This window comes from Methylobacterium sp. UNC378MF (genome assembly GCF_900103195.1).
GTDB lineage: Bacteria > Pseudomonadota > Alphaproteobacteria > Rhizobiales > Beijerinckiaceae > Methylobacterium.
The window spans coordinates 113,230-168,631 of record NZ_FMWU01000011.1 but is presented as its reverse complement, the minus strand read 5'-3'; the positions used below and the strand labels follow the sequence as shown (position 1 = coordinate 168,631).

Below are 55,402 nucleotides of genomic sequence, written 5' to 3'. Positions count from 1 at the left end.
GAGGCCGGCCGCGCCGTGATCGCGCAGGAGATTCTCGAGGCTCCAGGCGCCCTGGGGCTCGTAAGCCGCGACGCTGTGGCCCTGCGCCATCAGCTCCCGCAGGACGCCGCGCAGGAAATGCGCGTTGCCGTGATTCCAGCACGAGGCCAGCGAGTGAGTGAAATAGGCGATCCTCATGCGGCGGCTCCGCCGAGCTGCGCCGGCGCCCCGGCGAGGAGGCCGCGCAAGACGCCGAGCACACCCTCGGTCATCGCCTCGACGCCGTAGCGGGCAGCGCGATCGGCAGCAGCAGCCCCGGCGGCTTCGCGCCGGGCGGGATCGTCCAGAAGAGCCTGCACGGCCTTCGCTGCGGCGGCATCGTCGTCCGCACCCACGAAGGCGGCGGCGCCGTCCCACAATTCCCGAAAACCCGGCCTGTCGGACAGGACGAGGGCGCAGCCCGAAGCGGCGGCCTCCAGCACGGCGAGACCGAACGGCTCGTAGCGGGCGAGCGACACGAAGACCGGGCGGCCGGCGAGTTCCGCGGCGATCCCGGCATCGTCGAGCCGCCCGAGAAGCTGGAGGTGGCGCGTCTCGACCCGCGCGCCGTTCGGCCCGTCCACGGAGCCGGCGGCGCGCAGCGGGACCGACAGGCGCCCGGCGAGGCGGTCGAGAGCGGTGGCGTTCTTCGCCCGATCCCAGAGGCGGCCGGCCGTGAAGGCGACGGGCGCGGCGGCCCGCTGCGGCACCGAGCGCGGGGCGCGGCCGTTGCGGACGACGACGGGTGGCCGCGCGAGGCCGCAGACCCGGGCGGTCGCCAGCGCGTGCGCCCGGGTGGGGGCGAGGAGGGCGTCGGCGGCGCGGCAGCCCCGCGCGGTGAGGTCGTGGCGCCACGCGAGATCGGCCGGGAGCGGCCCGGTCTCGACGGCATCCCACCACGTCGCCACGCAGGAATGGCACACGGCCGCCACCGGAACGGAGAAATCCGCGAGCGCCATGGCGGAGCTGTGCAGGTGGACGAGGTCGGCCCCGATCTCGCGGGCGAGCCTCGCGAGCGCTGCCGCGGCGTCCAGCACGGCCCCGGGCGTCTCGGCGGTCCAGTCCAGGGGCAGCCCGGTGACGCGGATGCACGCACCCGTGTCAGCCTGAGCCACCGCGATCCGGGCCTCGGACGGCGCAGGCCCCAGAACCGCGACGGTCACGGCCAAGCCCTGCCGGATCAGGCCGGCCGCGAGGTCGAGGCTGTACTGCCAGACGCCGCCCACCGCATCCGCGCTCATCAGGACATGCGGCGCCGGTGTCCGAGAGGGGCTCAGCAGCACCCGCATGCGGCCTCCAGCTCGGACAGCGGCAGGGGGCGCTCGTCCTGGATGTCGCTGAACTGCGCGAACTGGCCGAGATAATGCGCGTGCGCCCGCTCCCAGGCCTGGTCGTCGGGCGCGCCCCAGAGGCGCCGGTAATCGGGGGAACTCGGATAGGGGTAGAGCGGCACCGGGTCATTCGCCCAAACGCCCTGGCCGCGCAGGCGGTCGCGCCACGTGGCCACGAGGTCGGGATCGTCCCCCGCCATGGCGATGAGGTTCGCCTGCACGAAGGGCACCGAGCGGCGGGCGTGGATCAGGCGCTCGGCGAGGTCGTCCGTCGAGGCGCGGCAGCGCTTGTCGAGGGCGGCGCGGCCGGCTTCCGTGAGGCTCTCGATCCCGGCCTCGATGGAGACACAGCCCGCTGCCCCGAGGAGGTCGAGCATGTCGGGCTTCCACAGGTCGATCCGGGTCTGGATCCCGAAGCGCAGGTCCCGGGCGACGAGGGCCTCCAGCAGCGGCTTCTGCGGCAGGAAAATCTCGTCGACGAAGTAGACGTAGGTGACACCCTGCGCGATCAGCCCGTCGATCTCGTCGAGGACGTGGACGAGGTCGCGGCGACGATAGGCATCGCGGAAATCGATCTTCGCGCAGAACGAGCAGGTGTAGGGGCAGCCGCGCGAGGCCTCGACCTCGGCCCCCGGCCCGTCCGGCGCGGCGTCGAACCGGTGGTGGTGGTGCCGGTGCCGCGCGATCCAGCCCTCCGGCCAGCGCAGGGCCGGAAGGTCGGTGAAGCGACCGGCATGGGGCGCGCCGGTGACGTGGGCGCTCTCACCGTCTCGGAAGGCGAGGGCGGGCACGGACCGCAGGGTCTCGGTGCGCAGGTCGCCGAGGCCGGCGAGCCGGGCGACGACTTCCTCGCACTCGCCGCGCACGACGATGTCGCAGCCGAGCTTGTCGAGGACCGGCCGCGGAGTGGCCGAGCCGTGGGGCCCGACCGCCACGGTCGTCCCGCCCCGGCCCGCCAGGGTGTCGAGGAAGGCCCGCGGCACCCGCAGCTCCGGGGGGGCGCAGCGCCAGAACAAGTAGGTGGGGGCGGTCGCCACCACCGTCATGGCGGGGGCGAAGGCGGCCACGCGGTCGGCGGCGGTCTCGGCGGTCAGGCCCTCGAGATGCGCGTCCACGAGCAGAGTCTCGTGGCCGGACGCCGCCAGCAGCGCGGCGGAATAGCCGAGTTCGAGCGGCAGGTGCGGCTCGCGGCAGCCGAAATAGATGCTGTTGCGGTAGTCCCAGGGCGGGTTGACCAGAGCGACTCTCATGCGGCCGCTCCTGCGATCGGACCGGCGCCCTCGGATTGGGCGCGCGCGCCGGCCAGCCACTCGGCGAGGTCGGCGACCCCGTCGCGCCAGCCCGTGAAGGGCACGAGGCCGAGCCGCTCGACAGCCCGGCTCGTGTCGGAGACGTAGTAGCGCTGGTCGCCCGGGCGCCAGGCCTGGAAGCTGCGCGCCACGGGGCGTCCCAGCAGCGCCCCGACATGGTCGAGGAGCTGCAGCAGGCTCACCGCGTTGCCGGGGCCGCCGCCGATATTGAAGGCCCGGCCCGCCGCATCGTCGATGCGGGCGAGCGCCGCCCGGTAGACCGCCACCACATCGCGCACGTGCAGGATGTCGCGCACCTGCCGACCGTCGCCGTAGAGCGTGACCGCCTCGCCGGCGAGCGCCCGGATCAGGAAATGGGCGACCCAGCCCTGGTCCTCGTTGCCCATCTGGCGCGGGCCGTAGATGCAGCTCATCCGCATCACCGCCGCCGGGATGCCGAAGCTGCGGGCGTAGTCGAGGACGTACTGGTCGGCCGCGCCCTTCGAGCAACCGTAGGGCGTGTGGAAATCGAGGGGCCGCGCCTCGCCGATGCCGCGCCGGCGCAGCTCCGGATCGGCCGGCAGGTAGGCGTCGCCGATCGGCTCGAGGGCGATGTCGGGCAGGTCGCCGTAGACCTTGTTGGTCGAGGCGTAGAGCAGGGGCACCGGCCGCGGCAGCGTCCGCACGGCCTCCAGCAGGTTTACGGTGCCGAGGAGGTTGATCTCCATGTCGGCCCGCGGGGCGACGAGGCTCGTCGTCACCGCGACCTGCGCGGCGAAGTGGAACACCGCGCCGGCCTCCGCCACCGCGCGGCCGAGTTCCTGGATGTCCCGGATGTCGGCGACGACCGCGATGATCCGGCTTCCGTGGCGCTGCCGGAGCCACGCGAGGTTGGCCTCGACGCCGGGGCGCGAGAGGATGTCGTAGACGATCACCGTGTGGCCGTCCGCCGCGAGGCTGTCGGACAGGTTGGCGCCGATGAATCCGGCCCCACCGGTGACGAGGATCGGCCGGCCGCTCACGCGACGAGACCGCGTGCTTCGAGTTCGCGCCGCGCCTCGGCGACGCGGTCGATGGCCTGCTGCTCGGCCACCCAGGCGGCGAGTTCGGCAAGCCCCTCGGTGAAGTCGCGGCGCGGCGCGTAGCCGAGTTCCCGCTGGATCTTGCCGATATCGGCGATGCAATGGCGGATGTCGCCGAGCCGCGCCTGGCCGGTCACTTCCGGCTCGATTCCGTCGCGGCCCATGGCATGGGCCAGCAGGCGGGCGACCTCGCTGACCGTCCGGTCCTGGCCGCTGCCGACATTGTAGACCTGGCCGGCCGCGGCCGGGTGCTCCAGGGCCAGCGCGAAGGCCCGGGCCACGTCCTCCACGTGGACGAAGTCGCGCCGCTGCGCGCCGTCCTCGAAGATCATCGGCGGCTGGCCGTTGTGCAGGCGCGCCGCGAAGATCGCCAGCACGCCGGTATAGGGGTTCGACAGCGCCTGCCCCGGACCGTAGGCGTTCCACAGCCGCAGCGCCACGCCTTCCATGCCGTAGGCGGGGGCGAGCGTCAGCGTCAGGCGCTCCTGCGTGTACTTAGTGAGGGCATAGACGGAGGCCAGCGCCGGGCGCTTCGATTCCGGGGTCGGGATCGGCCGCATGGGCTGCCCGTGGGAATCGAGGGGATCCCAGGGCTCACCGGGCCGACGCGGGCGGCGCACCACCTCCTCGGCGGTCGTCCCGTCGGAGGTGCGGTAGAGCCCCTCGCCGTAGATGCTCATCGAGGAGGCCACGACCACGCGCTTCACCGGCGCGTCGATGAGCTGCTGGAACAGCACCGCCGTCCCGCAATCGTTGACCGAGACATAGCGCTCGACCGCATACATGCTCTGGCCGACGCCGACCTCGGCCGCGAGATGCACGACCCGGTCGATACCCGACAAGGCGCGGGCCACTGCCGCACCATCGCGGACGTCGCCGACCTGGAACTCGACCTCCGGCGGCAGCGCCTCGGCGCCGCTTTTGCCGCCGTGGACCTGCTCGATCAGGCTGTCGAGCACGCGCACGCGATAGCCGCGGCGCAGCAGTTCGGTGGAGAGGTGGCGGCCGATGAAGCCAGCACCACCGGTAATGAGCACGGATTCCGGCACGAGGTGTGGAAACTCCCCTGCAAGGACTTAAAGCTATGTAGATCGGGAATCCGGTCTTGATGAAATAACTCAAGTTAAGAGCCGGGTTTGTCCGGCCGTAAGCGCGACTATAACAGCGAAGACAAAAAAATACGGCCGCTTCTTTATCAACAACAACGGATCATCGCACAGCAGTCGATCCGCGAGGCTGCCAGTATGCGCAGCCCTGCGGGCGGGGACCCGCGCCTATTCCTTCAGCAAACCCGCAGGTGCTGTACTAGCCGGGTCTCGCCGCGACCGCGCGGCCACGGGGAACGGCACCCCCGGTACGGGATCCGCAGGACCCGTTGCCATGCGAGGCTCCGGCATCCCGCGATCCGGGCGCCGGATGACCGGTCCCGCCGGTCGGCCGGGAAGATCGCCGCAGGGGACTATTTTCCCGGCCCGCCGGGCCCGTCAGCCCCTGAAGGCACGGGGCGGCAGGCCGATCACGCCGACATCGAGTTCGAACAGGGCGCCGGCCTCCGGCACGTGCTCGGCGCCCCGCGAGGCCGAGGTGACGAACAGCCGGTCCAGGCCGGGGCCCGCGAAGGCGCAGCTCGTGATGTTGGGGGCGGGCAGGGGGATCGCGCGCATCAGGCGCCCGTCGGGATCGACGCGGCTGAGGCGGCCGCCGCCCCAATGGGCGATCCAGAGGCAGCCCTCTTCATCCGTCGTCATCCCGTCGGGCCAGCCCCACGCGTCCGGGAAGCGCAGGTAGATTCGCTTACCCGACAGCGTCCCGTCCGCGGCGAGGTCGAAGGCGTAGACCGTCCGGGCGGCGCTGTCGCTGTGAAAGAGGATCCGTCCGTCGCGGCTGAAGGTCGGCCCGTTGGCGACGCCGTAGCGGGTATCCATCCGCCGCCACGTCAGGTCCGGATCGAGCCGGTGCAGGGAGCCCGACAAGGCGGTCTCGGCCTGGTGCATGCTCCCGGCCCAGATCCGGCCGGCGCCGTCGACCTTGGCGTCGTTCAGGCGGTTGTCCGGATCGTCCGGCTCGGGATCACCGATCGGCACGAGGCGATCGGCCTCCAGGTCATAGGTCGCGAAGCCGCTCTTCAGCCCGACGATGAAGTCCCGCCGGCCGGCGCGCGGGATGATCCAGCCCAAGGGTTCCGGGAACGGGCGCGTGCCGGTCGCGCCGTCGGCGAGGTCGAGCCAGTTCAGGGTCGGAGCCTCGATGTCGACCCAGAACAGCAGGCCCCGCTCCGGAACCCAGACCGGGCCCTCGCCGAGCCGGTCGCGTCGGGGCCGATCGAGGATGCGGATTCGCGGCTCCATGGCGGCGTGCTCCCGGTCCGGCCGGCGCTCAGGCGGTCGCCGGACGCGGCGCGGCAGCGCCGATCCGGCAGCCCCAGAGCGCGTAGAAGAGGACGTAGAGTTCGCAGCCGGCAGTGATCAGGAAGGAGCGCTGCAGCCCGAACCGGTCCGCCGCCCAGCCCTGAACCACCACCAGGGAACCGCCCGCGATCGCCATGATCAGCAGCCCGGCGCCCTCCTCGGTGAGCGGGCCGAGGCCGCGGATCCCCAGGGTGAAGATCGTCGGGAACATGATCGCGTGGAACAGGCCGACCGAGATCAGCGCCCACATCGCCGAGTGGCCGGTCGCGAAGGCCGCCACCAGCATCACCGCGCAGGCGCCGATCGCCGCGCCGGCCAGAACGGTCTCGGCCGAGCGCCGCTGCATCAGGTAGCTGCCGACGAAGCGCCCGACCATCATGCCGCCCCAGAGCAGGAACAGGTAGCGCGAGGCCTGGGCGTGGGTCAGGTCGCCGATCTCGGGCTGCGACACGAAGTTGATGAACAGGTTCGACACCCCGATCTCGGCGATCAGGTAGATGAAGATCGCCGGCACGCCGAGCACGAGGTTGCGGTGGCGCCAGAGCGACAGGCCGGCGCGCTCGGCCTTGGCGGCCCGGGCGGTCGCGCCGCCGGAACCGCTCATCGCGGGGAGCGGGAAGCGGGCGATGATCACCGCGAGGACGACGAGGATCACCGCCACGATCAGGTAGGGCAGCTGCACCGACTGCGCGTCGGCCAGGCGCTCGGCCGGGGTCAGAGTGGCCCCGGCCGCGGCGTTGCCCGAGGCGGAGCGGCCAAGGATCAGGTAGCCGCCGAACAGCGGCGCCAGGGTCGTCCCGAGGGAGTTGAACGCCTGCACGAGGTTGAGCCGCGCCGGGGCGCTCTCGGCCGGGCCGACCACCGCCACGTAGGGGTTCGCGGCGACCTGCAGCAGGGTGATGCCGCTGGCGATCACGAACAGGGCCGTGAGCGTGATCGCGTACGAGACTTGGTGGGCGGCCAGGATCATCCCGAAGGTGCCCAGCGCCATGATGCCCAGCCCCGTCACCAGCGCGCGCTGGTAGCCGACCCGCGCGATCAGCTTGGCCGCCGGGATCGAGGCGACGAAATAGGCGATGAACCAGACGGACTCGATCAGCGTCGTCTGCGTGTAGTCGAGGTCGAACACGCTGCGCAGGTGCGGCAGCAGCGTGTTGTTGATGACCGTGATGAAGCCCCACATGAAGAACAGGCTCGCCAGCAGCGACAGGGCTGGGCGGTAGCCGCCCCGCTCGCGTGCGGCCTCCGCCCCCGTCCGGGGCGCCGCCGTCCCGACGGTCGCGATCGGTCCTGCCATCCGGCGTCGTCCTCCGTCTTCCGGGCCGCCTTGTCGGGGTCCAGTGTTGTCCATTCTATTTGTCTGAGTATATATCGGGTCCGCGGCCGTCAACCGCGCGCCCCGTCGCGAGCCGGCGCAGGACCGGCGGGACGGGCGGAGTCACGAGGGGGGAGAACGCGATGCGTGGAGTGGGATCCCTGGCGCTGTGCGCCTGTGCGGCCATACCGGGCCTGACGCTGGCACCGGCCCGGGCGGCCGAGCCGACCCGGACGGTGTTCGGCACGCTGCCCGACGGAAGGACGGTCGAGGAGGTGACGCTGACGAACGGCAAGGGCGTCACGGCGCGGATCCTGTCGTGGGGGGCGCTCCTGCGGAGCCTCGACGTGCCAGACCGGTCCGGCAAGGCCGCGGATGTAGTGCTCGGCTACAACGACCTCGCCTCCTACCTGACCAAGGGCAACTATTTCGGCGTGAGCGTCGGGCGCTACGCCAACCGCATCCGCGCCGGGCGCTTCACCCTCGACGGCCAGACCTACACGCTGGCCACCAACGACGGCCCGAACGCGCTGCACGGCGGCGCGGCCGGCTTCGACAAGCGGCTCTGGACGATCACCGCGGTCACGGGCGGCGCGAGCCCTTCGGTCACCCTGCGCTACGTCAGCCCGGACGGCGAGGAGGGCTATCCGGGGACGCTGACGGCGACCGCCACCTACACGCTGGACGACACGAACACGCTCACGATCACCTACGAGGCGACCACCGACAAGCCGACGATCGTCAACCTGACCAACCACAGCTTCTTCAACCTCGCGGGGGAGGGTTCGGGCCGCACGATCCTCGACCAGACCCTGACCATCCCGGCGGAGCGCTTCACGCCGGTCGACGCCACCCTGATCCCGACCGGCGCGCATCTGCCGGTGGCCGGCACGCCCTTCGACTTCCGCAAGCCTACCGTGATCGGCGCGCACATCCGCGACGGGCGGGACGAGCAGATCGTGCGCGGGCGCGGCTACGACCACAACTGGGTGGTGACCGACGCCCCCACGGCCGAGCCGCACCCCGTGGCGCGGGTCGAGGATCCGAAATCGGGCCGCATCCTCGACGTGGCGAGCAACCAGCCCGGGCTTCAGTTCTATGCCGGCAACTTCCTCAACGCGACCGCGGTCGGTAAATCCGGCCTCGCCTACCGCCAGTCGGACGCCCTGGCGCTGGAGCCGGAACTCTTCCCCGACACGCCGAACCAGCCGGCCTTCGGCTCCGCCCGGCTCGATCCCGGCAACACCTACCGGAACGTGATCACCTACCGCTTCTCGACCAGCCCCGCCCATCGGACCCAGAAATGACAGACCAACCGATTGCACGGCCCCTGCGCTCGCGCGCATGGTTCGACAACCCCGACAATATCGACATGACGGCGCTCTATTTGGAGCGCTACCTGAACTTCGGCCTCAGCCTGGAGGAGCTGCGCTCGGGCAAGCCGATCATCGGCATCGCCCAGACCGGCTCGGACCTGTCCCCGTGCAATCGCCACCACCTCGTCCTCGCGGAGCGGATCCGCGAGGGCATCCGCGAGGCGGGCGGGATCGTCCTGGAATTCCCCGTCCACCCGATCCAGGAGACCGGCAAGCGGCCGACCGCCGGCCTCGACCGCAACCTCGCCTATCTGGGCCTCGTGGAACTGCTCTACGGCTACCCGCTGGACGGGGTCGTGCTGACCACGGGCTGCGACAAGACCACCCCGGCCTGCCTGATGGCGGCCGCCACCGTGAACATCCCGGCCATCGCCCTGTCGGTGGGACCGATGCTCAACGGCTGGTTCAAGGGCCAGCGCACGGGCTCCGGCACGATCGTCTGGAAGGCCCGCGAGATGCTTGCGGCCGGCGAGATCGACCATGACGGCTTCATCAAGCTGGTGACCTCGTCGGCGCCCTCGACCGGCTTCTGCAACACGATGGGCACCGCCACCACGATGAACACGCTCGCCGAGGCCCTGGGCATGATGCTGCCCGGCTCGGCCGCGATCCCGGCGCCCTACCGCGACCGGCAGGAGGCCGCCTATCAGACCGGCAAGCGCATCGTCGCCATGGTGGCCGAGGACCTGAAGCCCTCCGACATCCTGACCCGCGACGCCTTCCTCAACGCCATCGCGGTCAATTCCGCGATCGGCGGCTCGACCAACGCGCCGATCCACCTCGCGGCGATCGCCCGCCACATGGGCGTCGAACTCGACATCACGGACTGGCAGGCCCACGGTCTCGACGTCCCGCTCCTCGTCAACCTGCAGCCGGCGGGCACCTATCTCGGCGAGGATTACTACCGTGCCGGCAGCCTCCCGGCGGTGGTGGCGCAGCTGATGCGCCGCAACCTGATCCGCGAGGGCGCGCTGACGGTCAACGGGCGCAGCCTCGGCGACAATTGCCGGGGCACCGCGATCGAGGACGAGGACGTGATCCGGCCGATCGACCGGCCGCTCAAGGAGGCGGCCGGCTTCCTGGTCCTGCGCGGCAACCTGTTCGACGCCGCGGTGATGAAGACCAGCGTCATCGGCGAAGAGTTCCGCAGCCGCTACCTGTCGAACCCGGAGGATCCGGACGCTTTCGAGGGCCCGGTCGTGGTCTTCGACGGACCGGAGGATTACCACGCCCGGATCGACGACCCGAGCCTCGGCATCACCGAGGAGACCCTCTTGGTCATGCGCGGGGCCGGGCCGGTGGGCTACCCGGGGGCTGCGGAGGTGGTGAACATGCGCCCGCCCGCGCAGCTGATCCGGGCGGGTGTGCACGCGCTGCCCTGCCTCGGCGACGGGCGCCAATCCGGCACCTCGGGCTCGCCCTCGATCCTCAACGCCTCGCCCGAGGCTGCGGCCGGCGGTGGCCTTGCGCTCCTGCGCACGGGCGACCGGGTGCGGATCGACCTGCGCCGCGGCACCGCCGACATGCTGGTCGACGCCGACGAGATCGCCCGCCGCCGCAGCGCCCTCGAGGCGGCGGGCGGCTACGCCTACCCGGCCTCGCAGACGCCCTGGCAGGCGATGCAGCGCGCCGCGGTGGGGCAGATGCACACCGGGGCCATCCTGGAGGGCGCCGAGGCGTTCCAGCGCATCGCGCAGACGCAGGGCGTGCCGCGCGACAATCACTGAGGCCGGATCCCGGGTCGGCGGCGCGGGCGCCGCCGGCCGCCGTCAGGGCCGCAGCGCCATCTTGGTATCGGCGAGGGCGAGGCGGACGAGTTCGGTCATGGTCGCGCGGGCGGCCGCCGGGTCGCCCGCCACGATCGCATCGTAGAGGGCGCGGTGATCCGGCAGCGGGTCCCGGGGTAGGCCCTGGCGGCGATGCTTGAAGATCGTCGTCCAGGTCACCGCGGCGGCGATGGAGCTGGACAGGGCCATCAGCGCCCCATTGCGGGCCGCTTCCAGGATCGTGTTGTGGAAGGCCTGGTCGGCGGCCCGTCCGGCCTCGGTGGCGAGGCCGTGGCGGCCCATCTCCTCCAGGGCGTGCCCCATCCGGGCGATGTCGAGGCCCGAGCGCCGCTCGGCCGCGAGCGCGGCCGCGGCCGGCTCGACGATCATCCGCAGCTCGAACAGGTCGCGGATGAACGCCTCGCTCGGCTCCGATTCGAAGGCCCAGGCGAGGATGTCGGGATCGAGCAGGTTCCAGCGGCTGCGCTGAGTCACGCGCGTCCCGGTGCGCGGGCGGCTCTCGACGAGCCCCTTGGCGCTCAGGATGCGAATCGCCTCGCGATAGGCGGTGCGCGAGACGTTCAGCTTTTCCGAGAACTCGATCTCCCCGGGCAGCACGTCCCCGGGCGCGTAGCGGCCGCCGAGGATCGCCACACCCAGATCGCGGGCGACCGAGCCGTGGATGCGGCGCGAGCCCGACGCGAGGGGCAGCGTGATGTTCTCCAGACCGCGATCCTGCCTCACCTCGTCCACCTTCAGTCCGGGCCACCGGGTCGGGGCAGGATGGACGTGATCGTATCCTGAAGTTGTAGGAGCGCAAAGGGGAACACCCCCTGCGCCGTGGTCGCGGCCACGCTTGCAGGGAGAGGCGAACTGCTCTAGCTTAATTGTATGAGTATTGAACCGCCAGGGCCCGTCACAATCTGCGGCAGCGTCCTCATCGGCGCCGCCGACGTGGCCACGGCCGAGGCCTTCCGGGCCGTCGATCCAGCCATCGGGGCAGCCCTGGAGCCGGCCTTATCGACCGCTGGGCCCGCGGAGGTCGCGGCTGCGTGCGGATTGGCGGAGGCCGCCTTCCCGCACGTCTCGGAGACGGTTCCAGTTACACGCGCGCGCTGCCTCGAAGCTGTGGCCGAAGGCATCATGAATCTCGGCCCCCTCATCGAGCCGCCGATGTGCGAGACCGGGCTGCCGCGCAGGCGGCTGGAGGGCGAGCCCGCCCGCACGGTCGGTCGGCTGCGCCTGTTCGCCGATCTCGTCCGTTCCGGCGCGTGGATCCGGGCGATGATCGACCCGGTGCTGGCTCGCAAGGCCGGCCGACCGGCGCGGAGGTCGCCCCCGCGATGGTGCATGGCGGGCCCTTCCCGGCGAGCTCGGACGGCCGCAGCAGCTCGTTGGGCACGCTGGCAGTCGAGCGGTTCCTCCGGCCGGTCTGCAACCAGGACCGGCCCGAAGCGCTCCTGCCGCCCCTCCTGCGCCCGGACAATCCCTGGCACCGCGCACGCCGGATCGACGGCGTTCTCGCCCCGCAACCCGGCCGCTGACAGGCCGCCGCGCGACCCTCGACGGCCGCGCATTCAGGACGCCCCGAAGCGGTCGTCCCCGGGAGGAAGCAGATGGGACGATCACTCCTACAGTTCCGAGCCGTCGACGGGCAGCGGGGCGTCGCGATGATCGCCGGCGGCCGGGCGCGGCGGGTGCTCGGTGTGGACAGCGTGCTTACCCTGGCGCGCCGGGCCCTCGCGGCGGGAGACGATCTGGCCGCGACGGCCGATCGGGCGGGGCTCGGCGCGCCGGTCGATCTCGACGCGGTCCGGCTCCTGCCGCCCATCGACCACGCGGATCCTGCCCATCTGCTGCTGAGCGGTACCGGCCTGACCCATCTCGGCTCCGCGGAGGGCCGCGACGCGATGCACCGCGCGGCGGCCGATTCGGAGCCGACCGATTCGATGCGCCTGTTCCGGATGGGGGTCGAGGGCGGCAAGCCGGCACCGGGCGAGGCCGGGGCCCAGCCCGAATGGTCCTACAAGGGCGACGGCTCCTGCCTGGTCGCCTCCGGCGAGCCGCTGGTCTCGCCCGCCTTCGCCCGCGACGGCGGCGAGGAGCCGGAGATCGCCGGGATCTACCTGATCGACGGCGACGGAACCCCGGCGCGCCTCGGCTTCGCCCTGGCGAACGAGTTCTCCGACCACGTGACCGAGCGCGGCAACTACCTGTGGCTCGCCCATTCCAAGCTTCGCCCGGCCGCCCTCGGCCCGGAGCTCTGGCTCGGAGCCCTGCCGTCGGACGTGCGCGGGACCAGCCGCATCCTGCGGGACGGCACCGTGCTCTGGGAGAAGCCGTTCCTCTCCGGGGAGGCCAACATGTCCCACAGCATCGCCAACCTGGAGCGGCACCACTTCAAATACGCACCCTTCCGGCGGCCCGGCGACGTGCACGTCCACTTCTTCGGGACCGCGACCCTGTCGTTCAGCGACGGCGTCGCGACCCGGCCCGGCGACGTGTTCGAGATCGAGGCCGCACCGTTCGGGCTGCCCCTGCGCAATCCCCTGGTGGTGGCTCCGGCCGCCGACCCGATCGTGCGGGTGCTCTGACCATGGCGAACCCGATCCGCATCGGCCTCGTGGGCGTCGGCAAGATCGCCCGCGACCAGCATCTGCCGGTCATCGCCGCCTCGCCGGATTACAGCCTCGTGGCGGTGGCGAGCCGGCAGGGCGGCCTCGACGGGGTACCGAGCTACCGCAGTCTGCAGGATATGCTGGCGGCGCACAGCGATCTCGACGCCATCGCCCTGTGCCAGCCGCCCCAGGCGCGGTTCGCGGCCGCCCTGGCGGGGATCGCTTCGGGCCGCCACGTCTTCCTCGAAAAGCCCCCGGGGGCGACGCTGGCCGAGGTCGGGCTCCTGGTCGCGGCCGCGCGGGACCGGGGCGTGAGCCTGTTTGCGAGTTGGCATTCCCGCTTCGCGCCGGGGGTGGAGCCCGCCCGCCGATGGCTGTCGGGCCGCCGGATCAGGTCGGTGGCGATCGCCTGGCTGGAGGATGTCCGGCACTGGCACCCGGGCCAGGACTGGATCTGGGACGCGGGCGGGATGGGCGTGTTCGACCCGGGGATCAACGCCCTGTCGATCGCCACCCACATCCTGCCGCCGTTCTTCCTCACCGGCGCGACCCTGTCGGTGCCGGAGAACCGGCAGGCGCCGATCGCCGCCGACCTGCATTTCGCGGATGCCGCCGGCACACCGATCCGGGCGCGGTTCGACTGGCGCCAGACCGGGCCGCAGACCTGGGACATCCGGGTCGAGACCGATGACGGTCCGCTGGTCCTGTCACAGGGCGGGGCCGTCCTCACGATCGGCGACCGCGACCAGCCGCTCCCGCCCGAGGCGGAGTACCGCGGCCTCTACGAAAGATTCGCCGTCCTGGTCCGCTCCGGCGCCAGCGACGTCGACCTGAATCCGCTGATCCACGCTGCCGACGCCTTCCTGCGCGGCGAGCGCCGCACGGTGGAGGCCTTCACGGACTGACCGGGAGGCCCCTGCGGGACACGAACGCGACAGAGCCAGGCAAGGCCGCGCGGTTAAGGGGGAGTCACACATGAGAAAGCAATGGCGATGGGCCGCGCTCGCATTCTGCGCCGCGACGGTCACGGCGGGCGCACGCCCGGCGATCGCGCAGGTTGAAGCGACGGCTCCGGACGGAGGACCCTCTCTGGTCAATCCGGGGCCGAAGGCGAGCCCGGCGCAGAAGGCGAGGTACCGGGCGAACCGCGCCCGGCGGCGAGTCATCCGGGAGGCGCGGAGCTTCTCGGGCGCCAGCAGCGCCGCGGCCAGCCTCGACGTGCAGGGCAGCAGCGCGACGCCGCCCAGCCTGCCGCCGGGCACCCTCGATCTCGGCAACGGGATCAGCATGATCCTGAACTACACGGGCGAGTTCGCCGCCAACCCGTCCGGCGGCATCCGGCAGGGATCGGCCTATGCAGGCCAGATCGCCTTCGGCCTCGACGCCGATCTCGGCCGCCTCGCCGGATTCGACGGCGGCTCGGTCCACACAATCGTCACCCAGCGCCACGGCCGAAGCCTGGCGCAGGATGACATCGGCTTCAACGGCAGTGTGCAGGAGATCTATGGTGGCGGCCAGACCGCCCATCTCACCATGCTGTCCTACGAGCAGAAGCTGCTCGACAACCGGCTCGACATCGAGGTCGGCCGGATTCTCGCCAATCCCAACTTCCTGGGCTCGCCGCTCTACTGCAATTTCCAGAACAACGCGACCTGCGGCGCGCCGAAATCCATCTTCAAGCTGACGAACTTCACCTACTGGCCGATCGCCACTTGGGGTGGCCATGCCAAAGCCTGGGTCAGCGACAAGGTGTTCCTGCATGCCGGCATCTACGAGGTGAACCCGCGCGACCAGCTGCCGACCCAGAACGGGATCGACTGGTCGACCAGCGGCGCCACCGGATTCCTGGTGCCGGTGGAGGTCGGCTACTCGACCAATTTCGGCAACGATCCGCTGCCGCGCAACTACAGCATCGGCGCCGTCTTCGACCGGTCGGACTACAAGGATCCCGTGCTCGACCAGCGGGGCGGGGCCCAGGTCTTCAGCGGTCTCGATCCGCTGACCCGGTTCGGGCGCTCGGCGGTCTACGCGCGCTTCGACCAGATGGTCTGGCGGCCGGACCCGAGCGGCGTCCAGGGCCTGTCTGTGTTCGGCGTCGTGATCGGCGGCACCGGCGGCCGGCAGACCCAGGATTACTTCCTGGAGGGCGGCGCCGTGCTGACCGGCACCTTCCCGGGTCGGCCCTACGACACCCTCGGCCTCGTCTTCGCCATGGAGAAGCTCTCGCCGCTGGGCACGGCCAACATCCGGGCGGCGCGCACGTCGCTGGGGCTCGGCACCCGGAACGTCGAGTCCCTGCAGACCATCCTGGAGCTGAGCTACGGCATCCAGCTCACCCCGGCGGTGCGGCTGATGCCGAACCTGCAATACGTGATCGACCCGGACCAGACCCGCTTCCCGTTCCGTCCGAAGCCGATCCCGGACGCCTTCGTGATCGGCGCGAAGCTGTCGGTGGACCTGTTCACCCTGGCGGGCCTCGCGAAGGGCCCGGGCAGCCAGTAGCGGTCCGCTCACCCCGGCGCCTGTTCCCTGCGGAAGCCGGGCCCTCGGACCCGGTCGGGAGAGGGGCCGGCCTGCAACCGCGGGCCCGTGCACGCCGGCCCTCGCATCTGCCGAGGCCGGCCGGTCGCGCCGCGCCCGTCGGACCGGATCGCTGTGCCGGCGGCGCGGCGGCGTTTCGCGCTGCGCGCGCCTTCGTGTACGAGACCGGGCTCCGCGTTCCGTCGCGCGGTCGACGGGCCGGGCCCGTGGGACGACGGCAGAGACCTCGACATGGCAGAGACCGATCACGACGCGGCACCGGTCTCCACCGGGGTGACCGGCCTCGACCACATCCTGGCCGGCGGCTACGCGTCCCAGCGCTCGCACCTCATCGAGGGGCGGCCCGGATCCGGCAAGACGACGCTGGCGATGCAGTTCCTCCTCGACGGCGTGCGCCGGGGCGAGCGCTGCCTGTACATCACGCTCTCGGAGAGCCGGCGCGAGCTCCTGAACGTCGCGGAGCGCCACGGCTGGTCCCTCGACGGCATCGAGATCTGCGAGCTCGTCGCGCCGGAACTCAGCCTCGATCCCGGGCAGCAGCAGAGCCTCGTCCACTCGTCCGACCTCGAACTCGGCGAGACCGTCCGGATGGCGATCGCCGAGATCGAGCGGCTCAAGCCGCAGCGCGTCGTGTTCGACAGCCTCTCGGAGATCCGGGCGCTCTCGCAGGGATCGCTGCGCTACCGCAGGCAGGTCCACGCCCTGCGCAGCTTCCTGCTCATCCAGAACACCACGGCACTGCTCCTCGACGATCTCACCGCCGAGACGGACGACCTGAACCTGCACAGTCTCAGCCATGCCGTGGTCCGGCTGGAGCAGCTCGCGCCTCTGTACGGCGGCGAGCGCCGGCGCCTGCGCGTGATCAAGATGCGCGGCACGCCGTTCCGGGGCGGGTTCCACGACTACATCATCCGGCGCGGCGGGCTCACGGTGTTCCCACGCCTCGTCGCGGCCGACCATCTCGGCACCTTCCCCGACGACCAGTGCGGCACGGGCAGCCCCGAACTGGACCAACTGCTCGGCGGCGGCCTCGACCGGGGCACCAGCACGATGCTGATCGGCCCGTCCGGCGTCGGCAAGTCCACGGTGGCGCTCACCTGCGTCACCGCGGCGATCGCCCGCGGCGAGCGGGCGCTGATCCTCAGCTTCGACGAGACCACCGGCGTCCTCAGTCGCCGGGCCCGCGGCCTCGCCATGCCGGTCGACGACGCGATCGCCGCCGGAGCGCTCATCGTCGAGCAGATCGACCCGGCCGAGGTCTCGCCCGGCGAACTCGCCGACATCGTCCAGAACGCGGTCGAGCACGAGCGCGTGACGATGGTCGTGATCGACTCCCTGACCGGCTATCACAACGCCATGCCGGAGGAGAATTTTCTGCTCCTGCAGATGCACGAGTTGCTGACCTACCTGAACCAGCAGGGCGTGCTCTCGCTCCTCGTCCTGGCCCAGCACGGCATGATCGGGGCGATGGGCACGAACGTGGATCTCACCTACCTCAGCGACACGATCCTGCTGTTCCGCACCTTCGAGGCCGAGGGGCGGCTGCGGCGCGCGATCTCGGTCGTGAAGAAGCGCACCGGCAGCCACGAGGACGCGATCCGCGAATTGCGGATCGACTCCGACGGGATCCGCGTTGGCGAACCGCTCAGCGCATTCCGAGGTATCATGACCGGCGTTCCGACATTCGAGGGTGAGCGGTCGTCCCTCCTGCCGATCCGCGCGGCTGATGAGTGAGGCTGAACTGCCGGTTCTTATCTTCACGCCCGGTGGCCGCGACGCGGTCGTCGCCGCGACCATCCTCGGTGAGGCGCGGATCGCATCACAGGTGTGCGCCAACCTCGCCGAGGTGGTCTCCCGGCTCGACACGGCCGCCGGCGCGATCCTCACCGAGGAGGCGCTGCTGTCCTCGAACCGGCAGGCGCTGGCGGACTGGATCGCCGCGCAGCCGCCCTGGTCCGATTTCCCGTTCATCCTCCTGCGGCTGCGGGGCGCCGAGCCCAACGCGCAGCTGACCGACATGCTGGGCAACGTCAGCGTGCTGGAACGCCCGTTCCATCCGGCGACGCTGGTCATGGCCGCCCGCTCCGCCCATCGCGCCAAGCGCCGGCAGCTTGAGGCGCGGGCCTACCTTGAGGAGCGCGAGCGCACGACCGAGCGGCAGGCGCTCCTGATCCGCGAGCTGCATCACCGGGTGAAGAACACGCTGGCGACCGTGCAGGCGCTGCTCGGGGCCTCGGCCCGGTCCGCCACCAGCGTCGACGCGTTCTACGCGGCGTTCTCGGCGCGGGTGATCTCGCTGGCCAAGACCCACAATCTCCTGACCGAGGATTACTGGCAGCAGGCGCCCCTGCGCGAGATGCTGATGAACGAGTTAGGCCCCTACAACGACGTCGAGGGCGCCCGCATCAAGCTGGAGGGCCCCGCGATCGACCTGATGGGCGACCTCGCGGTCCCGACCGGCATGGCCATCCACGAGCTGACGACCAACGCGGCCAAGCACGGCGCACTGTCCGTTCCGGAAGGCCGGATCGCGATCCGCTGGGATATCGAACAGACGCCGGCCGCGCGCATGCTCCACCTGGACTGGACCGAGCGGGGCGGTCCGGCCACGGAGCCTCCGACGCGGAAGGGCTTCGGCTCGACGCTGCTGCAGCGCGTGCTGAAGGTCCAGTGTCAGGCGGAGATCGCCTTCGACTTCCAGCCCTCGGGACTGCGTTTCACGATGCGGGCGCCACTGCCCGAGACGCGCGTCGTTCCGGCCTATTGAGAGCACCGCCATTCCGGATTCGGGTGCGTCGCGGGCCGACCGCGGCATACGTGCCGTCACCATGTGCGCTTACACACAGATGTGTGTGGCAACATGCGGCTCAGTTCGAACTTATCGCAGGTGCGAGATTTGGATTGTCGCATCACAGCGGCATGTCGTTCGATGAATAAGTTCGCACCTCTCGTGGCAGCCATCCTGGCATGGGCCGCCTTCGGAACCTGGGCCGAGGCCCGGCGCTCGGCGCTCCAGAAGGACATCCCGGCGCTGCGTCCAGGGATCGAGGCCGATCTGGCCGCGCGCAACTGCCCGAACGTCCGGATCGATACGGAGCGGTTCCGCCAGTTCTCGCGAGAGAACCACCTCAACCACGCCGACTTCTTCACGAAGAAGCGCTCGGTTGCCTTGCAGCAGGAACTCGATGCGGAGCTGGCGCAGTTCCGCGAGCGCCCCGAGGAGGCCTGCGCGCAGATGTGGACCAAGTACGGCGACGACGGAACCGTGCTGCCCCTCCTCGCCCGCAAGTAGGCGCCCGGCCGGCCGCTTCGGACCCGGCCGGTCGCGCACCGTCGGCAACGGCGCATCCGGCGCTGGCGGTCCATCCGGCCGCCTCGGCTCTCCTCGCCGCCGCGCAGATCCGGAGATCCGGGGGCGGCGATTCGGTTCCAAGGCTTCCCGCGTTCCGAGGTCCGTCTTCTCCCGTTTCGCCGGACGGGAGACTGAACCTCCGGTTTTTGCCAGATCAGACCGCCGGTGCGCAAGAAATCATCGCCCGCTGGCGCGGCGGGCGAGATCAAAGCGCATGCCGGGCGCACGATTTCGAGGAGAACATTTTTCCTTCACAGAAGAATTGGGAACGTCATTTCATTGACGGCGGGAGACCCGACCATCAATTCTAGCGGCCTGTTCGGATGTCCGGCCGCGCACTCCCCGCTCCTCGCGATCGGGGCGGTCCGCCATCCTGTTCCACTGCAAGGCATCCGGAATGACACGACCGAGACTCGTCGGGCTGAGCGCGAACGTGCAACGGCCCTCCAAGACCCGCACGCTGGTGGATGCCGTGCTGCGCGAGGCCAGCGCCCGGGCCCCCCTAGACGCGCGCATCCTCGACTTCGTCGATGCCGGAGCCGGCCTCGGCGCTGCCTGGGCCCGCGATCAGCTCTCGCCGGCGGCGCGCGGCGTGCTCGCGGCCATCGAGGACGCGGACGGACTGGTGGTCGGCTCGCCGGTCTACAAGGGCGCCTATACCGGCCTGTTCAAGCACCTGTTCGATCTGGTCGATCCGGGGGCGCTGGCTGGTAAGCCCGTGGCGATCGTGGCCACGGGCGGCGGCGCGCGCCACGCGCTCGTGGTCGAGCACGCCTTCCGGCCGCTCTTCGGCTTCTTCGGCGCGCTCCAGATCCCCACCGCGGTCTACGCCTCCGATCCCGATTTCAGCGATGGCGTCCTCACCGAGGGCGGCGTGCGCGCCCGCGCCGCGGAAGCCGGCGGGCAGCTCGCCGCGCTGCTCGTGCACCGGGCGGCGTCCGCCGCGCCCTCTGCCGCTCGCTCCGCCGCGCCCCTCGCCCTCGCCGCCGCCGAGTGAACCGGGCAATGGTCGACCGCCGCGCCCTGCTGGCCGCCCTCGCGGGCCTGCCACTCGCACCGGCCCTGGCTCCGGATGCCCGCGCGGCCGAGCCCGGCGTGATGCGGATCGGCTACCAGAAGAACGGCATCCTGGTCGTCGCCAAGCAGCAGGGCCTGATCGAGAAGCGCCTTGAGCCGCTCGGGCAGACGGTACGCTGGACCGAGTTCTCGTTCGGGCCGCCGCTGCTCGAAGCCTTGTCGCTGGACGGGATCGATTTCGGGCAGACCGGCGACGCGCCGCCGATCTTCGCCCAGGCCGCCCGGTCCAACCTCGTCTACGCGGCCGCTCAGGAGGCCGGCGGCTCTGGGCTCGGGATCCTGCTGCCGAAGGGCTCGGGGATCCGCACCCTGGCCGACCTCAAGGGCAAGCGCGTCGCCTTCGCAAAGGCGTCGAGCGCCCACAACCTGACCATCGCGGCCCTCGAGAAGGCGGGCCTGACCTACGCCGATATCGAGCCGGTGACCCTGGCGCCGGCCGATGCTGCGGCAGCCTTCGCCCGGGGCAGCATCGATGCCTGGACGATCTGGGATCCGTACTTCGCCATCGCCGAGGCGGGGGAGGGGGTCCGCGTCCTGGCGCTCGCCACCAACATCGCCCTGCAGAACAACTTCTTCCTGGCGAGCCGGCCCTTCGCGGAGAGCCGGGGCGCCGCGCTGGCCGCCACCATCGACGCTCTCGCCGAGGTGGCGGCGTGGTGCACGCAGAACCGCGGCGCCGTCGCCGACCTCCTGTCGCAGGGCACCGGCGTGCCCCTGGCCGCGACCCGCCGCGCGGTGGACCGGACCGATTACGTGATCGGACCGATGACCGACCGGGTGATCGCCGCGCAGCAGCGGGTCGCCGACCGGTTCCACGCCCTGAAGCTGATCCCGAAGCCGATCCGGATCGCCGACGCGGTCTGGACGGCGCCCGCCCGCAACGGCTGAGAACGACCGCTGAGAGCCATGACCGACCGAACGCCCCGCGCCCTGCCCCTGTCGCCCGTGAGCGGCCCCGCCCCGAGCCGCCGCCTGCTCCTGTCCGCCGGCCTCGGCCTCGCCGCGACCGCGGCTCTGCGCCCGGCCCGGGCGGCGGGCAGCATCCGGATCGGCTACCAGAAATACGGCTCCCTCGTGCTGCTGAAGGGCCGCGGCACCCTTGAGAAGGCGCTCCAGCCTTTGGGCACCACAGTGTCGTGGTCCGAGTTCCCCTCCGGCCCGCCGCTCTTGGAAGCGCTGAATGCCGGGGCGATCGATTTCGGCTCGGCCGGCGAGGCGCCGCCGATCTTCGCCCAGGCCGCGAGCGCGGACCTGCGCTACGTCGCCACCGAGCCGCCGGCCCCGCGGGGCGAGGCGATCCTCGTGCCCAAGGACAGCCCGATCCGCAGCGTCGCCGACCTGCGCGGCAGGACCATCGCCCTCAACAAGGGGTCGAACGTTCACTACCTTCTGGTGCGCGCCTTGGAGCAGGCGGGCGTCCCGTACGACGCGGTGAAGCTCGCTTTCCTGGCGCCCTCGGATGCCAATGCCGCCTTCGTGCGCGGATCCGTCGATGCCTGGGTGATCTGGGACCCGTTCCAGGCAGCCGCCGAGCGCGCCACGGGTGCTCGGGTCTTGGTCGACGGGCGGGGAATCGGCGGCCAGGCGCTCGCCCCCAACCGCCAGTTCTACCTGTCCCGGCGCGGCTTCACCGAGACGAGTCCCGAGATCGTCTCGGCCGTGCTCACGGCGATCGGGGAGGTCGATGCCTGGGCCGAGGGCCACGCCGACGCCGTGGCGGCGGAGCTCGCTCCCTCGGTCGGCATTCCCGCGCCGGTCCTCAGCGTGGCGCTGGGGCGCCTGTCCTACGGCGTCGCGCCCCTCGACGCGGCCGCGATCGCTGACCAGCAGAAGGTCGCGGACGCCTTCCACGGTCTCGGTCTCCTGCCGAAGCCGATCCGGGTCGCCGACGCGGTGTGGACCCCGCCCGCGCGCAAGGCCGACAACAGGGCGGAGAGCCGCTGATGCGCCCCTCCAAGCTCGAGCGCCTGCGCGACACGGCCCTGCCCTGGCTGGTGCCAGCCGTGATCCTCCTCGGGTGGCAGGCCGCGGTCTCATCCGGCCTCGTCTCCAACCGGTTCATGCCGGCACCCCTCGACGTGGTCCGGGCCGGCTGGGAGGCCGGGCGGACCGGGGAACTCTGGACCAATCTCGGCGTCAGCACCCTGCGAGCGCTCGCGGGCTTCGTGGTCGGCGGCGGCATCGGCTTCGCGCTCGGCCTCGCCAACGGCCTGTCGCGCCTGTCGGAGCGGCTGACCGACACCTCGGTGCAGATGGTGCGCAACGTACCGCACCTGTCGCTGATCCCGCTGGTGATCCTGTGGTTCGGCATCGGCGAGGAGGCCAAGCTGTTCCTGGTGGCGCTGGGCGTGTTCTTCCCGATCTACGCCAACACCCTGCACGGCATCCGCTCGGTGGATCCGGGCCTCGTCGAGATGGGCCGGGTCTACGGCATGTCGCGCACCGAGCTGTTCACCCGGGTGGTGCTGCCCGGCGCCCTGCCGTCGATCTTCGTGGGCCTGCGTTACGCACTGGGCATCATGTGGCTGACGCTGATCGTCGCCGAGACGATCTCCGCCTCGTCGGGACTCGGCTACATGGCCATGCAGGCCCGCGAATTCATGCTGGTCGACGTCGTCGTGCTGGCGATCCTGATCTACGCCGCCCTCGGCAAGCTCGCCGACGCCCTGACCCGCCAGCTCGAGCGCGCCTGCCTCGCCTGGAACCCCGCCTACAGGAGCGCCTGATGCTGCTCGACGCCGTCCGCCGCGAGGCGCTTCCCGACCAGAGCTCCGATCCGCGGCATGCGGGCGGCGAGGCGGGCCACCACGTCGGCAGCCCCGCATCGGGGCGCGCTGCCGCGGAGCCCGCCGGGCGCGGGATCGCCGTCACCGTCCGCGACCTGCACAAGAGCTTCGACGGCAACGCCGTCATCGAGGGGCTGAACCTGTTCCTGCCGGCCGGCGGCTTCACCGCTGTCGTCGGCCGCTCCGGCTGCGGCAAGAGCACCCTGCTCCGCCTGATCCTCGGACTGGAGACGCCCACCGGCGGCCGGATCGATCTCGAAGGGCCGGCCGGCAGCGCCCGCCGGTCCGAGCCGCCGAAGCGGATCATGTTCCAGGAGCCGCGCCTCCTGCCCTGGGCGCGGGTCGTCGACAACGTCGCGGTCGGCCTGTCCGGGCACGGCTCCCGGGCCGAACGGCGGGAGCGGGCGCGCGCCGCGCTCGCCGAGGTCGGCCTCGCCGACAAGGCCGGGCAGTGGCCCGCGACCCTGTCGGGCGGCCAGCGGCAGCGCGTGGCGCTGGCCCGGGCGCTGGTGAGCCGGCCGGGCCTGCTCGCCCTCGACGAGCCGCTCGGCGCCCTCGATGCCCTGACCCGGATCGACATGCAGGACCTGATCGAGCGGATCTGGCGGGCGCAGGGGTTCACCGCGCTCCTGGTCACCCACGACGTCGCCGAGGCGGTGGCGCTCGCCGACCGGATCCTCGTGGTTGAGGACGGCCGCATCGCCCTCGACCTGCGGGTCGAGGTGCCGCGTCCGCGCCGGCGCGGAGACCCGGATCTCGCACGTCTCGAAGGCCGCATCCTCGATCACCTGCTCGGCACCCCGCAGGCCCTCTAAGAGGCCTCACAGGTGCTGTGCCGCATCCGGACCCCGATCCGTCCTTCCGGGGCGCGCCGCAGGCGAGAGCCCGAAATCCGGACCTGCAGGCCCATCCGGATGGCATGCCTCATCCTGGCTCCTGGGGAAGCTCTGGATTCCGGGCTCCGCTGCGCGGCCCCGGAAGGACGCTACCATTCGTTCTCATCCATCACGGCAGCAATGGCAGGCACGGGCTTTTGTAGAAGCGCGTGATGTCGGAGAAACGGGCTTCCGATGTTCGCCCCATGCTCTGAACCGCAACGGAGATTCCGATGACCGCATCGACCGACGGGCGCGCCGACGTCCTCTGGTTCCTGCCGACCCACGGCGACGGGCGCTATCTCGGCGCTCAGGAAGGGGCCCGCGAGGTCTCGATCGACTATCTCCGGCAGATCGCTCAAGGCGCCGACGAGCTCGGCTATTACGGCGTGCTGCTGCCGACCGGGCGCTCCTGCGAGGATTCCTGGATCGTCGCCTCGGCGCTGGCGCCGCTGACCAAGCGCCTGCGCTTCCTCGTGGCGGTGCGGCCGGGCCTGATGGAGCCCTCCGCGGCCGCCCGCATGACCGCGACCCTGGACCGGATCTCGGACGGGCGCCTCCTGATCAACGTCGTCACGGGCGGCGATCCGGTGGAACTCGCCGGCGACGGCGTGTTCCTGTCCCACGACGAGCGCTACGCCGTCACCGACGAGTTCCTGACGATCTGGCGCGGCCTGCTCGCGGGCGAGACCGTGACGTTCGAGGGGAAGCACCTGCGCACCGAGAACGGCCGGGTGATCTTCCCGCCGGTGCAGAAGCCCTATCCGCCGCTTTATTTCGGCGGCTCGTCGGCGCCCGGCATGGCGGTGGCGGCCGAGCATTGCGACGTCTACCTCACCTGGGGCGAGCCCCCGGCTCAGGTCGCCGAGAAGATTTCGGCCGCACGCCGCGCCGCCGAGGAGCGCGGAAAGATCTTCTCGTACGGTATCCGCCTGCACGTCATCGCCCGCGAGACCGAGGCCGAGGCCTGGGACGCCGCCGAGAAGCTGATCTCGAAGCTCGACGACGCCACCATCGCCAAGGCGCAGGAGACCCTCAAGCGGCAGGATTCCGTGGGCCAGAGCCGGATGATGGCGCTCCATGGCGGCAATCGCGACAAGCTCGTGGTAGCGCCGAACCTCTGGGCCGGCGTCGGCCTGGTCCGCGGCGGCGCCGGAACGGCCCTGGTCGGCTCGGCCGATCAGGTCGCCGACCGGATGAAGGAGTATATCGATCTCGGGATCGACCGCTTCATCCTCTCGGGCTACCCGCACCTGGAGGAGGCCTATCGCTTCGCCGAGCTAGTCTTCCCGAAGCTGCCGCTCCGCGCCACGACGGGCCGGCCGGTCGGCAATGCCCGCAACGACGGCCCGTTCGGCGAAATCATCGCCAACGACCTTGTGCCGGCCCGCCGCGTCGGCGCGCATTGACCGGAGGCGGTCCCGCCGACGGTCCAGGGCATGGCTGATCTGCGTTCGGCCGGTCCGGGCGTCATCGTCATGCCATGCTTGGCGCCCATCCGCCCCGCCCATCGCCGCGCGACGCGCTCGCGCGGCCTGGACGAGCGAAGGATTTCGATGACTGCGACCAAGACGGCCTTCCTGGCCATCGGTCTGTGCCTCGGCCCCGCCGCGGCCTTCGCGGAGCAATCCCCAGCCCGGGAAGCGCTCAAGCAATACTGCACCGGCGACTACATGGATTACTGCAGCGCCTATGCGCCGGGCGGTCCGGAAGTCGAGGCCTGTTTCAAGGCCAATCTCAAGAAGCTCTCGGCCAATTGCTCGGCGGCGATCACCGCCTACAAGAAGGAGCAGCGGGCGACCAAGCGGGTCAGCGAGGCGCGCTGAGCACCGGAGCCCGTCGCGTCAGCGCACGCTGATCCCGGGACCGCCGCCAGCGCGAGCCGCTTCCGATCACGTCGGGACAGGATCCGCTTTCCCGTTCAGGCACGGGACGTGTCGGCAGCACCGTCATCGCCGTGTCGATGGCCCACACTCGCTGATCAGCTCCGTCTTTCCGGGGCGCCGGAGGCGAGCCTGGAATCCAGAAGCGCAGTTGGCGCAAGTCCCTGGCATGTCGGCGCTTCTGCATCCTGGGCTCCGCTGCGCGGCCCCGGGATGACGGGGCGAAGCCTGTGCTGCGGCCACGCAAGGCCGCGGATTGAGACCTCCCCCGGATCGACAGGTAGAACCGGCTCCCCGGGTAGCCCTTGGCCCGCACGGGCGCGGGTGACCAGTGACGCCTGTCCTGGTCCATGTCGTATCGCGATCGGAAGCGGTGCTGGTGACGCGCGGTCCGTCCCCGGCGATCCCCGCCAATATCGCCGGGCCGAAGCGACCTGGAAGCGGCCTGCACGATAATTTAAGCCCGCAACTGCCATCGGGTAAGGACTGGCGCGGCTCAGTTCAGGTCCTGCGATTCGGCGACGATCCGTGCGCGTGATTGCATGGGATCTGCAAGGTCCGCCCCATCGGGATTTCGAGACGCGGGTACCGTGCCGATGACGACATCCAACCTGACGTCCGCCGGGACCGCCTCCCGGGCCGGCGGCCGCGAGGCCGTGCTGCGCGGGGCGCGCATCGCCGCCGCCGCGTCTGTCACCGTGATGGTGCTGCTGCTCGACCTCATCAGCTACTCCCAGCTGATCTTCTCGGGACCGCTGGCGGAGAGCCGCGCGGCCGGCCTGTCGGCGCTGCTGGCGGCCTACGTGCTCGGCAGCCTCGTCTTCATCGCGCTTCGGCGCACCGCGCGGATCTCGCTGTCCTTCATCGGCGCGGCCGCGATCGTGCAGGCGGCGATCGCCGCGGCGGTTGCCGGGCAGCTCGAGGCGGCGGGCATCACCGATCCGGAGACGGTCGGTCAGCTCGTCCTCGTCGCCTGCGGCGTCTCGACCTTCGCCACCGGCGTGATCTTCGCGCTTCTCGGCACCCTGCGGGCCTCCCTGCTGGTGCAGCTTCTGCCCTATCCGGTGCTCGCCGGCTTCCTCGGCGGCGTCGGGCTGCTGTTCCTGCGCAGCGGCGTGCAGATCGGCGGCCATGTCGACGATCCGCTCGCGGCCTTGCTCCGCGCCATCGACCCCGCGAACCTCGATCCGGGCCGGATCGAGGCCGGCGCGCTCGCGCGCATCGCCCTGACCCTCGGCATCGGGTTCTGCGCCTTCTACCTGCCCCGGATCGTCCGGCACTGGGGCACCTATCCCACGGTCATCCTGTCGAGCCTCGCCGTGGTCCATCTCGGGCTGGCCTGGACGGGCACGAGCGTCGCCGCCGGGCAGGCATCCGGATGGCTGATCGAGCCGCTGCCGGCGGGATCGCTGCTGCGGCCGCCCGCCATCGGCAGCCTGCTGGCCTTCGATCCGCACCTGCTCCTGCCGATCTGGCCCAAGATCGCCACCCTCGTCGTCGTCGCGGTGATCATCCAGATCCTCTACGTGGTGAGCGTCGAGCTGGAGATCCGGCGCGACCTCGACATCGACCGGATGTTCGTCGCTTCGGGCGCCACCAACTTGGTCGGCAGCCTGTTCGGCAGTTCCGCGATGGGCTTCGGCCGAACCTCGACGCTGCTACTGCACAATATCGGCGGCGGCCACTGGCTCGGCTGGTGGCTGACCCTCGCGGTCATGGCGGCTCTGCTCATCGTCGGCGCGAGCCCCCTGGCGCTGCTGCCCCGCCCGCTGGCCGGCGGCGCCCTGATCGCCATCGGCATCGGGCTTCTGTTCAACCTCGGCGTCGCCACCCGGACCCTGCCGGGTTGGGAGATCGCCATCGCACTGGTCGTGTGCGCCGCCACTGCGGTCTTCGGGGCCACCACGGGCTTCCTCGTCGGCGTCCTGCTGGCGATCCTGATCTTCGGGGTCCAGTACGGGCAGATCGGCGCAATCCGCCGGTCGCTCTCCGGGGCGGAACGGCGCAGCAGCGTCATCCGCGGTCCCGACGCGGCCGCGCGGCTCGAGGCGGCCGGCGGCCGGACCCGGATCTACACCCTGCAGGGCTACCTGTTCTTCCTCAACGCGCAGGCGATCTACCGACGGGCCGCGGCGGAGGCCGGGGATCTGCGCGTCCTGATCCTGGATTTCCGCGAGACCGTGGGGCTCGACAGCTCGGCGCTGATCGCGTTCCGCAAGGTCGGCCAGCTCGCCGAGCAGCGGCGCTTCGACGTGCTGCTGGTCCATCTCGATCCAACAGCGCGCCTGCAGATCACCCGCAACGCTCTCGCCGTCGGCGCGCATGTCCGGATCCTCGACACGCTGGACGAGGCCCTGCGCGCCGCCGAGGCGACACTGCTGGCGGAAGCCGGTGGCGCCGGCCCGGGGGAGGTCGCCCTCTTCGCCCGGCACATGGCTGACCGGCTGGGCCGCACGGTCGGACCGGAGGACTTCGCCCCGTATCTCACGGTCCGCGCGCTGGCGGCGGGCGAGGCGCTGATGCGCCAGGGGGAGGCGGCCGATGCGCTCTACTTCCTAGAGCAGGGCGTAGTTTCCATCGAGATGGAGGTGGCCGGCCGCGGCAACCTGCGCCTGCGCACCACCACGGCGGGCACGGTGATCGGCGAGATCGCGCTGGTTCAGGGCGGGCGGCGCACCGCGACCGCGATCGCCGAGAGCCCCTGCCGGGTGGTCGGCATCGACCGCGCCGCCCTCGCCCGGATGGAGCGGGAGCGCCCGGACCTCGCGCTCACCTTCCAGCGCTTCCTGATCCTGGAACTGGCCGGCAAGGTCTCCGACACGAACCGGTTGCTTGAGGCGGAGATGCAGTGATGTGCCTGGGGGCGCCCGCCGTCCCGATTGCGGGTCAGGCCGCCGCCAGCATCACGGCGAGCCCGAGATGGGTGACTTGGTGCAGGAACTGGTCGATGCCGATCAGCCACCAGAACCGGGCATCCGTGGTCGGCAGGCGGGTCCGCTGACCGACCAGCACCTTGCCGCGGTCGATCCCCGTGTGGATCGCGAAATCGACGAGCGCCAGCCACCACAGGGCCGGTTGCACCGCGAGCGCGATCACCAGCGTGCCGAGGCCATGCAGGCCGGTATGGGCGCAGAGGGGGGCGAGCCAGGCGGAAGGGTGCTGCTTTCCCTGCGCCATCCAGTTGGTCTGAAAGAAGAAATCCGCCGCGAGGTGCTTCACGGCGAATGCGAGGACCAGCAGCGCGAAGGCACCCACCGGGACAAGCGTATCGACGGACGGCATCGCGGCCCTGGCTCTCCTGCCGCCATCCTGCGGGGAGGGGTTCGGATGCGCGCTCCGCGCCCCGAATCGAGGAAGCGCCAGCATACACGCGCCGGCCGACCCTGGCGCCCGTCGAAATCCGGCCCGGTGACCGGGCCTTCCCCGGGCGCCCCGCCGCAGACTTCAGGATCCGGATCGGTTATTCGCCTGCCGGCGCACAGATGTTCAATCTATTTCCACGAACAATGATTGCCCGAGCAAGTTTTAACTATTCCAATCCGCAAAGATAGACATTGTTACACGATTCAATCGCATGATAGCGGTCCCGCCGGCATGAACCATGAGGGTAGGATATTGTGAGCGGGACAGGGGCGGCCTGGACGTGCGACCCCGGCCTCTCCGGCCAGAGAAGCGCCCCGGCCCCGGCGCACCGGACCGGCCGGCAGCCGCCGGGCGAATCCTGGAACCTCGCGGCGTTCGAGCGTCACCGCGCCGCCTACCTTGCGCAGGCGCGCCGCATCCTCGGCTGCCCGGCGCAGGCGGAGGACGTGATCCAGGACGTGGTGCTCCGGCTCATCGCCGATCCGCCCAGAGCCGAAACGGTCATCCAGGCCGCCTATGTCGGGCGGATGGTGCGCAATCTCGCCCTCGACCGGGCGCGGCGGCAGGGTTTCGAGCGGCGCCTGTTCACCGGCCTCGACGCCGCGCCGGACCCGGTCGATCCCGGCACGGGAACCCCCGAGGCGGCCGCGGCCTCGCGCGAATCCCTGCGGCAGGTGGAGGCCGCGGTCGCCGAGATGCCGGAGCCGGTGCGCACGGCCTTCCAGCTCCACCGGGTCGAGGGGGTTCCGCAGATCGAGATCGCGGCCCGGCTGGGGGTCTCACGCGCCCTGGTGTGCGGCCTCGTCCACCGGGGTCACCTGCACTGCCTCGCGGCCCTCGACCGGCGTTGCGGCGCCTGTCCGGCGCGCACCGACGCACCACGCGAACTTCAGCGCCAGGCCGAGCCCGTCGGCCGGAAACGCGGCCAGGAACGGGGCCGCGACCCGGTTGGCGAGCATCCCCATGCCTAGGCCGGTAGGGCGGGGGGTCGCGGCACGGCGTCGGCGGCTGCCGCCCCCGGCACCCACAGCCGGTCACGGACGAAGTGCTCGCGCGACAGGGCGACCAGGGCCGCGCGCTTGTGGGGGAAATCGATGGTGGCAACCGTCGCGAAGCCGGAGGCGTGGAGGTTCCGGATCTGCTGGGCGTGATCGGCCCGCGGCTCGCCGACAATGCGCTGCGTGCGCGGCTCGTCGAGGAACAGGTAGTGCATCAGCGACGGCAGCCAGGCCGAGAGATAGGGGCGCCCGCGCACGGCTTCGTCGCCGATCGCCACGTGCCAGCCGCGATCGTAGGGGCCGGATTCATAGAGCGGCCCGAGGCGGCTCTCCCGCGCCCAGTACAATTCGAAATAGCCGAACGGCTTCCCGTCGAGGCAGCCGAACAGCGGCAGGATCGCGGGGTCGGCCTGAAGCTTGGCGATGGCGGCGGCGTGCGTCGCGAGGGTGCCGGCCTCCTGCCAGATCGCGGCGACCCGGGGGTCGTTCATCCAGGCCGAGAACAGGGCGACGTCGCCGGGCTCCGTCATCGTGCGGAAGCTCAAGCATCGGCCGAGCCATGGGATCACCCGCGCGTAGACGATGCCGGCAGGCGTCTCGGGCCGCAGCGGGTGGCGGCGGCCAGCCGTTGCGGTGAACAGCTCAGGGAAGGGCGGCCGAGCCGCCGGGAGCCAGCGGCCAGCGCATTGCCAGAGGAGCCCCGGCAGGATCTCGACGCCGTCGCCGACGCGCCGGGCCGCGCCGAGCTCGAGCAGGCGCCCGGACGTCGCCGAATCCGCCGCGACGGCGATGCGCAGAACGCGCACGTCCTGGGCGGTCAGCGCCTCGGCGCGCGCCAGGATCGCCTCCACGGCCGCCGCCGGCTCGACCGGTTCGGCGACGCGGATCACCGGGGCCTCCGGGGGGCCGTCCAGGGCGAGCGGCACCTGCGCGGCCGCGTGCGCCCGTTCATCCTCGATCCATGCAGGATGCGCGCGCGCGTCGCGCATCGGGGCCCTCGAAGCGTCCGTCATCGGTCCTCCGCGTGTCGCCGGCACCTCCCTGACGGATGGGGCCGCCCGGCGTTCAGCGGTTTCGTGCGGTCGCTGCCCCGGCGATCCCGAGGGGCGCGGCCGTGAACGGCGCCCCGCCTCAACCGTCACTCCGCCGAAGCCCGGAATGGTGCAGGAGCGAGCGGATGGACAGGCCGGCCGGCCAGGGGGCGATACCGGGGGCGGACATGGCCGCAGACGCGACCGCGGACTGGACCCGAGGGCCGGCGGTGGCCTTCGCCTGCGCGGCCGCCCGCGTCCGACGGATGGCCCGGGTTGCGGATCGGCACGTCTTCGAACAGGCCGCTCAAGCTGCTCCTCGGATCGCCGCCTGACCATGCGCGACCCCGAACCGACCTTCGAGACTCTGCGCGACGCCCACGTGGCGGCGCTCACCGGCTCCCTGATCGACGGCCTCGCGGACGGCCCCGAAGGCGCGGGCTACGTCTGGTCGCGGAGCATCCCGGACCCGACCCTGAACTTCGCCTTCGGGGTGCACGGGCCCGACCAGTTCGCCTGGGCGGGAGCGGCCGCCCTCGGGCGCGCCCGGGCACCGGCCTTCCTGGCCCGGGACGAGGCGGAGGTCGCGCTGCTGCGCGCCCTGTTCGAGCCCGCCATCCTCTACCGGGCGAGCTGGATGGTGGCCCGGGCGCTGCCGGCGCCATCCGCGTCCTGCCGCACCGTCACCGTGCAGGCCACGCCCGCACCAGGGCCGGATTTCGAGCGGGTCTTCGCCCATCTGTCCGACGCGCCGGGCGTGCGGACGCATCTGCGCCGCTTCTACATCCCGGCGCTGCGCGCGGCTCGGGGCCGGCCCGGCCTCACGGCGCTGCACCTCGTCCTGCGCGACGCCGCCGGTCCCGCGGCCTGCGCCAGCCTCTACCTGCGCGGCGACACGGCAGGGCTGTACAATGTCGGCACGCGGGCCGACCGGCAGCGCCGCGGGCTCGGCACCGCCGTGACCGTTGCGGCCCTCTGCGAGGCGCGGGCGCGCGGGGCCGCGCAGGTCTTCCTGCAATGCCCGGCCGGCGGCAGGATCGAGGCGCTCTACGCCCGGGCGGGGTTCCGGACGGTCTGCACGCCCACCCTGCTGTGCACCAGCCCGCCCTGATCGGGATCCGCTCAGAACGGCTCCGCACCATACCCGTAGGGTGTGAGACTGAGGACGAATCCGATCTCCGCCTCTGCGTCGCCGAGGACCAGCGCACTGGCCGGCCCGGCCACGATCTTGCCCCCGCCCTCCGCCCGGGCCGCGTACCGACCGCGAGACCCGACCGTCGCCAATGCCGCGAGGGCGCGCCGTGCCGCCCGCGGGCAGCGAACGCCGTTCTCGTCGAGCCAGACCACCTCGTCGGCGGGCCAGACCCGCAGGGGCAGGGGGTCTCGGGTGCCGCGCGAAAGCCGCCGCACAGGAGCCGCCAGGAACGCGCGAATCCTCACGGCCGGCCGACCCAGGCCGCGCGCAGGACCCGGAGGGGCGCCGCCGGAGAGGCCGTCCTGGCCGGCGCGCGACGGGGCGCATTCGGGTGATGCGGCCGCCCCGCGGACGGGACCGCGTCGATTGCCACCGTGCGGGCGAGCGCCGCGGCCAGGGGAGCGTAATCGGCCAAGTGCACGCCATCCCGGTGGAGACCCGGGCCGGCGAGCCCTCCGGCGCCGGCGCGCCACGCCGCGAACGGGTCGAAATAGGTGTGGCCCCCGTCCGCGCACAGCGCCGCCAAGCGCTCGGAGAAAACCGCGACGGCCGCGGGATCCCGGCCGGTCGCCTCGATACCGATCGGCGGGACGGCGGCGACGAAGATCTGCGCCGACCACGCCTCCAGGCTGCGCAGGATGCGCCGGACATCCGCCGCGAACCGGTCGACGGCGCGGACTCGCTCGGGATGACGCCAGCGCTGGATGTCGTTGGTGCCGATGATCAGCACCGCCGCCGCGCAGCGGACCGGAACGCGCAGCGCGCCGAGATGGCGGCCGCAATCGGCCGCAGTGCTGCCGCCGACGGCGATGTTGATGCAGGGCCGGCCGTTGAATTCCGGCGCTCCGACGAACTCGGCGTGGGAATTGCCGGCCAGCAGCACGCTGTCGGGCGCGGCCGTCCCGAGTGCCGCGTGGATGCCGGGACGCCGTTCCGCGAAGCGGCGCTCGACGATGCGCCCGTGTTGCCAGTGCCGGGCGGCGGTCTCGATCCAATGGGCGCCCATGGCTGTCCTGATCAGGCGTGGGGAATCGGCCGCTCCCGGACGGCCGGGACCGGAGGGCAATGGATGCGGGCAGGCCTATCGGCCGGATACAGACCGCAACACGCCGCGCATGGCCGGACGACTTGCCGCCGCGCGATGAAGCACCGGGAACACTTGGAAAGACGATCCGAGACAGCGGATCACCGTTCCGGTATATATGTGGGAAGATTTCACACGTCAATCAGGAGGCGTGGTGCATCAGCTTCGGACCGGAACCGGCACGCCTTCCGGCCGTCGCGGCGCCGCGCTAGGTCGGTGGTTGCGGGGCGCCGTCGGCCGCCCGGAACCGTCGGGGAGCCAGGATGGTCAGCGCGATGATCAGGGATCGGGTCTTCATCGTCACGGGCGCGGGCTCGGGCCTGGGCGAGGCGACGGCGCGCGGCCTCGTGGCAGCGGGCGCCCGGGTGGTCGTCGCCGACATCGCCCGGGAGGCCGGTGCGCGCGTGGCGGCGGATCTCGGGGCGCAGGCCCGCTTCGCCGAGACCGACGTCACCCGCGAGGCGGATGGCGCGGCGGCAGTCCGGGCGGCGCTGGACGCGTTCGGGCACTTGCACGGGCTCGTGAACTGCGCCGGCATCGCCCCGGGCGAGAAGGTGGTGGGGCGCGACGGGCCGCATCGGCTCGAGACCTTCGCGCGGGCGGTCTCGATCAACCTCGTCGGCACCTTCAACATGATCCGGCTGGCGGCCGAGGCCATCGCCCGCGAGGTACCGGACGCGGCCGGCGCCCGGGGCGTGATCGTCAACACCGCCTCGATCGCGGCCTTCGACGGCCAGATCGGGCAGGCCGCCTACGCGGCCTCGAAGGGCGGCATCGTCTCGATGACCCTGCCGATTGCCCGAGAACTCGCCCGCCACGGCATCCGGGTCGTCACCATCGCGCCGGGCATCTTCGAGACGCCCATGATGGCGGGGCTGCCCCAGGACGTGCAGGAGACGCTCGGCCGGAGCGTGCCGTTCCCGCCACGGCTAGGCCGCCCGTCGGAATACGCCGACCTCGTCCGCCACATCTGCGAGAACCCGATGCTCAACGGCGAGACGATCCGCCTCGATGGGGCGCTGCGGATGCCGCCCCGCTGAGCCGCGTCAGCCGATTGACACGCTGGTCAGGACCCCGGCGGCCCGGCGGACCTCATCGGCGATCATTTCCTCGCTCGGTCCGTCGATCGGCATGTCGGACAGGATCGCCGCCACGTCGCGCTTCACGTCCTCGCGGATCTCCGGGTTCTCCTCGGAAAGCCGCCCGATCAGGACCCCGAGCACGATCTCCAGCGCCGAGAGCTTGGCGTGCAGGCGCGTGAACTCGTCCAGCGGCTCGGGCTCGTTCGCGGTCATGACCTGCTCCATCGAAGGGAAATCCGCCGTCGCCCAGGGCACGCCGGATCGTCCGCGTGTCATACAGGCGCGCCGGCCGTCCGTCTCGCCGGGCGGTCGATCCCGCGCCTTCCGGCTTCTCCGCTCGGGACGGCAGCCGAATTTTTTCCCGATTGCGGGCAACCGGTTTTCCGGACCCGACGTTTCACGCTCCCGTGAATGAACCCGCAAAGGGACAGCTCGCCATGATCACCCGCCTCACCGCCGCAGCCGGCCTGCTCGCACTCTCCGCCAGCCTCGCCGTGGCCCAGACCCCCACCGCGACACCCGCCGAGACCGCCACGAAGGCCGACAGCAATCTGAAGGAGTGGCAGGTCGCCAAGGTCGCCAAGATCGGCCTCGCCCAGGCGTTGACCACCGCCGAGGCGCAGGGCGACGAGAAGGGCGGCCGCGCCATCGACGCCGATTTCGAGAAGGCCGACAGTAAGGATCCGGCCCATTACGCGATCAAAGTCGTCTACCCGAGCGGCAAGTTGGTGGAATACGGGATCAACGCCGATACCGGCGCTCTCTACAAAACCGAGAACCAGCCGTTCGAGCGCTACTTCACCCGGCTGAAGGCCTCCGACTTCCAGAACGCCAAGACCTCGCTGAAGGACGCGCTCGCCATCGCCGAGCAGAAGGCCGGCGGCGGCAAGGCCTACGAGGCCGAGGTCGAGAAGGACGGCTCCACGGTCCAGTACGAGATCAAGGTGGCCGGCGCCGACAAGGATCAGAAGATCAAGGTCGGCCCGGACGGGAAGGTTTTGAACTGAGTTGATCCCGGCCGCGCTGGTGAGCCATCAGCGCGGCCGCTGCATCCTGTCGCCCCGCCGGCCGGGGAGCCGAACCGCCTCCGCGGCGCTTCCCTCCCTGCATGCGGTCCGACGGCCGCGGACGGGGAGGGCGGCATGGCTTCGGGCGCGCAGGAGACCGAGGGCCATCTCGGCCGCCCCCACACCCGGATCGAGGGACTCGACAAGGTCACGGGCCGAGCCTTTTACAGCTCCGACCTCGTCGGCCCGGAGACGAAGGTCGCCCACGCCGCCCTGGTGACCAGCACCATCGCCCGGGGCCGGATCACCGGGTTCGACCTCGACGCCGCGAGGGCGGTGCCGGGCCTGCTCGGCCTCTTCACCCACCGCGACTTCGCGGGGGCGGTGGCCCCGGTGAAGCACCTGATGGTCGGCGGCTTCGCCAACAGCTCGCACCGGCCCCTCGACTCCGACACGGTGGCGTATGCCGGCCAGATCGTGGCGCTGGTCGTCGCCGAGACCCTGGAGGCTGCGGAGGCAGCGGCCGGTGCGGTCCGGGTCTCCTACGCTGAGGAGCCCGCCGCAGGGGGCTTCGACGCGCCCGGCGCCGAGACAGTGCGCCTCGCCGACCTGAAGCCCCACCACAAAGACATCACCCGGGGCGACGCCGAGGCGGGCTTGGCGGAGGCGGCTCTCCGCGTCGAGGCGCGCTACGAGACCCCGGTCCAGCACCACAACCCGATCGAGCTGTTCACCACCCGGGCCGCCTGGGACGGTGAGAGGCTCACCGTGCACGAGCCGACCCGCTATGTCGGCGCCGTGCAGCACGGGCTCGCGGCGCAGCTCGGGCTCGATCCCGCGAACGTGCGGGTGGTGGCGAGGCTGATCGGCGGCCATTTCGGCTCGAAATTCGCGCTGTCGCAGCACACGGCGCTGGTCGCCCTGGCGGCCAGGCGCCTCGGCCGGCCGGTCTCCCTGGTGCCGAGCCGGCGGCAATGCTTCACCATCGCCAATTACCGGCCGGAATCGCGCCATGGGATCCGCCTCGGCGCCGACCGGACGGGCCGGTTCACCGCCCTGGTGCACGAGGCCGAGACCGTGACCTCGCGCTTCGATCCCTTCGTCATGGAGGGCGCGGAGGTGACCGCGAGCCTCTACGCCTGCCCGAACATCCGCACCGAGGAACGGGCCGTGCGGGTCGACCGCAACACGCCCGGGCCGATGCGGGCGCCCCCGGAGGTGCCGTTCCTGTTCGCCCTGGAGAGCGCCGTCGACGAGATGGCGGTGGCGCTCGGCATGGACCCGATCGAACTGCGCCGGCGCAACGACACGGCGGTCGACCCGGTCTTGGGAAAACCGTTCTCGACCCGGCCGCTGATGGCCTGCTTCGCGGCGGGCGCGCAGGCCTTCGGCTGGTCGCGCCGGGTGCCGCGCTTAGGCGCGATGCGCGACGGTCCCTGGTTGGTCGGCCTCGGCTGCGCGACCTCGGTGCGGCCGGTGAAGATCGCCGCCGCGACCATGCGGGTCCGGCTCGGGCCGGACGGCTCCGCGGAGGTGTCTTGCGCGCATCACGAGATCGGCAACGGCATCACCACGCTGCTCGCCATGGGGGCGGCGGACGGACTGGGCGTGCCGGTGGAGCGGGTCCGGGTCCGGCTCGGCGACACGGACCTGCCGGCGGCGGGCATCTCGGGCGGGTCGAGCACGACCACCAGCCTGATGAGCGCCCTGGCTCTGGGCTGCGAGCAGCTCCGCGAAATCCTGGCGCGGGCAGCGACGGGGCAGGGCGGGCACCTCGCCGGCCGGGATCCGGGCTCGTTGCGCCTCGTTGGCGGCCGGCTCATCGCCCCGGACGGGACCGGGATCACCCTCGCCGAGGCGGTCGGCACCGGGAGCGTGGAGAGCGTCGCGGAATTCGTGCCCGCGGGCAGCGACCGGGAGACGGCGCTCGAGGGCGTGCGCGGCGGCCATATCGGGCTCGCCTTCGGCGGCGCGGGGAAGGCGGTGTCCTGGGGCTTCGGAGCACAGTTCGCCGAGGTCCACATCCATGCCGAGACCGGGGAGATCCGGGTGGCGCGGCTCACCGGCGCCTTCGCGGCGGGGCGGATCCTCAACCCGCTGACCGCGCGGAGCCAGCTCATGGGCGGGATGATCTGGGGGCTCGGCTCGGCGCTGCTCGAAGAGACGGTGGTCGACGGCGCCACCTATCGCAACCCGGATCTGGCCGAGTACCTCGTCCCGACGTCAGCCGACACGCCCGCGGTCGAGGCGCTTCTGGTGCCCGATCCCGATGATCAGGCGGACGCGCTGGGCCTGAAGGGTCTGGGGGAACTCGGCATCATCGGGGTGAACGCGGCCATTGCCAACGCCGTCCACCACGCCACCGGCCGCCGGATCCGCCGCCTGCCGATCCGGCTGGAGGACGTGGTGTGAGGGCGGGGTTATCCTCTCCTCCCCCTTGCGGGGAGGAGTTGGAGGTGGGGGGTGGTGCCGGATGAGGCTCGGTGGTTCCTTCTGAACCACCCCCACCCCTAAACCCTCCCCACAAGGGGGGAGGGGAATAACGAGTGCGCCCCCTACTCCATCGTCGGCGCGAGCTTCTTCACCCCCTGCACGTCCTCGCCCAGCCATGCCGCATTCTTGGCGGTGCCGTCGAAGGTGGCGCTCGTCTTGAACAGCTCGTACTTGCCCTCCAGCGCGTAGGGCTTCGACCGCGACAGCAACTCGGCCACCGCCGCCTTGTCCATGGGCTTGAAGGTCTTCACCGCCTCGAAGGCCTGATCGAGGTCGCGCTGATTCTGGATGCCAGTGATCACCACCGAGACCGGCAGATTCAACGAGAAGTGCAGGTACTCGAGCGGCTTGATCGGCGCGTCCGCCTTCAGGATCACGCCGTCGCCGAAGGTCTTCATGGCGAGCGGCGCGATGCCGTTCTGCACGAGATACGGCAGGACGAGGTGGCTGAAGGAGCGGAAATGCGCGTCCATCACGTTGACGGGCATCTGCACGGAATCGAAGTGGAAGCCGCGCTCGGCGGCGACCTCCAGCATCTGCAGGTGGATGCGCGGGTCCTTGTGGCCGGTGAAGCCGATGTAGCGCAGCTTGCCCTGGCGTTTGGCCTCCAGGAAGCCCTCCATGGCGCCGCCCTCGGCGAAGACCCGGTCCGGGTCGTCGTAGCGCAGGATCTCGTGGTGCTGGACGAGGTCGATCCGGTCGGTGCGCAGGCGCAGGAGCGACTGGTCGATCTGCTTGAGCGCCTCCTCCTTGGTCCGCCCGTCCATCTTGGACATCAGGAAGACCTTGTCGCGGTAGCCGCCCTGGGCGAGGGCCGCGCCCATGCGCAGCTCGGAGCGGCCCTCGTTGTAGTCCCAGCAATTGTCCATGAAGGTGATGCCGCGGTCGATCCCGGCATGGATCAGCCGCGTCGCCTCGTCATCGGTGACCGCGCTCTTACCGAGATGGAACCCGCCCATGCCGATCGCCGAGATCGTCTCCGACGTCTTGCCGAACGGCCGGTAGAGCATCTCACCCCGAAGCTCCCCGGGATCGGTGACGAAGGGCAGGTCCGCCGGGTCCTGCGGGCGGTTGCCGGGAAGCGCGGGGGCGTTCACGGCCGCACCTGCGCTGCCGGCGCCCGCGAGGCCTGCGCCTGAAAGTCCTGCGCCGAGCACGGCGCCCTGAAGGAAGCTGCGGCGTTCCATCGGCTGTCTCCGCTCGAAGTTGGTGGGATCGGGGTTGGAAACGGTTCGCGTCGGGTCATCGTTCGATCTCCTCGGCGAGGCGTCCTGCCGCGTGGAGCAGGCGCAGGGCGGCGCAGGCGGCGCCATAGCCGTTGTCGATGTTGACCACCGTGATGCCGGGGGCGCAGCTCGCCAGCACCGCGTCGAGGGCCGCGCGCCCGCCCGCGGCGACGCCGTAGCCCACGGAGGTCGGGACCGCGATCACCGCGCCCGCCACGAGGCCGCCGACGACGCTGGGCAGCGCCGCATCCATGCCGGCGGCGACGATCACCACCGGATGCGCGCGAATTTCTTCCAATCGCGTGGTCAGCCGCCACAGGCCGGCGACGCCGACATCGGCGAAGAGCGAGGCCGCCCGGCCGGCATAGGCGAGCACCCGCAGGGCCTCCCGGGCGACCGGCACGTCCGAGGTGCCGGCCGCCACCACGGCGACCCGGGCGGGGCCGGTGATCCGGGGCGCCGCGCCGAACACCGCCGTGCGCGAGACCGGGCAATAGTCGAGCCGCGCCGCGTGTTCGAGCCGGTCGCGCTTCTCCGGGTCGAGGCGGGTGAGCAGGAGCGAGGCGCCCCGGGCGCGGGCGGCCTCCAGGATCGCGTCGATCTGCTCCGGGCTCTTGCCGGCGCAGAAGATCGCCTCCTCCAGGCCGATCCGCTCGGACCGGGCGAAATCGAGGGTGAATTCTTCCGCGACGCTCACGACCGGGCCGCTCCCTGCTGCACCAGGAAGGCGCTGCCGACCCGATAGGGCGCGAACCGGACCGGGCCGGCGAGACGCGCCGGCGCGATGGTCCGGATGCCGGCCCCGAGTTCGGCGCGGCGTGCCGCGTCGAGGGCGGCGAGGCTCCCGGGATCGAGTTCCACCACCACGCCCTCGGCCCGCACCCGGCAGCGGACGGCCCGCTTGGCACCGCTCGCATCCAGCGCCCCGCCCACCAGACGCTCGACGGCGTGGATGAAGCCCAGCATATCCGGCTCGATCGGGATGCCGGTCTCGACCCGGCTCGACAGGCAGGGCGCCGCCGGTAGCTCTGCCACCGCGCCGAGGCCGAGGTCGCGGGCGAGCGCCCGGACGGAAGCCTTGTCGAACCGGGCCTCCACGTAGGGGTGGCGCACGCCGTGCTCCCGGGCGGCGTCGAGGCCGGGGCGGTATTCGCCGAGGTCGTCGCAATTGGCGCCCGACAGGATCTGGCGGTCGGTGACGCGCCGGACCGCCCCGTAGAGGTTGGTCTTGCAGAAGAAGCAGCGGTTGACCGGGTTCGCCCGGTAGGCCGGGTCGGCGAACTCGCCGGCCTCGATCACCCTCAAGGACCAGCCCTCGCGGGCGCCCTCGGCGCGGACCCGCGCGGTCGCCTCGTCCGGCACGGCCGGCGAGACCGAGTGGACCATCAGAGCCGCGCCCGGCGCCAACCGGTGGGCGAGGGTAGCGAGCGTCAGGCTGTCGACCCCGCCGCTCACGGCCACCGCGACGGGCCCGAGGCCCGACAGGACGGTTTCGAGATCCTGGCGCGTCACCACTCCTCCTCCGGCTTCTGCTCAGGCGCCCGCCCGAGCGCGCGGCGCTCGGCCTCACGGCGCAGGGCCGCCCGTGCGGCGTGACCCGCATGGTCGCGGGCATCGTCGGCCTCGGCCTTGGCGGTGCGCCCGCCTGGCCGGTCGACCACCTTCACGCGCACCGACCGGCCCGCATGCTCCACCGTGCAGGCGTCGCGCTCGAGCGCCGCGCCCTCCACCCGGTGATAACGCAGGCCGATCGTGGTGGTCTCCCGGAAGCAGGTCGCGATCGCCGCCTCCAGGCTCTCCGGACGCGCCAGGATCTGGATATGGGCCATCATCCGGCCCTTCTTGCCGAAGACCGGCGCCTGCACGACGTCGAGCACGCCGGGCTCCGCGCGCAGCCGGTCGAGGCCCATAGCGAGATCCTCGCCGGACTGGTCGTCGACCTCGAAGGCGATCACCGCGAGGTCCCGCCGGCCCGGCCCGGATGTGACTGCATCCTCCAGCACGAGGGCGCGCAGGCAGTTGCTCAGGCCCGGCAGCACCTTCGTGCCGAAGCCGATGCCGGTGCGCCCGAGGATCCCCCGGGGGCGGCCCCGCCCGGGATCGTCACCGCAGAGATGACGCAGGATCGCCGCGCCGGTGGGGGTGACGCGCTCGCCGGGTACGCCGTCGTCGAGGGTGGAGAAGCCTTCGAGCAGCAGCGTCGTGGCAGGGGCCGGGACGGGAAGGGGGCCATGCTGGGTCCGCACCCGGCCGGAACCCAGCGGCAGGGCCGAGACGCTCCAGCTCCGCACCTCCAGCGCGGCGATCAGATGGGCGGCGGCCACGACGTCCGCGATCGAGTCGAAGGCCCCGACCTCGTGGAACGCCACCGCCTCGACCGCGATGCCGTGGACCCGCGCCTCGGCGTCGGCGAGATGGCCGAAGATGCCCAGCGCGTGCGCCCGCACCGGCGGCGCGAGATCCGCCTCCTCCAGCGCGGTGCGGATCTCAGACCAGGGTCGGTGGCCGTGGTCGGCGCCGTGCGTAGGGCCATGCCCGTGGCCGGGATCATGGGGATGCAGATGGTCGTGGTGCGCGCGGTGATCGTGTTCGTGCCGGTGCGGCGCAGGCCGGGGCTCCGTCCCAGGGGCCGACACGGAGAAGCGGGCGCCGCGGAGAATCCCGTCATTATGCGCCCGGACCGCGCAGGCGATGCGCCCGTCGACCGCCCGGATGCTGGCGGAGACGCCGGCCTGATGCTCGGGAAAGGCGTCCAGCAGTGCGGCGGCGAACATGTCGCCAGCCACGCCACCGAGCGCGTCGAGGTGGATGTGCATCGTGTCTCGCGGGGCCCGCGCCGGAAGGGAGGTTCGCCTCAGATCGGCCGCGGCCGCCCCGGGGCAAGGCTCGATCGGCCTCCGGTGCCGCGGCGTATCGCCCGCGCCGTTCAGGAGAGCTGCAGGTAGGCCGGATCGAACAGGCCCCGCTCCATCAACCCGCTGAGGTCGCGGATCGTCAGGCGCCGGCTGCGCAGGGCGACGAGGCCGCTGGTCCGCAGCTCCTTCAGGGTGCGGTTGATATGCACGCTCGTCTGACCGAGCGCATCGGCGAGGTCGGGCTGGGTCACGGGCATCGGCAGCGTCATCCCGTCAGCGAGGCCGACGCGCGTCAGCCGGAGGTGCAGCTCGCAGAACAGATGCGCCAGCCGTTCGATCGCCGAGCGCCGGCCGACGCTGGCGATCCACTCGCGGTGGATGGCCGTGGTGGCGAGCATTTCCCGCCACAGACATTCCTCGACGGCCGGCCGACCGCGGATCGCGTCGCCGATCTGCTCCGGCGCGATCCGGGCGACGGTGACCGGCGTCAGCGCACCGATGGCGTGGTCCATGCGTGCCCGGCGGAAGGCGAAGGGATCACACAGATCGCCCGGCAGGAGCAGCGCGACGATCGCCCGCCGCCCGTCCGGGAACTGCTTGTACCGGCAGGCCCAGCCGTCGAGGATGAGGTGCGTATGGTATGGAGCGCTCTGCTGCCCTTCGATGTCCTGGCGGGCCGCGATATGGCGGACATGCAGGCGCCCCAGCCCATCGAGGATTGCGCGGTCCTCGGGCGCGAGCCGGACATGCCGCTCCATCTTCCGTACGAACGGGTTCTCCACGGCCCCCTCCGGTCGGATCACCGCGACGCTGGGATGCCGGCGGGCGGGCTCATGCCGCCGGCCCGCCGGCCGTCAGACGAGGCGCCACCGGGATGGACGGCCGTGAGACGCCGCGGTCGGTGGCACAGGATCGGGGAAAGGCGCGGCCGTCCGAAGCGTCCCGCATGGCAGCCCGAAGCGTCCCGTACGGCAGCGCCGCCGAGGGTATCGATGAAATAATTAGGCACGGATATTTCAATCGGCAGAGGGCAAACCATAATCCGGTCTTCGAAGTCCGGATCTTCTTGAACGGCTTGTGCCTGCAGCAGAAAAACGCGCGCCAACCTGTGTTAAGGCGTCGTTCCCCGGTGTGCGGATGACGGGACGCGCTGATCCGGCGGCCCGAGGGCGGAACGCGCCGGCCTCCCGCTCGGCGCGTCCCGGGCCGGCAGCGGCGCTACTCCGCGGCAGCGCCCACCGTATCGGCCATACGCGCCCGGCGCGTGCCCAGCGGCTGCGGCTTGCCGACCGTCGTGTCCTCGGCGGTCTGATGCTCCATCTCGGCATTCACCTGCGCCCCGGCCAGCACGATCATGGTCGAGAGCCAGATCCAGGTCATGAAGCCGATCGCGGCGCCGAGCGAGCCATAGGTCTTGTTGTAGCTGCCGAAATGGGCGACGTACCAAGAGAACAGCAGCGACGCCGCGATCCACAGCACGGCTGCGAGGGCGCCTCCGGGTGTGACCCAGCGCCAGCGCGGCGCGTCCCGGCTCGGCCCGTAACGATAGAGCATGGCGAGCCCGAGCAGGACCGCCAGGAGCAGGACCGGCCACCGCAGCAGCGACAGCCACCATGCATCGGTGCCGAGCCCGACAAACTCGAGAACCACCGGCACCACCACAACCGCGGTCAGCGCCAGGATGAGGAACAGCAGCGCGCCCGCCGTGAAGGCGAGGGAGACCAGATTGAGCACGAAGAAGTTGCGCTTCTCGCGCTCATTGTAAACGAGGTTGAGGGCATCGAAGACGTGCTTCATGCCGCCATTGGCGCTCCACACCGATAGGGCGATGCTGACGAGCAGGCTGAGCCCGAGGGTGGTGTTACCCTGCTCGTTCAGCCGCTTCACCTGGTCGCCGACGATCTCCAGGGCGCCCTGGGGCAGGATGCCCTGGAGGCTGGCGAGCTGGTCGTTGATGGTCGAGGCATCGGCCACGAGGCCGTAGCAGGAGACCAGCGCCGCCACCGCCGGGAAGATCGCCAGAAGGGTGAAGAAGGTGACACCGGCTGCGATCAGCGACAGGCGGTTCTCGCCGATGTCGTGATAGGCGCGCAGCGCGATGTCCTTCCAGCCCTTGGCGGGGATCTCGGTCGGCGTCGAGGCCCTCCGGCCGCGATCGGCCTCGGTCTGGGCGACGGCCTGCGCCTCTCCGCCCGCATGCGAGGGCGATGGCCGGCGTGCCCCGTCCCGGTCGGCGGATCGGCCGGCGGAACGATCGGCCGAGCTTCGAGCCCGACGGCGTGGGATGGCGACGAGGCCGATCAGTGCAGTCGCGAGGGCGAGCGTCCAGACTGTCGAGGCGCCCCCCTCCGGAGCGGCGGCCTCGACGGGGGCTGGATCGGGGGCTGACATTGGCGACCTCGGCAGGGTTCAGGCAGACACGTCGGCGCAAGCCCTCAGAGCCGCGCGCGACGGCGCGTCCGAATGGCCGCAGCTGCGATGGGAACGCCGCGGCACGCGCAACGGTTCGCCGTATAGTTGCAGCCCCGTGGAGAACCGGCATGGCGCGCCTGAACGGCAGCACGGTGGTCATCACCGGGGCCTCGAGCGGCATCGGCCGGGCCGCGGCCGAGGCTTTCGCGGCGCGGGGGGCCCGCGTGGTCCTGGCGGCGCGGCGGGCGGCCATCCTCGACGGGCTCGTCCGCGAGATGCGCGCGGCGGGGGCGGCGGCCGTCGCGGTGCCCACCGATGTCACCGACCCGAATGCCGTGGAGGTTCTGGCCGGGGCCGCGCTCCAAGCCTTCGGCGGCATCGATGTCTGGATCAACAATGCGGGGGTCGGCGTATTCGGCCCCCTGCTGGACGCCCCCCTGGACCTGCACCGGCAGACGATCGCGGTGAACCTGCTGGGGGCCGTGCACGGAGCCTACGCGGTGCTGCCGCACTTCCTCGACCGCGGCCGGGGGACCCTGATCAACACGGTCTCCATGGGCGGTTGGGCGCCGACGCCCTTCGCCGCCGCCTACACGGCGAGCAAGTTCGGCCTACGCGGCTTCTCGGCGAGCCTGCGCCAGGAACTCGCCCGGCATCGGCACATCCACGTCTGCGGCGTATTCCCCGCCATCGTCGACACGCCGGGCCTGGAGCATGGGGCCAATGTCAGCGGCCGACGGCTCAATCCCGGGCACCTGTATTACGCGCCCGAGGCTGTGGCCGAGACCTATATCCGCCTCGTGCGCCACCCGCGCGACGAGGTCGCGGTCGGCTGGCCGGCCCGCCTCGCGCAGGTCGGCTACGCGCTGGCCCCCTACCCGACCGAGCATCTGATGGGCGCAGGCTTCCGGTGGGCTCTCGACCGGGCCGAGCCGGGGCCGCTCACGCACGGGGCCCTGCTTGCACCGACGCCGCACGGAAGGCGGGCCGACGGCGGCTGGCGCGCCCGCAAGAATGTCCCCGATGCCGGGACGCTGAGCACGGCGCTCGCCGCGGCGGGGGCCTGCGCGGCCGTCTTGGCAGGCCTTGCCGCGGCGCGCCGTTTCGGGCCCCGCGGCTGAGCCTCGTTCGGGAAAACCGCTAACCCATGTTGCGGCATGGGCGCCTCGGGCACGCCACAACCGGTCTTCTGGGCTCAACCGGCCCACTCGCCGACGACCGGACCGTATGCCCGACACCGAAGGCTCATCGCTCCTCGATCCCATGGCGGATCTCGCCGAGGAGGCCGGGGAGGAGACCCGTCACGGCCTGCCGGAGGCCGTGCGGGCCCATCTTGGCACCCTGCTCGGCCGCACCTACGACCGGATCGGCCTCGAAGCGGGCGCCATCACGGCTCCCTTCGCCGACCTGCTGGCGCGCCTGGACTCCGCCCTCGCGCAGGCCGAGGGCGAACGGGACAGGACCTTCCGTGCCGGCCTCCTGGACGTGGTGCCGGCGCTGCACCGATTCGCGGTCTCGCTGACGCGCGATCCGGCTGCGGCGGACGACCTCGTGCAGGACACGCTGCTGCGCGGCTGGCGCGGCCGCGGCGGCTTCACCCCCGGCACCAACCTGGAGGCGTGGCTGTTCACGATCCTCCGCAACGTCTTCTACAGCCAGCACCGCAAGCAGGGTCGCGAGGTCGCCGATACCGACGGCAACTACGCCGAGCGGCTGACCAGCATCCCCGAGCAGGGGGGCCATCTCGACCTGCAGGACGTGCGCGCGGCCCTCGACCGCCTCGCGCCGGTGATGCGGGAGGCGCTGGTCCTCGTGGCGATCGAGAACTTGAGCTACGAGGAAGCCGCCGTCGTGATGAACTGCCGGATCGGCACCGTGAAGAGCCGGGTCTGGCGCGCCCGCGAGCAGCTCGCGCGGATGCTCGGCTACAATGGGACCGAGATCGGCAGCGACGGGGTCATGCTGTCGGTAACCGGCACCTCAGCCTGAACGTGTCGATTTTACAGGTCGAATACGCCAATTCGACACTTCGACGGCCCTATTCGGCGGCGAATTTGACTTAGGTAAAAGCGCCCGAGCCGGCGCCTGGGCGATATGGAGCGGGTTGGGTCGATCCGTCGACTCGGCTCAGCTCCCATCGGTGTGACATCCCCCCGATCCACCGATGGGAGCCCCCTTTCCGGAAGCCGCACCGGATCGTGAGGGCCGGCCGCGCCCGCTCCGGATCTCACTTCGGATCTGCAGTCGAATCGCCGCCCCGATCCGCGTCGAGCTGCTGGAGCAGCTCCGCCAGTCGGGGATCCAGCGCCTCATCGATCACCGGATCGTACATCGCCCGCATCTGATGGCCGAGCCGTGTGCGCGTCTGCGCGTCGAGAACCGGGCCACCCACGAGGGGAACCACCCGCAGGGCGGACGGTGCCGTGCCAGGGGCATAGCGTTCGGTCGGTCTCGGGGCGGCGCGCCGGTGTTCGGGGCGTTGTTCGGGATGAGGCATGCCTTCTACATCGGCCCGCCCCCCCGTGACGGCAACCACCCGCTTGCGCGAAGTCTCATCGTGGGCACCCGTCTCAGGCATCGTCCTCGGGCGCGAACACCTCGCCCTTCTCGGCCAGCACGGTGTTCGCAGTATCGCGGGCCAGCTCGTCCGGGACGGCCACCGGGTCGGGGCGGCCAAGGGCGCGCGCCAGGGCGCCGTCCCAGCCGGGCGCAAGTGCGTGGCCTTGCCCGCCGAGGATCTCGCCGGCCCGGCGGCAGAGCCGCGCCCAGTCCGGCGCGTCGAGCGCGGACCAATCGGTCTCGAGGCCGAGTTCGGCCGCGGCCTCCTTTGCTGCCTCGGTCCAGCCCGATGGCGGGGAGGGGATGTCGGTCATGGCGATGCGGCCTCCTGCCGGGATCTCGATACGCCCGCAGACGATATAGCGCGCCGGCGGACCGCCATCAGCGCAGGCCGTGGGCTGCGAGTTCCTCCGGCACGCCGTCGGCCGCGTCCTGGCGGAGGAGGATCGCGTCGAGGGTGACTGGGCGGTCGCTCCAGGCATCCACGCCGACATCGCAGGAGCGCGTGGTGTCGGCGAGCCAGCCGTGGCTGTGCCCGTAGAGGTGGCGCGTCTCCCGCCACAAGCCCGGCCAGGCCCGATGCGCGTAATGCGACAGGAACAGGCGGTGCGGTCGCCCTTGCGCATCCGCGACAGAGAGGCGGGCGCTTTCCACCGGCGGCTCGGCCCAGGGCAGATCCAGGACGCGATTCGAATCGTGGTTGCCCCGGACCAGGCGCTTGGTGCCGTTCAGGCGCGCGAAGATCGCCGCGCAATGCGTTCGGCTGGCATGGGCGGCGAAGTCGCCGAGGTGCCAGACGGCATCCTCTGGGCCGACCACCGCGTTCCAGCCCGCGACCAGCGCCTCGTCGTGGGCCTCGATGCTGCCGAATCTCGCCCCGCGGTGGCGGAGGATGTGCGGGTCGCCGAAATGCGTATCTGCGGTGAAGAGGATCGCCATGCCGTCGAGACCTGGGCCGCCATCGCATTCCGTCCAGACCGGCCGAGCGCATCCGGACCCGGCGGGGCTGCGCGGCATCCTGTCTCCCGGACCGGAGCCGGAGCGGCGGCTAGGATGCGGACGCCGCGCGCGAGCGCGGTCGCGGCTCCGACGGGCGGAGCGCGGCGCGGGCCGGATGGGCTAGGCGATGCTCGATCCCGATATCTACGCTCACCTTCTGGACGCGGCGCGCGCGCATCCACCGCTGCGGGCCGCCCTCGTGCAGGCCGGTCCGATCCGGATTGAGCCGCCGGCGCATCCGCGCGTCGCCGACCGCCTGTTCGTCGAGGTGGTCAACCAGCAGCTCTCGACCCGGGCGGCGGCCGCGATCTGGGCCCGGATCGAGGCCGCCGCCGCGGCGGCGGCTTCCAGCCCCCGAGCCCTGTTCGAGGCCGGGGACGCGGCAATGCTGCGGGCCTGCGGCATCTCGGGCAACAAGGTGCGGGCCCTCCAGGCGATCGTGGCAGCCGAGATGGCGGGCCTCCTCGGGCCCGGCCTTGCCGGCCTGCCGCATGCCGAGCGGGCAGCGATCCTGTGCAGCATCCGCGGCGTCGGGCCCTGGACGGCCGACATGGTCGGCATCTTCCATTTCCACGATCCCGACATCTGGCCCGCAGGCGACGTGGCGGCGGTGGGCTGCCTGCACCGCCTCACTGGACGGGACGATACCGACGCGGTGGCGGCCGCCTTCGCGCCGTACCGCTCGATCCTGGCCCGCTACCTGTGGCGCATCAAGGACGCGGCGCTCGTGCCGGTGGACGCAAAGGCCGAACGGGATCCGCCCCGACAGGATCTGCCCTCCCGGACCCGCCCCCCCCGCGGCGCGGCGAAATCCGGGTGACGGGCGGCCGGGGATCAGCTATCCGTCGGCGGCTCCCGGGCCCGTAGCTCAATGGTTAGAGCCGGCCGCTCATAACGGTCTGGTTGCAGGTTCAAGTCCTGCCGGGCCCACCAGCATCACGGGCTGTCGCAGAACCGCTGACGGTGGCGCGGCCGATCCGCCCGCTGTGGCAGCGCGGCGACACCGGCTGACGACATCCTGTGGACGGCGCGAATCGTTCCTCATTGGTCAGGGTTGAGCGGCCAGTCTGCGGCGCGCCGATCCAGCGCCGTCTTCGCCGTGTTCGTTCGCCCTACGATCTTCGTCCCGGGCCACCGCGTACGTCCCGCCGTGCCCGCCGCCACGCTCTCCTGCGCCGACAGCCCATGCTTCCACAGTACCGATGGCTCTGGGCCCTGACCCTCCTCCTCGCCTCCGGCGCGGCGGGCCTCCTCTACAACCTGCTCTTCGTGGGCGGGGCCTCGATGCTCGCCGGGCTCGTCTACGCCCTGGCGGTGGGCGGGACGGTGCTGGCCTTCGTGCCCGGCCTGAGCCTGTCGGGTCTCCAGACGCGGCTGCGCCGCCTGCCGGCACTGGTCTACATGCTGGCGGCCGAGCTGCTCTACGTGGTGCTGATCACGCTCGGCTGCGCCCTCGGCGGGCTGGCCGTCTGGGCGTTCAGCCTCACCGGCGACAGCCTGTCCACGGCGGTGCGGATCACGCCGCGGTTCCTCGCCTACTCGCTGGCCGTTTCGGCCCTGCTGGTCTTCGTCATGCGCATGCGCGACCTGATCGGCGGCGAGGTGTTCGTGAACTTCATGATCGGCCGCTACCACAGGCCGGTGCAGGAGGAGCGGATCTTCCTGTTCCTCGACGTCGTCGGCTCCACCGCCTTCGCGGAGACCCACGGCGACCTGCGCGCCCAGGACTATCTCAGCGCCGTCTTCGCGACTCTGGCCGAACCGGTGCGGCGCAATGCCGGCTCCACGGACGACTTCATCGGCGACCTCGCGATGATCACATGGCCGATGAAGCGCGGCCTGAAGGATGCGCGCTGCGTGACCTGCGTGTTCGAGGTGCTCGACCGGATCGACGCGCACGCCGCGGCCTGGACCGCGCGGTTCGGGACGGTGCCGCGGCTGCGGGCGGCGCTGCACGGCGGCCCGGTGGTCACGGCCGAAGTCGGGGTCGACCGCCACAAGATCGCGTATTTCGGCGACGCCGTGAACGTGACGTCGCGGATCGAAGCCCTGTGCCGCCCCCTCGGCGTCGACATCCTGATCTCGCAGGATCTCCTCGACCGGCTGGACCGGCTGCCCGGCGGCGTCCGCGCGCGCGCGCTGGGGACACACGCCCTGCGCGGCCGGGGCGCCCCCCTGGCGGTCGCCACCCTCGAGCGCGGCGCGGTGGTCCCGGACCGGCTGATCCCGGAGCGGAGGCCGGCGCCGCCGGCTCTGGAGCGCGCGGAGGTCGTCGCGGAACCGCGTTAGGCTCCCGCGTCTCGGACGCAGCGGCGCCAGAGGCGCCGCCACCACGCGATCGGCGCGCGCGGCGGGGCCGCGGTCGGGCTGGACCAGTCGGAGGCCGCCCCGAGCGCCGCCGGCAAGGTGTCGATGAGCGCCGTCGGCCCCTCGATGTCCCAGCCGATCACGCAGCAGCCGCAGCCGGTGCTGCGCACGCAGGTCAGTTGGCCGGCATGGGCCAGCATCCAGCGCTCCGCGGCGGCGACGTCGTCCGCGTCGCCCACGTCCACGCAGAGGCAGGCGCGCCGGAGGCCCGGGGCCAGGGGACCGTCCGGCCGCGGATCGAACCGCCCGTAGAGGGCCCGCAGGGCGTCGGCATCCGGCCCGGACTCGCCGGAACTCACGGCGCGTCGCCGTCCCTGTCCGACGGCGCTTCCATCTCGGCGATCTGCCGCCTGGCGAAGGCGCAGGCCGCGAAGTCCGGGTTGATCGCGCAGGCCATGTCGAACGCCGCCCGGGCGCGGGACGCCTCGGCGGCGACGCCCTCGCCGAGGCGATAGGCCTGGCCGAGCATGGCGCAGCCCCAGGCGCCGCGGCGGTCGCAATCGAGGCGGAAGCTCCGGGCGAGGCAGGCGTCCGTGTCGGTGCGCGGCGCGTCGCGGAAGGGATCCTCCGCGTAGCCGCCGTTCCGGATCCCGGCCGCCCGGTTGGTGCAGCCCGCCGGAAACCCGCCCGCGCAGGCGAGGGCGTAGAGGCGCTCCTTGTCGAGGATGTCGGCGACGTCGAGGGAATGGTGCTCGAAGGCGAGGGCGAGGTCGAAGCAGGCCGGCGCGTTCGACCACCGGGTGCAGAGCGCGTAGCAGGCCGCGGGCTCCCGCGCGCAGCGGCGCTCGGTGGGCCGCCGGGGCGCGAACGCCCACCGCCAGACCGGGCGCTCCCGCGCGAAGGTGTCGGCCGGGCAGGTCCCGAAGCTGCGCAGCAGCGCCGGGTCCTGCCGCAGCGGCCCGGCGATGGCGGCCGCCTCGGCGGCGTTGAACGGGGCGGCGGCAGGCGCCTCGTCGGCCCGGGGTGCTGCCGGTCCGGACAGCAGCGCGAAGGCCGCGGCGCCGCAGGACAGGAGGCACCCGGCGAGGCGCCGGGCCGGGATCATCGGCGGCGCCGCCAGCGGCGCAGCAGGCGGCGGAGGCCGAGCAGCAGGGCGACCGCGAGGACGAGCAGCCCGAGCGCCGGGTGCAGCAGGGCGGCCGCCTGGAACAGGACGAAGATCCCCAGGACGACCTTCCAGGGCTTCATCGGCGCATCGTCGGACGCGGCGCCGGGGTCCGGCACGGCCTCCGCGCGGGCGGCCGTTTCGGCGCCGAGACGCGGGCGGCCGGAGACCGGCACGCCGCTGCGGCCCGGCACGGGCGCGGCCGCGCGGGCCGCAGCCCTGGCGGCGGCCGCCTCGGCCTCGGCCAGGATCGGGTCCGGCGCGGGCGCGGGGCGGGGGGCCGGCGTCCACCAGCGGGCGAGCGGCACCTCGCCCCGCGCGGACCGGGCGCGGAAGTCCGGCAGCGGCCGAGCCTCAGGACGGGCTGAGCGGGAATCCGCGTGGCGTTCCGCGAGGGCGCGGGCCCGCGCCAGCAGCGGCGCGCCGGTCTCCGGCGTGACCATCCGGACGAACTGCGCGAAGCCGATCGCGGCGCGGAGCACGCCCGCCTCGCCGGCCGCGCCCCAGCGGCGCCCGGCCGGACCGTGCCGCTCGAGCCCGTGCAGGAGGGCGCGGAAGCGGCGCAGGGTCTCCCGCGGCACGCCGACCCGCTCGTTGACGGTGAGCCCGGTCACCTCCTGGTGCCGGCCGCGGCGCATCACCCGGGTCTTGTCCGGATGGACGGTGAAGCCCTCCCCGGCGACGATGGCGTGGACGTGTTTGAGCAGCGCGCCGACCTTCCCGGCGGCCTCGCCGGAGGCCGAGAAGGTCAGGTCGTCGGCGTAGCGCGTGTAGGTGAAGCCGAGGCTGCCGGCGAGGCCGGAGAGCCGGGCGTCCAGCCGGGTGCAGACGAGGTTGGTGAGCGCGGGGCTCGTCGGCGCGCCCTGCGGCAGCCGGCGGGGGCCCCGGGCGGCGTAGAGGCAAGCGCCATCGATCTCGACCGCGTCCACGTCCGGCTCGGTGCAGAGCAGCGCCAGCACGGTCGCCACCGGCTCGGCGTAGCCCAGGCCCCGGAATTTTCCCTTGATCCGCCGGTAATCGAGGCTCGGAAAGAAGTCCTTGAGGTCGAGATTGACCACGACGTCCCGCCCGACATGGGCGGCGGCGTTGGTGACGATCGAGCGGCCGGGCACGAAGCCGTGGGCCGCCGCGTGCACGGGAGCACGGGCGAGGAGCGCGTCGAGGATCCAGTACTGCGCCCGCTTCAGGCGCGGCATCGGCGCCGAGATGCGGCGCAGCCCGCCCGCCTTCTTGGGGATGGTGAAGCGCCGGTAATGGCTCACCGTGCTGAGCGCCCGGTCGTAGGCGAGGAAGCGCAGCTCGCCGAGGCCGATCCCCATGGCCTCGGCCAGCGCCTTCGGGCTCGCCAGGGGCGGGAGGCCGGGGGCGGGCCCCCGCGCGGGCGTCTCGGCGTTCGCGAGGCCGGCCGAGACGCCGTCGCCGAGATGGAGGACCTCCGCCTCCCGGCGCGCGTGCCACGCCTGCGCCCGCGCGTGGCGGTCGCGGGCGTTGCGCAGCTTCGTCTCGCGCCGCCGCTCCAGCGCCGCCGTCTTGCGGCGGCGATGCATCTCCTTGAGGGCGGCCTCGGGGTCGCGCCACGCCGCCTCCCGCCGGTGCAGGTCGGCGAGGGCGCGGGCGATCTCGCCGCGGCGGCGTATCAGGTCGTCCGGCGGGTTGGGCTGCGCCGCCCCGTCCGGCCAGAAGCCGAGCCGGATCATCTCTTCGAGGATGACCTCGTCCTTCGAGCTCTCGCGGATCCGGTCGTAGAGCTGCTGGCGGGTCAGGCTGCCGGGCTGCTGGCTCATCGGCGGCCTCCGGCGCGGGCGGCGGGAGGCGTGACGGGGGACGTCGGCCGGGATGCCTTCGTCAAGTCTCGGGACTGGCCCGGTCCACTCGACGCCGGCACGACCACCGGTGCGCGTTTGGGTTCAGCGAACCCAAACCGCGAACGCGCACCGGTGGTCAGTGCCGGCCCAGTGAAGAGCGGGCCAGTGACGCTTTGCCGGGCAGGGTGCAAGGACGGCGAATCGCCGCCCGAAATGCAAGGTCCGCCCCGGCCGACGCCCCTCGTCGCGGTCAGGATAGGCCAGGCTTGCGGCCGCATCAATCGGGCCCGTCTCACGCCTGCCACCGCGCGGGCTTGCCCTCGACCTGGGCGTGGACGAGGCGGCGCACGGCCAGCATGTGCTCGCAGGGGCCGCGGGTCAGCCGGTTGTGGGTGTAGAAGCCGCACTGGCAGGTGCCGCCGACCATGCGGTCGTCGGGATCGAGCTCCACCGCGGGCGTCAGGCTCCGGCCATCGTCCAGAACGGTCCCGCTCAGGCGCCGCCTGTCGCCCGCCTGCGCGACGGGCCCGAGGGTGACGAGCCCGGCCGCCAGGAACCGGTCGGCCTTGGCCTCCTGCTCGGAGGCGAAGCGCAGGGCGCCCGGCGCCAGGGGCTCCCGGGTCAGCTCCCGCAGGCGGTAGACCCGCTTGTCGAGGTCGAACATGGCGCGGCCGGCCTGCACGTAGCCGCCGAGCGCCGCCTCCACGGTCGCCCGGTCGAGGCCGGTCTCGGCGGCGAGCGGCCCGGTCCCGGCGGCGTGGTGGCGCCGGAGCGCCGCGAAGACCCGGGCGGCGGTGTCGGCGTCGACGTCGGCCCGGGGTGCGAGCAGGTCGAACTGGCCGGCCCGGGACCAGTCGTTGGCGGTCCAGCCCGACAGGCCGAGGGTGAAGCGCAGGCCCCCGAAATCCACCACCGCGAAGGCGGGCAGCCCGGTGCCGAGGAGGTGCAGCCGCACCGACCGGGCGAGCGGCAGGGTCCGGGCCAGGATCGCGAGACGCCGCCGGCCCCACAGGCGGATCTCCGCGGCCTCGCCCCCGCGGTAGATCGAGCGCCGGAAGGTCAGCCGCTCGTTCCAGGGTTCGATCAGCACGCTGACCGGCCGGTCGGGCTCGAGCAGGAACCGCAGGGAGCGCGGGCCGTGGCGCTCCCGGCGCGCGGCGAGGCGGGTCAGGATCGCGTGCATGTCGACCGGGTGCAGGTCCACCACGTGGGCGGGCTGCGCCATGGCGCTCGATACCTGCAGGAAGCCCCGCACCCAGGAATCCGGCAGGTCGATCTTGTCCTCGCGATAGGCGGCCTCGCCGGAGGTCTGGACCGCGAATCCTGTCGGGTCGATCGCCAGCTCGGTGTCGCGGTAGCTGCGGATCTTCTGGAACTCGTCGTAGAGGGCGTGGCTGTAGTCGATGTTGGTCGTGCCGCAGGCCATGTCGCCGATCCGCGCGAACGTGTCGTGGTCGCAGGACAGGCGCCCGTAGCTCGATTCGTCGAGGCTGAACGCCTCGAAGAAGATCTCGTCCGGGTGCACGGTGATGACCGGGTCGAGCACGATCCAGGCGTCGAGGTTCTCCCGGTAGAGGTAGTCGAAGTACCGCCTCCGCGCGTCGTAGAACGGCCGCATCACGGCGTCGGAGCGGGCCGCGATGTCCCGGGACTCGGCGCGCAGCGCCTCGATCTCGGCGCGCAGGCTGTCCTTCTCGGCGAGGGCCTCGGCCAGGAGCTCCTGCTCGTGGGCCTGGAGCCATGCGAAATAGGCGGTGCGGTCCTTCGGCTTGAAGCGCAGGTCCGACACGACGACGTGGTGCAGGGCCGAGATCGCCTCCCGGAACGGCAGGTGCCGCGCCACCGTCCCGGCGAAGTAGGTCGGCTCGCGCAGGGTGTCGGGGACGAAGCCGAGCCGGGTCGCGTCCGCGTCCGAGACGGCCCGGCTCTCGCCGAGGTAGCGATGGACGACGTTCATCGAGCCCCTTCCGAGACGGAGACGGGTCCCCGCGCCTCCGGCGGGCGCCGGACGAGGGGCACGGCGAGATCGGGATGCGCGTCGGCGACGTCGCGCAGGGCCAGGATCGCGGCATTGCGATCCCGGGCCGTGCCGCTCAGGGTGAGG

53 protein-coding genes and 1 tRNA gene (2 of these 54 running past the window's edge) are annotated in these 55,402 nt (G+C 72.0%); 27 read left to right on the top strand and 27 right to left on the bottom strand.

Going from position 1 to position 55,402, the window contains the following annotated elements; all coding sequences use genetic code 11:
- From BLT59_RS13695 to BLT59_RS13665, 7 genes are all read right to left on the bottom strand, one after another.
- Positions 1–177: the 5' end (the start) of a CgeB family protein gene (locus BLT59_RS13695; protein ID WP_091780729.1), read on the bottom strand. The gene continues 936 nt to the left of window position 1, outside the view; 177 of the gene's 1,113 nt are visible here — the first part of the coding sequence; its start codon is at positions 175–177; the stop codon falls past the left edge of the window.
- Positions 174–1,307 (bottom strand): glycosyltransferase family 4 protein, encoded by a 1,134-nt coding sequence (locus tag BLT59_RS13690; RefSeq protein ID WP_091780726.1) that lies wholly within the window; start codon positions 1,305–1,307, stop codon positions 174–176. Before BLT59_RS13690 ends, BLT59_RS13695 begins: the two co-directional genes overlap by 4 nt.
- A complete protein-coding gene (locus BLT59_RS13685; RefSeq protein ID WP_091780723.1) occupies positions 1,292–2,599 on the bottom strand; it encodes a TIGR04295 family B12-binding domain-containing radical SAM protein in 1,308 nt (435 codons plus the stop codon). Before BLT59_RS13685 ends, BLT59_RS13690 begins: the two co-directional genes overlap by 16 nt.
- A complete protein-coding gene (locus BLT59_RS13680) occupies positions 2,596–3,660 on the bottom strand; it encodes an SDR family NAD(P)-dependent oxidoreductase (protein WP_091780720.1) in 1,065 nt (354 codons plus the stop codon). Before BLT59_RS13680 ends, BLT59_RS13685 begins: the two co-directional genes overlap by 4 nt.
- Positions 3,657–4,769 carry an NAD-dependent epimerase/dehydratase family protein gene (locus BLT59_RS13675; protein WP_091780717.1) on the bottom strand — a complete coding sequence of 371 codons (1,113 nt, stop codon included), beginning with the start codon at positions 4,767–4,769 and terminating at the stop codon, positions 3,657–3,659. Before BLT59_RS13675 ends, BLT59_RS13680 begins: the two co-directional genes overlap by 4 nt.
- 435 nt (positions 4,770–5,204) lie before the next feature.
- The gene (locus tag BLT59_RS13670) at positions 5,205–6,068 is read right to left on the bottom strand and encodes an SMP-30/gluconolactonase/LRE family protein (protein ID WP_091780714.1); all 864 of its coding nucleotides are present in this window, start codon (positions 6,066–6,068) and stop codon (positions 5,205–5,207) included.
- A 28-nt stretch (positions 6,069–6,096) separates the two neighbouring features.
- Positions 6,097–7,425 (bottom strand): sugar MFS transporter, encoded by a 1,329-nt coding sequence (locus BLT59_RS13665; protein ID WP_091780711.1) that lies wholly within the window; start codon positions 7,423–7,425, stop codon positions 6,097–6,099.
- Positions 7,426–7,586: 161 nt separating this feature from the next.
- Here BLT59_RS13665 and BLT59_RS13660 point away from each other — a divergent pair, with 161 nt between their 5' ends.
- Together BLT59_RS13660 and BLT59_RS13655 are read left to right on the top strand one after the other, a co-directional pair.
- Positions 7,587–8,750 (top strand): aldose epimerase family protein, encoded by a 1,164-nt coding sequence (locus BLT59_RS13660; protein ID WP_175544011.1) that lies wholly within the window; start codon positions 7,587–7,589, stop codon positions 8,748–8,750.
- Entirely contained in the window at positions 8,747–10,546 is a 1,800-nt protein-coding gene (locus BLT59_RS13655; protein ID WP_091780709.1) for an IlvD/Edd family dehydratase, read from the top strand. The genes BLT59_RS13660 and BLT59_RS13655 overlap by 4 nt, the downstream gene beginning before the upstream one ends.
- A gap of 42 nt (positions 10,547–10,588) precedes the next feature.
- Here the strand turns inward: BLT59_RS13655 and BLT59_RS13650 are convergent, their stop codons facing one another.
- Positions 10,589–11,338, bottom strand: a complete 750-nt coding sequence (locus BLT59_RS13650) for a FadR/GntR family transcriptional regulator (RefSeq protein ID WP_244513975.1) — start codon at positions 11,336–11,338, stop codon at positions 10,589–10,591.
- A 641-nt stretch (positions 11,339–11,979) separates the two neighbouring features.
- On the opposite strand from BLT59_RS13650, the gene BLT59_RS13645 reads away from it, so the two are divergent.
- The 15 genes from BLT59_RS13645 to BLT59_RS13575 all read left to right on the top strand — a co-directional run bounded on the left by BLT59_RS13645 (position 11,980) and on the right by BLT59_RS13575 (position 28,569).
- Entirely contained in the window at positions 11,980–12,129 is a 150-nt protein-coding gene (locus tag BLT59_RS13645) for a hypothetical protein (RefSeq protein WP_175544010.1), read from the top strand.
- Between the two features lie 72 nt (positions 12,130–12,201).
- Positions 12,202–13,179, top strand: a complete 978-nt coding sequence (araD1, locus tag BLT59_RS13640; RefSeq protein ID WP_091780706.1) for an AraD1 family protein — start codon at positions 12,202–12,204, stop codon at positions 13,177–13,179.
- A gap of 2 nt (positions 13,180–13,181) precedes the next feature.
- The gene (locus BLT59_RS13635; RefSeq protein ID WP_091780704.1) at positions 13,182–14,108 is read left to right on the top strand and encodes a Gfo/Idh/MocA family protein; all 927 of its coding nucleotides are present in this window, start codon (positions 13,182–13,184) and stop codon (positions 14,106–14,108) included.
- 70 nt (positions 14,109–14,178) lie between these two features.
- Entirely contained in the window at positions 14,179–15,705 is a 1,527-nt protein-coding gene (locus BLT59_RS13630) for a carbohydrate porin (RefSeq protein ID WP_091780702.1), read from the top strand.
- A gap of 270 nt (positions 15,706–15,975) precedes the next feature.
- Complete coding sequence (locus BLT59_RS13625; RefSeq protein ID WP_091780700.1) at positions 15,976–17,478, top strand: ATPase domain-containing protein; 1,503 nt, start codon at positions 15,976–15,978, stop codon at positions 17,476–17,478.
- Positions 17,471–18,511: a sensor histidine kinase gene (locus tag BLT59_RS13620; RefSeq protein ID WP_091780699.1), complete on the top strand. Its 1,041-nt coding sequence runs from the start codon at positions 17,471–17,473 to the stop codon at positions 18,509–18,511. The genes BLT59_RS13625 and BLT59_RS13620 overlap by 8 nt, the downstream gene beginning before the upstream one ends.
- A 162-nt stretch (positions 18,512–18,673) precedes the next feature.
- Positions 18,674–19,036 (top strand): hypothetical protein, encoded by a 363-nt coding sequence (locus tag BLT59_RS13615; RefSeq protein ID WP_091780698.1) that lies wholly within the window; start codon positions 18,674–18,676, stop codon positions 19,034–19,036.
- A 457-nt stretch (positions 19,037–19,493) separates the two neighbouring features.
- Positions 19,494–20,093 (top strand): FMN reductase, encoded by a 600-nt coding sequence (gene msuE / locus BLT59_RS13610; protein ID WP_091780696.1) that lies wholly within the window; start codon positions 19,494–19,496, stop codon positions 20,091–20,093.
- Positions 20,094–20,101: 8 nt separating this feature from the next.
- Positions 20,102–21,061: an aliphatic sulfonate ABC transporter substrate-binding protein gene (locus BLT59_RS13605; RefSeq protein WP_091780694.1), complete on the top strand. Its 960-nt coding sequence runs from the start codon at positions 20,102–20,104 to the stop codon at positions 21,059–21,061.
- An 18-nt stretch (positions 21,062–21,079) separates the two neighbouring features.
- On the top strand, positions 21,080–22,117 hold the full coding sequence (locus BLT59_RS13600) for a sulfonate ABC transporter substrate-binding protein (protein ID WP_091780692.1): 1,038 nt from the start codon (positions 21,080–21,082) through the stop codon (positions 22,115–22,117).
- Positions 22,117–22,899, top strand: a complete 783-nt coding sequence (gene ssuC, locus BLT59_RS13595; RefSeq protein WP_091780690.1) for an aliphatic sulfonate ABC transporter permease SsuC — start codon at positions 22,117–22,119, stop codon at positions 22,897–22,899. Before BLT59_RS13600 ends, ssuC begins: the two co-directional genes overlap by 1 nt.
- Positions 22,899–23,774, top strand: a complete 876-nt coding sequence (locus BLT59_RS13590; protein WP_091780688.1) for an ATP-binding cassette domain-containing protein — start codon at positions 22,899–22,901, stop codon at positions 23,772–23,774. The genes ssuC and BLT59_RS13590 overlap by 1 nt, the downstream gene beginning before the upstream one ends.
- A gap of 293 nt (positions 23,775–24,067) precedes the next feature.
- On the top strand, positions 24,068–25,243 hold the full coding sequence (gene ssuD / locus BLT59_RS13585; protein ID WP_091780685.1) for an FMNH2-dependent alkanesulfonate monooxygenase: 1,176 nt from the start codon (positions 24,068–24,070) through the stop codon (positions 25,241–25,243).
- A gap of 147 nt (positions 25,244–25,390) precedes the next feature.
- Entirely contained in the window at positions 25,391–25,660 is a 270-nt protein-coding gene (locus BLT59_RS13580) for a hypothetical protein (RefSeq protein ID WP_091780851.1), read from the top strand.
- A 653-nt stretch (positions 25,661–26,313) separates the two neighbouring features.
- Positions 26,314–28,569, top strand: coding sequence for a cyclic nucleotide-binding domain-containing protein (locus BLT59_RS13575; RefSeq protein ID WP_091780682.1), 2,256 nt, complete (start codon positions 26,314–26,316; stop codon positions 28,567–28,569).
- 34 nt (positions 28,570–28,603) lie between these two features.
- On the opposite strand, the gene BLT59_RS13570 is transcribed toward BLT59_RS13575, so the two are convergent.
- A complete protein-coding gene (locus BLT59_RS13570; protein ID WP_091780679.1) occupies positions 28,604–28,999 on the bottom strand; it encodes a DUF3307 domain-containing protein in 396 nt (131 codons plus the stop codon).
- Between the two features lie 335 nt (positions 29,000–29,334).
- Between BLT59_RS13570 and BLT59_RS13565 the strand changes: the two genes are divergently transcribed.
- Entirely contained in the window at positions 29,335–30,051 is a 717-nt protein-coding gene (locus BLT59_RS13565; protein WP_091780676.1) for a sigma-70 family RNA polymerase sigma factor, read from the top strand.
- On the opposite strand, the gene BLT59_RS13560 is transcribed toward BLT59_RS13565, so the two are convergent.
- Positions 30,048–31,067 (bottom strand): GNAT family N-acetyltransferase, encoded by a 1,020-nt coding sequence (locus BLT59_RS13560; protein ID WP_091780673.1) that lies wholly within the window; start codon positions 31,065–31,067, stop codon positions 30,048–30,050. The genes BLT59_RS13565 and BLT59_RS13560 overlap by 4 nt on opposite strands.
- A gap of 379 nt (positions 31,068–31,446) precedes the next feature.
- Here BLT59_RS13560 and BLT59_RS13550 point away from each other — a divergent pair, with 379 nt between their 5' ends.
- Positions 31,447–32,220 carry a GNAT family N-acetyltransferase gene (locus BLT59_RS13550; RefSeq protein ID WP_091780667.1) on the top strand — a complete coding sequence of 258 codons (774 nt, stop codon included), beginning with the start codon at positions 31,447–31,449 and terminating at the stop codon, positions 32,218–32,220.
- 11 nt (positions 32,221–32,231) lie between these two features.
- Here BLT59_RS13550 and BLT59_RS13545 read toward each other — a convergent pair whose 3' ends face one another.
- Positions 32,232–32,549, bottom strand: a complete 318-nt coding sequence (locus BLT59_RS13545; protein WP_091780664.1) for a hypothetical protein — start codon at positions 32,547–32,549, stop codon at positions 32,232–32,234.
- Positions 32,546–33,310: an SGNH/GDSL hydrolase family protein gene (locus BLT59_RS13540; RefSeq protein ID WP_091780661.1), complete on the bottom strand. Its 765-nt coding sequence runs from the start codon at positions 33,308–33,310 to the stop codon at positions 32,546–32,548. The genes BLT59_RS13545 and BLT59_RS13540 overlap by 4 nt, the downstream gene beginning before the upstream one ends.
- 353 nt (positions 33,311–33,663) lie before the next feature.
- Between BLT59_RS13540 and BLT59_RS13535 the strand changes: the two genes are divergently transcribed.
- Entirely contained in the window at positions 33,664–34,428 is a 765-nt protein-coding gene (locus BLT59_RS13535; RefSeq protein ID WP_244513974.1) for a 3-hydroxyacyl-CoA dehydrogenase, read from the top strand.
- Positions 34,429–34,434: 6 nt separating this feature from the next.
- Here the strand turns inward: BLT59_RS13535 and BLT59_RS13530 are convergent, their stop codons facing one another.
- Positions 34,435–34,683: a hypothetical protein gene (locus BLT59_RS13530; protein ID WP_091780848.1), complete on the bottom strand. Its 249-nt coding sequence runs from the start codon at positions 34,681–34,683 to the stop codon at positions 34,435–34,437.
- Between the two features lie 224 nt (positions 34,684–34,907).
- Here BLT59_RS13530 and BLT59_RS13525 point away from each other — a divergent pair, with 224 nt between their 5' ends.
- Together BLT59_RS13525 and BLT59_RS13520 are read left to right on the top strand one after the other, a co-directional pair.
- Positions 34,908–35,477 carry a PepSY domain-containing protein gene (locus BLT59_RS13525; protein ID WP_091780655.1) on the top strand — a complete coding sequence of 190 codons (570 nt, stop codon included), beginning with the start codon at positions 34,908–34,910 and terminating at the stop codon, positions 35,475–35,477.
- 135 nt (positions 35,478–35,612) lie between these two features.
- Positions 35,613–37,889, top strand: a complete 2,277-nt coding sequence (locus tag BLT59_RS13520) for a xanthine dehydrogenase family protein molybdopterin-binding subunit (protein ID WP_091780652.1) — start codon at positions 35,613–35,615, stop codon at positions 37,887–37,889.
- 143 nt (positions 37,890–38,032) lie between these two features.
- Here the strand turns inward: BLT59_RS13520 and BLT59_RS13515 are convergent, their stop codons facing one another.
- The 6 genes from BLT59_RS13515 to BLT59_RS13490 form a co-directional block, all read right to left on the bottom strand.
- Positions 38,033–39,157, bottom strand: coding sequence for an aldo/keto reductase (locus BLT59_RS13515; RefSeq protein ID WP_091780650.1), 1,125 nt, complete (start codon positions 39,155–39,157; stop codon positions 38,033–38,035).
- A gap of 55 nt (positions 39,158–39,212) precedes the next feature.
- A complete protein-coding gene (gene larB, locus BLT59_RS13510) occupies positions 39,213–39,893 on the bottom strand; it encodes a nickel pincer cofactor biosynthesis protein LarB (protein ID WP_091780647.1) in 681 nt (226 codons plus the stop codon).
- Entirely contained in the window at positions 39,890–40,708 is an 819-nt protein-coding gene (locus BLT59_RS13505; protein ID WP_091780845.1) for an ATP-dependent sacrificial sulfur transferase LarE, read from the bottom strand. Before BLT59_RS13505 ends, larB begins: the two co-directional genes overlap by 4 nt.
- Positions 40,705–42,012, bottom strand: a complete 1,308-nt coding sequence (locus BLT59_RS13500) for a nickel pincer cofactor biosynthesis protein LarC (RefSeq protein ID WP_091780644.1) — start codon at positions 42,010–42,012, stop codon at positions 40,705–40,707. The genes BLT59_RS13505 and BLT59_RS13500 overlap by 4 nt, the downstream gene beginning before the upstream one ends.
- Positions 42,013–42,122: 110 nt before the next feature.
- Positions 42,123–42,833, bottom strand: coding sequence for a Crp/Fnr family transcriptional regulator (locus tag BLT59_RS13495; protein WP_091780641.1), 711 nt, complete (start codon positions 42,831–42,833; stop codon positions 42,123–42,125).
- 436 nt (positions 42,834–43,269) lie between these two features.
- On the bottom strand, positions 43,270–44,442 hold the full coding sequence (locus tag BLT59_RS13490) for a YihY/virulence factor BrkB family protein (protein ID WP_091780637.1): 1,173 nt from the start codon (positions 44,440–44,442) through the stop codon (positions 43,270–43,272).
- A gap of 149 nt (positions 44,443–44,591) precedes the next feature.
- Here BLT59_RS13490 and BLT59_RS13485 point away from each other — a divergent pair, with 149 nt between their 5' ends.
- Positions 44,592–45,584, top strand: a complete 993-nt coding sequence (locus BLT59_RS13485) for an SDR family oxidoreductase (RefSeq protein WP_091780635.1) — start codon at positions 44,592–44,594, stop codon at positions 45,582–45,584.
- Between the two features lie 106 nt (positions 45,585–45,690).
- Positions 45,691–46,452, top strand: coding sequence for a sigma-70 family RNA polymerase sigma factor (locus BLT59_RS13480; RefSeq protein ID WP_091780632.1), 762 nt, complete (start codon positions 45,691–45,693; stop codon positions 46,450–46,452).
- A 238-nt stretch (positions 46,453–46,690) separates the two neighbouring features.
- On the opposite strand, the gene BLT59_RS31820 is transcribed toward BLT59_RS13480, so the two are convergent.
- The 3 genes from BLT59_RS31820 to BLT59_RS13465 all read right to left on the bottom strand — a co-directional run bounded on the left by BLT59_RS31820 (position 46,691) and on the right by BLT59_RS13465 (position 47,961).
- Entirely contained in the window at positions 46,691–46,855 is a 165-nt protein-coding gene (locus BLT59_RS31820; protein ID WP_244513973.1) for a NepR family anti-sigma factor, read from the bottom strand.
- A 178-nt stretch (positions 46,856–47,033) separates the two neighbouring features.
- Positions 47,034–47,336 (bottom strand): hypothetical protein, encoded by a 303-nt coding sequence (locus BLT59_RS13470; protein ID WP_091780627.1) that lies wholly within the window; start codon positions 47,334–47,336, stop codon positions 47,034–47,036.
- 67 nt (positions 47,337–47,403) lie between these two features.
- On the bottom strand, positions 47,404–47,961 hold the full coding sequence (locus BLT59_RS13465) for a metallophosphoesterase (RefSeq protein WP_091780624.1): 558 nt from the start codon (positions 47,959–47,961) through the stop codon (positions 47,404–47,406).
- A 187-nt stretch (positions 47,962–48,148) separates the two neighbouring features.
- Between BLT59_RS13465 and BLT59_RS13460 the strand changes: the two genes are divergently transcribed.
- From BLT59_RS13460 to BLT59_RS13450, 3 genes are all read left to right on the top strand, one after another.
- On the top strand, positions 48,149–48,841 hold the full coding sequence (locus BLT59_RS13460) for a DNA glycosylase family protein (protein ID WP_091780621.1): 693 nt from the start codon (positions 48,149–48,151) through the stop codon (positions 48,839–48,841).
- 37 nt (positions 48,842–48,878) lie between these two features.
- A tRNA-Ile gene (locus BLT59_RS13455) sits at positions 48,879–48,954 on the top strand.
- A 252-nt stretch (positions 48,955–49,206) separates the two neighbouring features.
- Positions 49,207–50,310 (top strand): adenylate/guanylate cyclase domain-containing protein, encoded by a 1,104-nt coding sequence (locus tag BLT59_RS13450; protein ID WP_091780618.1) that lies wholly within the window; start codon positions 49,207–49,209, stop codon positions 50,308–50,310.
- Here the strand turns inward: BLT59_RS13450 and BLT59_RS13445 are convergent.
- The 5 genes from BLT59_RS13445 to BLT59_RS13425 form a co-directional block, all read right to left on the bottom strand.
- Positions 50,307–50,687, bottom strand: a complete 381-nt coding sequence (locus BLT59_RS13445) for a hypothetical protein (RefSeq protein ID WP_091780614.1) — start codon at positions 50,685–50,687, stop codon at positions 50,307–50,309. The two genes, BLT59_RS13450 and BLT59_RS13445, sit on opposite strands and share 4 nt — an antisense overlap.
- Entirely contained in the window at positions 50,684–51,433 is a 750-nt protein-coding gene (locus BLT59_RS13440; RefSeq protein ID WP_091780611.1) for a hypothetical protein, read from the bottom strand. The genes BLT59_RS13445 and BLT59_RS13440 overlap by 4 nt, the downstream gene beginning before the upstream one ends.
- Positions 51,430–53,277, bottom strand: coding sequence for a reverse transcriptase family protein (locus BLT59_RS32150; RefSeq protein ID WP_091780608.1), 1,848 nt, complete (start codon positions 53,275–53,277; stop codon positions 51,430–51,432). The genes BLT59_RS13440 and BLT59_RS32150 overlap by 4 nt, the downstream gene beginning before the upstream one ends.
- Before the next feature lie 313 nt (positions 53,278–53,590).
- Positions 53,591–55,255, bottom strand: coding sequence for an SWIM zinc finger family protein (locus BLT59_RS13430; protein ID WP_091780605.1), 1,665 nt, complete (start codon positions 55,253–55,255; stop codon positions 53,591–53,593).
- On the bottom strand, positions 55,252–55,402 hold the 3' portion of the coding sequence (locus BLT59_RS13425) for a hypothetical protein (RefSeq protein WP_091780602.1). The gene runs 2,975 nt beyond the window's last position; 151 of the gene's 3,126 nt are visible here — the last part of the coding sequence; the start codon falls outside the window, past its right edge — the gene reads right to left on this strand; it ends in the stop codon at positions 55,252–55,254. Before BLT59_RS13425 ends, BLT59_RS13430 begins: the two co-directional genes overlap by 4 nt.

What these genes read in the sequence shown, in the direction of transcription:
- BLT59_RS13630 (WP_091780702.1), top strand. Translation starts at nt 14,179, where the DNA reads ATGAGAAAGCAATGGCGATGGGCCGCGCTCGCATTCTGCGCCGCGACG.
- BLT59_RS13430 (WP_091780605.1), bottom strand. Translation starts at nt 55,255, where the DNA reads ATGAACGTCGTCCATCGCTACCTCGGCGAGAGCCGGGCCGTCTCGGAC.
- ssuD (WP_091780685.1), top strand. Translation starts at nt 24,068, where the DNA reads ATGACCGCATCGACCGACGGGCGCGCCGACGTCCTCTGGTTCCTGCCG.
- BLT59_RS13580 (WP_091780851.1), top strand. Translation starts at nt 25,391, where the DNA reads ATGACTGCGACCAAGACGGCCTTCCTGGCCATCGGTCTGTGCCTCGGC.
- BLT59_RS13570 (WP_091780679.1), bottom strand. Translation starts at nt 28,999, where the DNA reads ATGCCGTCCGTCGATACGCTTGTCCCGGTGGGTGCCTTCGCGCTGCTG.
- BLT59_RS13615 (WP_091780698.1), top strand. Translation starts at nt 18,674, where the DNA reads ATGAATAAGTTCGCACCTCTCGTGGCAGCCATCCTGGCATGGGCCGCC.
- BLT59_RS13560 (WP_091780673.1), bottom strand. Translation starts at nt 31,067, where the DNA reads ATGCGCGACGCGCGCGCGCATCCTGCATGGATCGAGGATGAACGGGCG.
- BLT59_RS13665 (WP_091780711.1), bottom strand. Translation starts at nt 7,425, where the DNA reads ATGGCAGGACCGATCGCGACCGTCGGGACGGCGGCGCCCCGGACGGGG.
- BLT59_RS13605 (WP_091780694.1), top strand. Translation starts at nt 20,102, where the DNA reads ATGGTCGACCGCCGCGCCCTGCTGGCCGCCCTCGCGGGCCTGCCACTC.
- BLT59_RS13660 (WP_175544011.1), top strand. Translation starts at nt 7,587, where the DNA reads ATGCGTGGAGTGGGATCCCTGGCGCTGTGCGCCTGTGCGGCCATACCG.
- BLT59_RS13625 (WP_091780700.1), top strand. Translation starts at nt 15,976, where the DNA reads ATGGCAGAGACCGATCACGACGCGGCACCGGTCTCCACCGGGGTGACC.
- BLT59_RS13530 (WP_091780848.1), bottom strand. Translation starts at nt 34,683, where the DNA reads ATGACCGCGAACGAGCCCGAGCCGCTGGACGAGTTCACGCGCCTGCAC.
- BLT59_RS13500 (WP_091780644.1), bottom strand. Translation starts at nt 42,012, where the DNA reads ATGCACATCCACCTCGACGCGCTCGGTGGCGTGGCTGGCGACATGTTC.
- BLT59_RS13590 (WP_091780688.1), top strand. Translation starts at nt 22,899, where the DNA reads ATGCTGCTCGACGCCGTCCGCCGCGAGGCGCTTCCCGACCAGAGCTCC.
- BLT59_RS13465 (WP_091780624.1), bottom strand. Translation starts at nt 47,961, where the DNA reads ATGGCGATCCTCTTCACCGCAGATACGCATTTCGGCGACCCGCACATC.
- BLT59_RS13690 (WP_091780726.1), bottom strand. Translation starts at nt 1,307, where the DNA reads ATGCGGGTGCTGCTGAGCCCCTCTCGGACACCGGCGCCGCATGTCCTG.
- BLT59_RS13685 (WP_091780723.1), bottom strand. Translation starts at nt 2,599, where the DNA reads ATGAGAGTCGCTCTGGTCAACCCGCCCTGGGACTACCGCAACAGCATC.
- BLT59_RS13460 (WP_091780621.1), top strand. Translation starts at nt 48,149, where the DNA reads ATGCTCGATCCCGATATCTACGCTCACCTTCTGGACGCGGCGCGCGCG.
- ssuC (WP_091780690.1), top strand. Translation starts at nt 22,117, where the DNA reads ATGCGCCCCTCCAAGCTCGAGCGCCTGCGCGACACGGCCCTGCCCTGG.
- BLT59_RS13655 (WP_091780709.1), top strand. Translation starts at nt 8,747, where the DNA reads ATGACAGACCAACCGATTGCACGGCCCCTGCGCTCGCGCGCATGGTTC.
- BLT59_RS13535 (WP_244513974.1), top strand. Translation starts at nt 33,664, where the DNA reads ATGATCAGGGATCGGGTCTTCATCGTCACGGGCGCGGGCTCGGGCCTG.
- BLT59_RS13480 (WP_091780632.1), top strand. Translation starts at nt 45,691, where the DNA reads ATGCCCGACACCGAAGGCTCATCGCTCCTCGATCCCATGGCGGATCTC.
- BLT59_RS13540 (WP_091780661.1), bottom strand. Translation starts at nt 33,310, where the DNA reads ATGGGCGCCCATTGGATCGAGACCGCCGCCCGGCACTGGCAACACGGG.
- BLT59_RS32150 (WP_091780608.1), bottom strand. Translation starts at nt 53,277, where the DNA reads ATGAGCCAGCAGCCCGGCAGCCTGACCCGCCAGCAGCTCTACGACCGG.
- BLT59_RS13490 (WP_091780637.1), bottom strand. Translation starts at nt 44,442, where the DNA reads ATGTCAGCCCCCGATCCAGCCCCCGTCGAGGCCGCCGCTCCGGAGGGG.
- araD1 (WP_091780706.1), top strand. Translation starts at nt 12,202, where the DNA reads ATGGGACGATCACTCCTACAGTTCCGAGCCGTCGACGGGCAGCGGGGC.
- BLT59_RS13670 (WP_091780714.1), bottom strand. Translation starts at nt 6,068, where the DNA reads ATGGAGCCGCGAATCCGCATCCTCGATCGGCCCCGACGCGACCGGCTC.
- BLT59_RS13520 (WP_091780652.1), top strand. Translation starts at nt 35,613, where the DNA reads ATGGCTTCGGGCGCGCAGGAGACCGAGGGCCATCTCGGCCGCCCCCAC.
- BLT59_RS13470 (WP_091780627.1), bottom strand. Translation starts at nt 47,336, where the DNA reads ATGACCGACATCCCCTCCCCGCCATCGGGCTGGACCGAGGCAGCAAAG.
- BLT59_RS13515 (WP_091780650.1), bottom strand. Translation starts at nt 39,157, where the DNA reads ATGGAACGCCGCAGCTTCCTTCAGGGCGCCGTGCTCGGCGCAGGACTT.
- msuE (WP_091780696.1), top strand. Translation starts at nt 19,494, where the DNA reads ATGACACGACCGAGACTCGTCGGGCTGAGCGCGAACGTGCAACGGCCC.
- BLT59_RS13440 (WP_091780611.1), bottom strand. Translation starts at nt 51,433, where the DNA reads ATGATCCCGGCCCGGCGCCTCGCCGGGTGCCTCCTGTCCTGCGGCGCC.
- BLT59_RS13525 (WP_091780655.1), top strand. Translation starts at nt 34,908, where the DNA reads ATGATCACCCGCCTCACCGCCGCAGCCGGCCTGCTCGCACTCTCCGCC.
- BLT59_RS13550 (WP_091780667.1), top strand. Translation starts at nt 31,447, where the DNA reads ATGCGCGACCCCGAACCGACCTTCGAGACTCTGCGCGACGCCCACGTG.
- BLT59_RS13450 (WP_091780618.1), top strand. Translation starts at nt 49,207, where the DNA reads ATGCTTCCACAGTACCGATGGCTCTGGGCCCTGACCCTCCTCCTCGCC.
- BLT59_RS13600 (WP_091780692.1), top strand. Translation starts at nt 21,080, where the DNA reads ATGACCGACCGAACGCCCCGCGCCCTGCCCCTGTCGCCCGTGAGCGGC.
- BLT59_RS13575 (WP_091780682.1), top strand. Translation starts at nt 26,314, where the DNA reads ATGACGACATCCAACCTGACGTCCGCCGGGACCGCCTCCCGGGCCGGC.
- BLT59_RS13620 (WP_091780699.1), top strand. Translation starts at nt 17,471, where the DNA reads ATGAGTGAGGCTGAACTGCCGGTTCTTATCTTCACGCCCGGTGGCCGC.
- BLT59_RS13635 (WP_091780704.1), top strand. Translation starts at nt 13,182, where the DNA reads ATGGCGAACCCGATCCGCATCGGCCTCGTGGGCGTCGGCAAGATCGCC.
- BLT59_RS13485 (WP_091780635.1), top strand. Translation starts at nt 44,592, where the DNA reads ATGGCGCGCCTGAACGGCAGCACGGTGGTCATCACCGGGGCCTCGAGC.